61 protein-coding genes (1 of these 61 running past the window's edge) are annotated in these 57,671 nt (G+C 32.8%); 48 read left to right on the top strand and 13 right to left on the bottom strand.

Annotated features, from left to right (window positions below; translation table 11 throughout):
* Window positions 1-293: the 5' portion of an NADPH-dependent FMN reductase gene (locus BED47_RS15265; protein ID WP_069034385.1), read on the bottom strand. It extends 67 nt beyond the left edge of the window; only the first 293 of its 360 coding nucleotides appear in the window; it begins with the start codon at window positions 291-293; its stop codon lies beyond the left edge, outside the window.
* A gap of 551 nt (window positions 294-844) precedes the next feature.
* On the opposite strand from BED47_RS15265, the gene BED47_RS15260 reads away from it, so the two are divergent.
* Complete coding sequence (locus BED47_RS15260) at window positions 845-1,681, top strand: alpha/beta fold hydrolase (RefSeq protein WP_069034384.1); 837 nt, start codon at window positions 845-847, stop codon at window positions 1,679-1,681.
* A gap of 142 nt (window positions 1,682-1,823) precedes the next feature.
* Here the strand turns inward: BED47_RS15260 and BED47_RS15255 are convergent, their stop codons facing one another.
* A complete protein-coding gene (locus BED47_RS15255) occupies window positions 1,824-3,020 on the bottom strand; it encodes a macrolide family glycosyltransferase (protein WP_069034383.1) in 1,197 nt (398 codons plus the stop codon).
* Window positions 3,021-3,134: 114 nt separating this feature from the next.
* On the opposite strand from BED47_RS15255, the gene BED47_RS15250 reads away from it, so the two are divergent.
* Together BED47_RS15250 and BED47_RS15245 are read left to right on the top strand one after the other, a co-directional pair.
* Window positions 3,135-3,668 (top strand): hypothetical protein, encoded by a 534-nt coding sequence (locus BED47_RS15250; RefSeq protein ID WP_069034382.1) that lies wholly within the window; start codon window positions 3,135-3,137, stop codon window positions 3,666-3,668.
* 101 nt (window positions 3,669-3,769) lie between these two features.
* The gene (locus BED47_RS15245; protein WP_069034381.1) at window positions 3,770-4,204 is read left to right on the top strand and encodes a hypothetical protein; all 435 of its coding nucleotides are present in this window, start codon (window positions 3,770-3,772) and stop codon (window positions 4,202-4,204) included.
* Between the two features lie 285 nt (window positions 4,205-4,489).
* Here BED47_RS15245 and BED47_RS15240 read toward each other — a convergent pair whose 3' ends face one another.
* Window positions 4,490-5,248 (bottom strand): L,D-transpeptidase family protein, encoded by a 759-nt coding sequence (locus BED47_RS15240; RefSeq protein ID WP_069034380.1) that lies wholly within the window; start codon window positions 5,246-5,248, stop codon window positions 4,490-4,492.
* 207 nt (window positions 5,249-5,455) lie between these two features.
* Here BED47_RS15240 and BED47_RS15235 point away from each other — a divergent pair, with 207 nt between their 5' ends.
* From BED47_RS15235 to BED47_RS15225, 3 genes are all read left to right on the top strand, one after another.
* Entirely contained in the window at window positions 5,456-5,638 is a 183-nt protein-coding gene (locus BED47_RS15235; protein ID WP_069034379.1) for a hypothetical protein, read from the top strand.
* Between the two features lie 175 nt (window positions 5,639-5,813).
* The gene (gene htpX / locus BED47_RS15230) at window positions 5,814-6,686 is read left to right on the top strand and encodes a protease HtpX (RefSeq protein ID WP_069034378.1); all 873 of its coding nucleotides are present in this window, start codon (window positions 5,814-5,816) and stop codon (window positions 6,684-6,686) included.
* 119 nt (window positions 6,687-6,805) lie between these two features.
* Window positions 6,806-7,216: a hypothetical protein gene (locus tag BED47_RS15225; RefSeq protein WP_069034377.1), complete on the top strand. Its 411-nt coding sequence runs from the start codon at window positions 6,806-6,808 to the stop codon at window positions 7,214-7,216.
* A gap of 84 nt (window positions 7,217-7,300) precedes the next feature.
* Here the strand turns inward: BED47_RS15225 and BED47_RS15220 are convergent, their stop codons facing one another.
* Complete coding sequence (locus BED47_RS15220) at window positions 7,301-8,737, bottom strand: glycoside hydrolase family 1 protein (RefSeq protein WP_069034376.1); 1,437 nt, start codon at window positions 8,735-8,737, stop codon at window positions 7,301-7,303.
* Window positions 8,738-8,979: 242 nt separating this feature from the next.
* On the opposite strand from BED47_RS15220, the gene BED47_RS15215 reads away from it, so the two are divergent.
* The 4 genes from BED47_RS15215 (at window position 8,980) to BED47_RS15200 (ending at window position 15,557) form a co-directional block, all read left to right on the top strand.
* A complete protein-coding gene (locus BED47_RS15215; protein WP_069034375.1) occupies window positions 8,980-9,705 on the top strand; it encodes a MurR/RpiR family transcriptional regulator in 726 nt (241 codons plus the stop codon).
* A 102-nt stretch (window positions 9,706-9,807) separates the two neighbouring features.
* Complete coding sequence (locus tag BED47_RS15210) at window positions 9,808-10,590, top strand: class I SAM-dependent methyltransferase (protein WP_069034374.1); 783 nt, start codon at window positions 9,808-9,810, stop codon at window positions 10,588-10,590.
* A 219-nt stretch (window positions 10,591-10,809) separates the two neighbouring features.
* Window positions 10,810-14,886 (top strand): collagen-like protein, encoded by a 4,077-nt coding sequence (locus BED47_RS15205; RefSeq protein WP_139116364.1) that lies wholly within the window; start codon window positions 10,810-10,812, stop codon window positions 14,884-14,886.
* 191 nt (window positions 14,887-15,077) lie between these two features.
* The gene (locus BED47_RS15200; RefSeq protein WP_069034373.1) at window positions 15,078-15,557 is read left to right on the top strand and encodes a hypothetical protein; all 480 of its coding nucleotides are present in this window, start codon (window positions 15,078-15,080) and stop codon (window positions 15,555-15,557) included.
* Window positions 15,558-15,605: 48 nt separating this feature from the next.
* On the opposite strand, the gene BED47_RS15195 is transcribed toward BED47_RS15200, so the two are convergent.
* Both BED47_RS15195 and BED47_RS15190 read right to left on the bottom strand, forming a co-directional pair.
* The gene (locus BED47_RS15195; RefSeq protein ID WP_069034372.1) at window positions 15,606-15,845 is read right to left on the bottom strand and encodes a DUF6429 family protein; all 240 of its coding nucleotides are present in this window, start codon (window positions 15,843-15,845) and stop codon (window positions 15,606-15,608) included.
* A 135-nt stretch (window positions 15,846-15,980) separates the two neighbouring features.
* Window positions 15,981-16,226: a hypothetical protein gene (locus tag BED47_RS15190; protein ID WP_069034371.1), complete on the bottom strand. Its 246-nt coding sequence runs from the start codon at window positions 16,224-16,226 to the stop codon at window positions 15,981-15,983.
* Window positions 16,227-16,441: 215 nt separating this feature from the next.
* On the opposite strand from BED47_RS15190, the gene BED47_RS15185 reads away from it, so the two are divergent.
* From BED47_RS15185 to BED47_RS15170, 5 genes are all read left to right on the top strand, one after another.
* On the top strand, window positions 16,442-16,867 hold the full coding sequence (locus tag BED47_RS15185) for a DUF7878 domain-containing protein (RefSeq protein WP_069034370.1): 426 nt from the start codon (window positions 16,442-16,444) through the stop codon (window positions 16,865-16,867).
* Window positions 16,868-17,474: 607 nt separating this feature from the next.
* On the top strand, window positions 17,475-17,624 hold the full coding sequence (locus BED47_RS23770) for a hypothetical protein (protein ID WP_175403505.1): 150 nt from the start codon (window positions 17,475-17,477) through the stop codon (window positions 17,622-17,624).
* Window positions 17,625-17,753: 129 nt separating this feature from the next.
* The gene (locus BED47_RS15180; RefSeq protein WP_069034369.1) at window positions 17,754-18,815 is read left to right on the top strand and encodes a DmpA family aminopeptidase; all 1,062 of its coding nucleotides are present in this window, start codon (window positions 17,754-17,756) and stop codon (window positions 18,813-18,815) included.
* Between the two features lie 114 nt (window positions 18,816-18,929).
* Window positions 18,930-19,193: a hypothetical protein gene (locus BED47_RS15175; protein ID WP_069034368.1), complete on the top strand. Its 264-nt coding sequence runs from the start codon at window positions 18,930-18,932 to the stop codon at window positions 19,191-19,193.
* Between the two features lie 156 nt (window positions 19,194-19,349).
* Window positions 19,350-19,835 (top strand): cysteine hydrolase family protein, encoded by a 486-nt coding sequence (locus BED47_RS15170; protein ID WP_069034367.1) that lies wholly within the window; start codon window positions 19,350-19,352, stop codon window positions 19,833-19,835.
* 163 nt (window positions 19,836-19,998) lie between these two features.
* Here BED47_RS15170 and BED47_RS23765 read toward each other — a convergent pair whose 3' ends face one another.
* Window positions 19,999-20,142, bottom strand: coding sequence for a hypothetical protein (locus BED47_RS23765; protein ID WP_175403504.1), 144 nt, complete (start codon window positions 20,140-20,142; stop codon window positions 19,999-20,001).
* Between the two features lie 285 nt (window positions 20,143-20,427).
* On the opposite strand from BED47_RS23765, the gene BED47_RS15165 reads away from it, so the two are divergent.
* Together BED47_RS15165 and BED47_RS15160 are read left to right on the top strand one after the other, a co-directional pair.
* Window positions 20,428-21,384 carry a S8 family peptidase gene (locus BED47_RS15165; protein WP_069034366.1) on the top strand — a complete coding sequence of 319 codons (957 nt, stop codon included), beginning with the start codon at window positions 20,428-20,430 and terminating at the stop codon, window positions 21,382-21,384.
* Between the two features lie 86 nt (window positions 21,385-21,470).
* Window positions 21,471-22,565, top strand: a complete 1,095-nt coding sequence (locus BED47_RS15160) for an NAD(P)H-dependent flavin oxidoreductase (protein WP_069034365.1) — start codon at window positions 21,471-21,473, stop codon at window positions 22,563-22,565.
* 219 nt (window positions 22,566-22,784) lie between these two features.
* Here the strand turns inward: BED47_RS15160 and BED47_RS15155 are convergent, their stop codons facing one another.
* Window positions 22,785-23,402, bottom strand: coding sequence for an RraA family protein (locus tag BED47_RS15155; RefSeq protein ID WP_069034364.1), 618 nt, complete (start codon window positions 23,400-23,402; stop codon window positions 22,785-22,787).
* A gap of 518 nt (window positions 23,403-23,920) precedes the next feature.
* On the opposite strand from BED47_RS15155, the gene BED47_RS15150 reads away from it, so the two are divergent.
* A complete protein-coding gene (locus tag BED47_RS15150) occupies window positions 23,921-24,532 on the top strand; it encodes a hypothetical protein (RefSeq protein WP_069034363.1) in 612 nt (203 codons plus the stop codon).
* Between the two features lie 107 nt (window positions 24,533-24,639).
* Here the strand turns inward: BED47_RS15150 and BED47_RS15145 are convergent, their stop codons facing one another.
* Window positions 24,640-24,828 (bottom strand): hypothetical protein, encoded by a 189-nt coding sequence (locus BED47_RS15145; protein WP_069034362.1) that lies wholly within the window; start codon window positions 24,826-24,828, stop codon window positions 24,640-24,642.
* Window positions 24,812-24,943: a hypothetical protein gene (locus BED47_RS24420; protein ID WP_286143704.1), complete on the bottom strand. Its 132-nt coding sequence runs from the start codon at window positions 24,941-24,943 to the stop codon at window positions 24,812-24,814. Before BED47_RS24420 ends, BED47_RS15145 begins: the two co-directional genes overlap by 17 nt.
* Before the next feature lie 168 nt (window positions 24,944-25,111).
* On the opposite strand from BED47_RS24420, the gene BED47_RS15140 reads away from it, so the two are divergent.
* The 15 genes from BED47_RS15140 to BED47_RS15070 all read left to right on the top strand — a co-directional run bounded on the left by BED47_RS15140 (window position 25,112) and on the right by BED47_RS15070 (window position 41,537).
* Window positions 25,112-26,290 carry a MalY/PatB family protein gene (locus BED47_RS15140; protein WP_069034361.1) on the top strand — a complete coding sequence of 393 codons (1,179 nt, stop codon included), beginning with the start codon at window positions 25,112-25,114 and terminating at the stop codon, window positions 26,288-26,290.
* A gap of 14 nt (window positions 26,291-26,304) precedes the next feature.
* Window positions 26,305-26,754, top strand: coding sequence for a VOC family protein (locus BED47_RS15135; RefSeq protein ID WP_069034360.1), 450 nt, complete (start codon window positions 26,305-26,307; stop codon window positions 26,752-26,754).
* A 43-nt stretch (window positions 26,755-26,797) separates the two neighbouring features.
* On the top strand, window positions 26,798-27,676 hold the full coding sequence (locus BED47_RS15130) for an aminoglycoside phosphotransferase family protein (protein ID WP_069034359.1): 879 nt from the start codon (window positions 26,798-26,800) through the stop codon (window positions 27,674-27,676).
* Window positions 27,677-27,867: 191 nt separating this feature from the next.
* Window positions 27,868-28,845 (top strand): VanW family protein, encoded by a 978-nt coding sequence (locus tag BED47_RS15125; protein WP_069034358.1) that lies wholly within the window; start codon window positions 27,868-27,870, stop codon window positions 28,843-28,845.
* 178 nt (window positions 28,846-29,023) lie between these two features.
* On the top strand, window positions 29,024-30,298 hold the full coding sequence (locus BED47_RS15120) for an ATP-binding protein (RefSeq protein ID WP_069034357.1): 1,275 nt from the start codon (window positions 29,024-29,026) through the stop codon (window positions 30,296-30,298).
* A gap of 471 nt (window positions 30,299-30,769) precedes the next feature.
* On the top strand, window positions 30,770-31,867 hold the full coding sequence (locus BED47_RS15115) for a GerAB/ArcD/ProY family transporter (RefSeq protein WP_069034356.1): 1,098 nt from the start codon (window positions 30,770-30,772) through the stop codon (window positions 31,865-31,867).
* Entirely contained in the window at window positions 31,854-33,353 is a 1,500-nt protein-coding gene (locus BED47_RS15110) for a spore germination protein (protein ID WP_069034355.1), read from the top strand. The genes BED47_RS15115 and BED47_RS15110 overlap by 14 nt, the downstream gene beginning before the upstream one ends.
* The gene (locus tag BED47_RS15105; protein ID WP_069034354.1) at window positions 33,350-34,525 is read left to right on the top strand and encodes a Ger(x)C family spore germination protein; all 1,176 of its coding nucleotides are present in this window, start codon (window positions 33,350-33,352) and stop codon (window positions 34,523-34,525) included. Before BED47_RS15110 ends, BED47_RS15105 begins: the two co-directional genes overlap by 4 nt.
* Before the next feature lie 273 nt (window positions 34,526-34,798).
* Window positions 34,799-35,311 carry a DUF2199 domain-containing protein gene (locus BED47_RS15100; protein ID WP_069034353.1) on the top strand — a complete coding sequence of 171 codons (513 nt, stop codon included), beginning with the start codon at window positions 34,799-34,801 and terminating at the stop codon, window positions 35,309-35,311.
* Between the two features lie 433 nt (window positions 35,312-35,744).
* Window positions 35,745-36,923 carry a GTP-binding protein gene (locus BED47_RS15095; RefSeq protein ID WP_069034352.1) on the top strand — a complete coding sequence of 393 codons (1,179 nt, stop codon included), beginning with the start codon at window positions 35,745-35,747 and terminating at the stop codon, window positions 36,921-36,923.
* A 138-nt stretch (window positions 36,924-37,061) separates the two neighbouring features.
* Window positions 37,062-38,066, top strand: a complete 1,005-nt coding sequence (locus BED47_RS15090; protein ID WP_069034351.1) for a permease — start codon at window positions 37,062-37,064, stop codon at window positions 38,064-38,066.
* Between the two features lie 9 nt (window positions 38,067-38,075).
* Entirely contained in the window at window positions 38,076-38,825 is a 750-nt protein-coding gene (locus BED47_RS15085; RefSeq protein ID WP_069034350.1) for a TIGR03943 family putative permease subunit, read from the top strand.
* Between the two features lie 212 nt (window positions 38,826-39,037).
* Window positions 39,038-39,994 carry a metal ABC transporter substrate-binding protein gene (locus tag BED47_RS15080; RefSeq protein WP_069034349.1) on the top strand — a complete coding sequence of 319 codons (957 nt, stop codon included), beginning with the start codon at window positions 39,038-39,040 and terminating at the stop codon, window positions 39,992-39,994.
* Window positions 39,995-40,062: 68 nt separating this feature from the next.
* Window positions 40,063-40,770 carry a metal ABC transporter ATP-binding protein gene (locus BED47_RS15075; RefSeq protein ID WP_069034348.1) on the top strand — a complete coding sequence of 236 codons (708 nt, stop codon included), beginning with the start codon at window positions 40,063-40,065 and terminating at the stop codon, window positions 40,768-40,770.
* Window positions 40,716-41,537 carry a metal ABC transporter permease gene (locus tag BED47_RS15070; protein WP_069034347.1) on the top strand — a complete coding sequence of 274 codons (822 nt, stop codon included), beginning with the start codon at window positions 40,716-40,718 and terminating at the stop codon, window positions 41,535-41,537. Before BED47_RS15075 ends, BED47_RS15070 begins: the two co-directional genes overlap by 55 nt.
* Window positions 41,538-41,960: 423 nt before the next feature.
* Here the strand turns inward: BED47_RS15070 and BED47_RS15065 are convergent, their stop codons facing one another.
* Window positions 41,961-42,161, bottom strand: a complete 201-nt coding sequence (locus tag BED47_RS15065; protein WP_069034346.1) for a cold-shock protein — start codon at window positions 42,159-42,161, stop codon at window positions 41,961-41,963.
* A 678-nt stretch (window positions 42,162-42,839) separates the two neighbouring features.
* Between BED47_RS15065 and BED47_RS15060 the strand changes: the two genes are divergently transcribed.
* The 7 genes from BED47_RS15060 (at window position 42,840) to BED47_RS15030 (ending at window position 50,159) form a co-directional block, all read left to right on the top strand.
* Window positions 42,840-43,415: a VanZ family protein gene (locus tag BED47_RS15060; RefSeq protein ID WP_069034345.1), complete on the top strand. Its 576-nt coding sequence runs from the start codon at window positions 42,840-42,842 to the stop codon at window positions 43,413-43,415.
* Between the two features lie 266 nt (window positions 43,416-43,681).
* A complete protein-coding gene (locus BED47_RS15055; protein ID WP_069034344.1) occupies window positions 43,682-44,068 on the top strand; it encodes a hypothetical protein in 387 nt (128 codons plus the stop codon).
* 402 nt (window positions 44,069-44,470) lie between these two features.
* On the top strand, window positions 44,471-45,361 hold the full coding sequence (locus BED47_RS15050) for a Vgb family protein (protein ID WP_069034343.1): 891 nt from the start codon (window positions 44,471-44,473) through the stop codon (window positions 45,359-45,361).
* A gap of 769 nt (window positions 45,362-46,130) precedes the next feature.
* Complete coding sequence (locus tag BED47_RS15045) at window positions 46,131-47,855, top strand: GMC family oxidoreductase (RefSeq protein ID WP_084006942.1); 1,725 nt, start codon at window positions 46,131-46,133, stop codon at window positions 47,853-47,855.
* Window positions 47,856-48,694: 839 nt separating this feature from the next.
* Window positions 48,695-49,342 carry a reverse transcriptase domain-containing protein gene (locus tag BED47_RS15040; protein WP_069034341.1) on the top strand — a complete coding sequence of 216 codons (648 nt, stop codon included), beginning with the start codon at window positions 48,695-48,697 and terminating at the stop codon, window positions 49,340-49,342.
* Window positions 49,343-49,599: 257 nt separating this feature from the next.
* Entirely contained in the window at window positions 49,600-49,794 is a 195-nt protein-coding gene (locus BED47_RS15035) for a hypothetical protein (RefSeq protein WP_069034340.1), read from the top strand.
* A gap of 62 nt (window positions 49,795-49,856) precedes the next feature.
* On the top strand, window positions 49,857-50,159 hold the full coding sequence (locus BED47_RS15030) for a hypothetical protein (protein WP_069034339.1): 303 nt from the start codon (window positions 49,857-49,859) through the stop codon (window positions 50,157-50,159).
* Between the two features lie 168 nt (window positions 50,160-50,327).
* On the opposite strand, the gene BED47_RS15025 is transcribed toward BED47_RS15030, so the two are convergent.
* Window positions 50,328-50,741, bottom strand: a complete 414-nt coding sequence (locus BED47_RS15025; RefSeq protein WP_069034338.1) for a hypothetical protein — start codon at window positions 50,739-50,741, stop codon at window positions 50,328-50,330.
* A 352-nt stretch (window positions 50,742-51,093) separates the two neighbouring features.
* Here BED47_RS15025 and BED47_RS15020 point away from each other — a divergent pair, with 352 nt between their 5' ends.
* From BED47_RS15020 to BED47_RS14995, 6 genes are all read left to right on the top strand, one after another.
* The gene (locus BED47_RS15020) at window positions 51,094-51,459 is read left to right on the top strand and encodes a DUF2750 domain-containing protein (RefSeq protein ID WP_069034337.1); all 366 of its coding nucleotides are present in this window, start codon (window positions 51,094-51,096) and stop codon (window positions 51,457-51,459) included.
* A 239-nt stretch (window positions 51,460-51,698) separates the two neighbouring features.
* The gene (locus tag BED47_RS15015; RefSeq protein ID WP_069034336.1) at window positions 51,699-52,037 is read left to right on the top strand and encodes a hypothetical protein; all 339 of its coding nucleotides are present in this window, start codon (window positions 51,699-51,701) and stop codon (window positions 52,035-52,037) included.
* A 162-nt stretch (window positions 52,038-52,199) separates the two neighbouring features.
* Entirely contained in the window at window positions 52,200-52,574 is a 375-nt protein-coding gene (locus BED47_RS15010) for a DUF2750 domain-containing protein (protein ID WP_069034335.1), read from the top strand.
* A gap of 41 nt (window positions 52,575-52,615) precedes the next feature.
* Entirely contained in the window at window positions 52,616-53,002 is a 387-nt protein-coding gene (locus BED47_RS15005) for a hypothetical protein (protein ID WP_069034334.1), read from the top strand.
* Between the two features lie 177 nt (window positions 53,003-53,179).
* The gene (locus tag BED47_RS15000) at window positions 53,180-53,404 is read left to right on the top strand and encodes a hypothetical protein (RefSeq protein WP_069034333.1); all 225 of its coding nucleotides are present in this window, start codon (window positions 53,180-53,182) and stop codon (window positions 53,402-53,404) included.
* Window positions 53,405-53,676: 272 nt separating this feature from the next.
* Entirely contained in the window at window positions 53,677-53,877 is a 201-nt protein-coding gene (locus BED47_RS14995; RefSeq protein ID WP_069034332.1) for a cold-shock protein, read from the top strand.
* Window positions 53,878-54,423: 546 nt separating this feature from the next.
* On the opposite strand, the gene BED47_RS14990 is transcribed toward BED47_RS14995, so the two are convergent.
* The gene (locus tag BED47_RS14990; protein ID WP_069034331.1) at window positions 54,424-54,636 is read right to left on the bottom strand and encodes a hypothetical protein; all 213 of its coding nucleotides are present in this window, start codon (window positions 54,634-54,636) and stop codon (window positions 54,424-54,426) included.
* 166 nt (window positions 54,637-54,802) lie between these two features.
* Here BED47_RS14990 and BED47_RS14985 point away from each other — a divergent pair, with 166 nt between their 5' ends.
* Both BED47_RS14985 and BED47_RS14980 read left to right on the top strand, forming a co-directional pair.
* Window positions 54,803-56,212, top strand: a complete 1,410-nt coding sequence (locus BED47_RS14985; RefSeq protein WP_069034330.1) for a SpoVR family protein — start codon at window positions 54,803-54,805, stop codon at window positions 56,210-56,212.
* 754 nt (window positions 56,213-56,966) lie between these two features.
* Window positions 56,967-57,218 (top strand): hypothetical protein, encoded by a 252-nt coding sequence (locus tag BED47_RS14980; protein WP_069034329.1) that lies wholly within the window; start codon window positions 56,967-56,969, stop codon window positions 57,216-57,218.
* Window positions 57,219-57,671 lie beyond the last annotated feature (453 nt).

Genomic DNA, 57,671 nt, shown 5'->3' with positions numbered 1-57,671 from the left:
TTTGTTTGTTCGTCAGTAAGCACTTTCTGATCGGAATCAATTTTTTCATGAACTTGGGAAATCAGCATTTTTTGAAATGGTATGATACCGTCAACATCCTGGATAGCAGATTTAAATGATGTCACTGCTTCTGGAACACTTGTTTCTAGGTCTTCATTGAATAAAGGTAGTTCATTAAGTTCAATCCAACGAAATTGATGGGAATCAACCATCTCTGTTAACGATTGAGCAATGATTCGATTATAAGAGTTTTTTCGTAAACTACCACAAATAAGACCGATTGTATTAGACATATATTCCCTCCTTTGTTAAAATCAACTAAATATTACCATAATATTCCAAAATCTTAAAAGTGGCTTTATACCTTTTTATCTTTTTTATTTAATTAGTTATTTTGGCTTAAGGGGGTGACAACGATCCAATTTCTTATTGTCCGGAGGTTAGAAACAGGGATTCGGATGCGAGCAGCTATTTTTTATAGACAATAAATAACTTCGGACAAAGGAAAAAACTCCCATTAAGTCGTATATACAATAATTGACAAAATGGCGATGCTATTTTAAGCCATACATTTTAGGAAGGGCTGTGATACCAAACGCCAATTTGAGTTGCATAGAAATCTAGAATTCTCTAATTTGATTTTGCCATTTAAGTTCTTCAATATTTTCAATAATTTCACACCTTGGCTTAAACAAATAAATTGTAATCAAATATATTAATTGATTAATATTTTTAATTTGCAATTTTAATAGTAGGGAAGATAGAATGTTTTGCAGTAGAGAGTTATTGTGAAGAGAAGGAAGAATATCGGTTTAATAAAGAAAATTCATGGGAGGAAATTTAAATGACAAAATTAACTGTAGGTAATGAAAATCATGCCCCAATTGAACTTTATTATGAGGACCATGGGTCAGGAAAACCCGTCGTATTAATTCATGGTTGGCCTTTAAGTGGACGCTCTTGGGAATACCAGGTACCAGCTCTTATTGAAGCAGGTTACAGAGTCATAACATATGACCGTCGAGGCTTTGGAAAATCATCTCAGCCGTGGAATGGATATGAATATGATACTTTTGCTTCTGATTTACATAAACTGTTAAAACATTTAGATCTTAAAAATGCCACACTTGTTGGTTTTTCTATGGGTGGAGGAGAGGTAGCTCGATATATTAGCAGCTATGGAACAGATCGTATTGAAAAGGCTGTTTTTGCTGGAGCAGTTCCTCCTTATTTATACAAATCAGATGATCATCCCGAAGGAGCATTAGATGATGCGACAATTGAAGAATTCAAAAGAGGCGTGATAATTGATCGCATTGCATTTCTTGACAAATTTATGAAGGGATTTTTCTCGGCTGGTAATCAAACGGATTTAGTTAGTGAACCATTCCGTTTATATAATCGGGATATCGCAGCTAGCGCATCACCTAAGGGAACGCTCGATTGTATAACGGCCTTTAGTAAAACAGATTTTAGAAAGGACTTGGAAAAGTTCGATATACCTACTCTTATTATTCACGGTGACTCTGATGCAACTGTACCTTTTGAGTTAAGTGGTAAACGTACATATGAGTCCATTCCTGGTAGTAAGCTTGCTCTAATAAAGGGTGGTCCGCATGGATTAAACGCGACTCATCCAAAAGAATTTAATGAAGCGTTACTAACATTTTTAAAAGAGTAATTAATATAGTTTTTATATAAGGAAGACAAGTAGTTCCTCAAAAATAATAGCTTAACTTTACTCTTTCGTGACGACAAATATAAATAAATTTGAGAGCCGAACATCGGCTCTCATTTTAGTTTTAGAAGTCTAATGAAACTCTTCATTTATTAATAAACTGGAAAATCTCTTTAACAGCTTGGTGATACCCTCCGGCTTCTCGAAAAGATTTCTTTATGCTGTCGATTGCTTTATTGTAGGACGAGTTATTTTTTAACACTTTTTCTGCGGCTTCACGTAGTTGAATTTGTGTTAAATTTTGTGATTGTAATTGCAAACCTGCACCAATCTTGGCTACTTGCTCTGCAATGATTGGCTGATCAGCGTTTTGTGGGATTACGATTAATGGAACTCCAAAATAGAGACCCTCACTTGTGCTATTCATTCCACCATGAGTAATAAATAATTTAGTATATTTTAGTACTTCGGTCTGTGGAACAAATTGTTTTACAATAAAGTTTGAAGGAATAATTCCTAAATCACCTAGATTGGTATGTTTACCAATCGACATTAAGACTGCGTGTTCACTATTTCCAAATGCTTCAAAACATAACTTATAAAAATCAATTGAGCGGTTAAAAACAGTTCCCAGAGAAATATAGATTGGACTTTTACGTTTAAAGGTAGAAAGGTCAAAGGGATCTTGTTGTATTCGAGAACCGATAGATGGACCGACAAATTTATATGTATGATTAAAGACATCCCCATCAGGTTGAAACTCTTTAGTTGTATATACGATTGTTAATGGTGCGGGATTACAAAATACTTCATAATATGAATTGATCTCTACACCATATTTATTCTTAATATTTAATGACAGTTTCTTAAATTCATCATTAATCGGTACAAGTATCTCTTTGGGGATATTTTTTGATTGCTTTTCCAACATTTTATCGAATGTTTCTTTAGTCTCTGTAAAAGAAGTACAGGAACTGATAGCGGGAAGATTAAGAATTTGAGCAATTAAACGTCCACAACCAAACATTGAATCGTGTATGATGTAATCGAAATGCTCCCCTTTAATCTGTTCAAGAATACTAGGTATTACGATATCTGCTGTATGTAATAGACCATTGATTCGTTCAAGTAAATGAGTTCGACCACCTGAGAGAAAGGCTTTAATAAATTTTTGTTCATCAATTGTCCGCATTGTAGCTCCAGTCTTTTCAATTCGATCTCGAAAAGACTCTATCGAAAAGTAGACAACCTCTTCACCTCGTGAAATAAGCTCTTCTACAACTGCAATAGTAGGATTAATATGCCCCTCTGAGCCCCCATTAATAAATAAAACTCGAGCCATTCCAAACACTCCTTGGTTCAATTTATACCTATATAAAAGTAATTTGATTAAACTTAATTAAATAACATTGTATAATGTTAAAGTAAAAAATAAAAATAATAGAGGTGATGATGCTTGAAGGAACAATTAATTAATTTAACAAATACAGAAGACTTCGCTGAAATTTATAATGATTTAGGGGATGTTGATGTATGTGCTGTTGCGAAGGTTCTTTATGTATCAGATGACTATGTAATTTTAGCTAATATTACCCCTAATGGAATGTACGATGGCTTTTCATTAATGAAAACAGAAACTATTTTTCAAATTAATTTAGATTCTCGCTATCTACGAAAAATAAAAAAACTGTATATAACTAAGAAACAAACCCATATGAAGCTTGAATTGGAAAATAAAAATTTAATGGAGGGTATTCTTGATTTTGCTTATCAAAATAAATTTTTAATTTTGGTAGAATTATTGGGAAATGCCTACCTACAAGGTATCATTAAACGCAAAGAAGACCATATCCTCGTTTTATCAATCATAAACCAATATGGTGAATACGATGGAGAATCAATATTCAAGATAGAAGATATCACCTCAATGCATATTGATGATGAAGAAAGAAATTGTTTAAGATTACTAGATTTTGAGAATCGAGAATAATTCTAGAATATCGATTAATTTTTAATCAGGTTGGAATAGATGAAAAAAAATTGCCTACATAATAGAAAGTTTGTAGTTTTATAATTATAGGAAGTGAAAAAATGTTAACATATTATTCTATGCTCATAGCAGGATTGATTTTGATACTAAGTGCAGGATTTATATTTATGCCAATGTTTATTGATCGTGTATACTCATTGGTAAATATCAGTAAAAGCATTGGATGTTTATTACTTGGTGTATTACTTTTAACGTTTACTCTTCCAAGTCTTAAAAATGTTTTATTTAAACAATATGATGTAGTAAGCGGAAGATGTGTTATAGAAATTGATAGTTCAAGCCGGACCTCTGAAGCAGATTTTTATATGCAAGATACAGATGAAATATTTACTTATAGAGATATTCCTAAACTGGACGCTTATGGGAAATCCGTACCATATTATTGTAAGGTGACAGTTACAAAGGATCATAATTTTGAAGTAAGTTACAAAATATATAATAGCAAAACAAGAAAATTAATTTTGGCAAGTGAGTAGTTTATTAAAAAACTACTAATTTAGTAAAAAACACTATGGAAATTTTACATTCGAATAATCGTTAATAAATTTTTACATAAAGAGAATTAATATGATAAAGGGTTTTTAATATTAAAGAGAGTAGAGCAATTATCGAAAAGTTTAGTTTCTTATACATCAAAGATGAACCAACGAAATTAATTGGAGCTAATGGATCTAATTGTAAATAATAAAGCTTAGGTTGTAGAACAAAAAGATTACTAGAAATAAAAAAAATAGAGGAAGATCCTCTATTAATAGTTGAACTTATAAACCGCCAAGTGCTTTAATCGTAGCAGGTCCTACAATTCCATCTACTTTTAAATGCCGGTCTTTTTGAAATTTGCGCACGGCTTGGTCTGTATTGTTTCCAAATATACCATCGATACCTTTAGTACTATAGCCGAGAACTGTAAGCTTTTGTTGAAGCTTTTTAACTGTAGCTCCACGATTTCCCTTTTTTAATACAGTTCCAGTTGGGATAACAGCATTTGAACCACCACTACTACTTGTTACTTTATATCCATTTGCATTTGCTATTGAGTCAAATGATTTACTTGAAGTTGTAATGACTACAGGTGTGCTCAATTTTACTCTATCAAAGAGCCATTCTACTTCATTATCATACATTCTCACACAGCCATGACTGACGTATTTGCCAATCGAACTTGGGTTATTGTTACCGTGGATGGCATATGTAGTTCCCCATGTACCACGTGCATTTAATCCAAGCCAACGGTTTCCGAGTGGATTCCGTGGATCACCGCCAGGAATATGACCCGTATAGTAAGGTCTATTCACAATCTTATTTACGACTTTAAACTTACCTTCTGGCGTTAGAGATGGACTTTTACCAGTGGCTACTTTAAAAACTTTGTAGAGTTTACCATTTTCATAATAAGCTAGTTGATTTGTTGATTTATTAATTATAATGAACTGAGATGTAGCAGCCTGACTAGGTTTAATACCAATACCTACAAACATAAGACAGGTTAAAATTAAAACAGCAAGCCATTTTTTTATCAATACCGTCCCTCCCAAATTAAATTTTCAAAATCTTAATCAATTAATCCTATGACGGTAGGAGTTGTCCATGTGTCATATTTTTCAAATTTGCTCATAATTGCTGGAAAACATGACGATTGTAACGGTATTGAATAGTGCTTTTTACTTATATAGTTGTATTATTAAATTAGTAAGACAATAGTATATTTCAATAGTGGAGGTGAAATGATGAAAATTAATAATTATATGCTCCAACTATCATTCCTAATCATCATTATTTTTGGTGGGACTTTTGTCATTCATTTAATTAAAACGGGTGAATTTTTATTAGATCAAATTATTGGATTTTCAGTAGGGATCTTAATCCTATTCTTTACTTTAATTTGGAGGAAATCTAGCAAACTTTCATAAGTCGTAAAATTTGAGAAATCTAATACAACAAATTTCGAGTTATATAGTAGAATGAAAGAATATAAGTTTAAGAAATTTAATATGTTCTTTAATTGTATAAGAAACTAGACTATATATTTAAGAATAAGAGTTAAATATTATAGTCTTTCAAGTCATTAGCTAGGGAGGAACGATTTTGTTTAAACGTATTTCTTTCTTTATTTTTGTTAATATTTTAGTGTTAATTACAATAACAACGATTACAACATTATTAGGTGTACCGCGTTATATTGGCGATGGGGGATACTGGGCACTGCTTGCATTTAGTGTAATTGCAGGATTTAGTGGAGCGATTATTTCATTGTTATTTTCTCGTATAATGGCCAAATGGGTTATGGGTATAAAATTAATTGATCCTCGTTCTCCACAAACTGATCGTTTAAATTTTGTACTAGAAGAGACTTATCGACTAGCAAAACTTGCTGGTTTAAAGAAGATGCCACAGGTGGGCGTATATGATTCAGTTGAAGTTAATGCTTTTGCTACAGGGCCTAGTAAAAGACGATCTTTAGTAGCTGTTTCTAGTGGTATGATCGAGACAATGGATCGTCCAGCGATTAGTGGTGTTTTAGCACACGAAATTGCCCATATAAAAAATGGGGATATGGTTACAACAACATTATTACAAGGTATTATTAACACTTTTGTCATTTTCTTCTCCCGTTTAGTTGCAAAAATAGTTTCTAATTTTGTAAGAGAAGAGTTATCTTATGTAGTTTATTTTCTTTGTTCAGTAGTATTTGAGATCGTATTTAGTATTTTAAGTAGTCCAATTATTTTCTGGCATTCAAGAAAACGGGAGTTTAAGGCGGACAGGTATGCGGTAGAACTTGGTGGGAAAGATAACATGATTCATGCATTAGAATCATTAAGTCGAAATATTAAATTAGTTGATGATCGTCAAAAATCAATTGCAGCTTTTAAAATTAGCGGTAAAGAGAAATTTGCAAGATTATTCTCAACGCATCCACCATTAGAAAAACGAATCGAACGTTTAAAATCATTATAAAAGTTAAAAGGCTTTTTACATTTAACGGTGTAAAAAGCCTTTTTTTGCATGAAATTGAAAGAAGGATTTCATTTAGTTTTAGGGAATATAGATACTAAAAAGATGAGGTGTACTTTAATTTGGAGAGAGATAAAATTGAAAAATTGAAGACAGTAGGAATAATTTTAGGTACCTTTGTTATAACCCTCGGAATTATCTTTTCTATTGCTATTATTAATTTTAATCATGCTAAAGCACATCCCATTATTACCCAAATTCCTAAATCAAAAAGAATAATTACTCTGGTTAATAAAGAAGAATTAATAAACGTGGATTCGAATCTAAAAACTAGTGTTTGTGAAGTGATCGAACTTCCAAAACCAGATAATAAAAATCAGTATCAAATTGTTTGTGATGATTCTGAGAAATATGGATTTACTGATAAAGAAATAATAGATAAAAATTCTCACTCTGCCTTGAAAGTTGGTGATACTGTTTACTTAACAATTTATAAAGATGGTAAATTAATGGTGAAAATAGAAAATAAATAAAGGTTAGAAGTCATACATCCCTATCTCATTTTTAAAAAGAATAAAGGAACTTCAAATTAGATGAAGTTCCTTTTTCTTCTTTATTTATAGTTTTTCTCCATTTGAAGCAATTACGTCTTTGTACCAGAAAAATGATTTTTTCTTTTTTCGTTCTAATGTTCCACTACCGTCGTCATGTTTATCGACATAAATGAAACCATAACGTTTTGAAAACTCACCAGATGATGCACTAACAAGATCAATACAACCCCAGCTAGTATAACCCATCAATTTTACGCCATCTTGAATTGCTTCTCCCATAGCATTAATATGCTCACGTAAATAATCAATTCGATAATAATCATTAATTGTTCCGTCATCTTCAACTTTGTCATATGCACCTAGACCATTTTCAACAACAAATAACGGTACTTGGTAACGGTCAAACAATTGATTTAAACTAATTCGTAAACCTACAGGATCAATTTCCCAGCCCCAGTCACTTGCTTTTAGGAAAGGATTTTTAACTCCGCCAATCAGATTTCCTTGTGAGCTTTCTAAGTCAGATTTTTCCTTTTTCTCTGTTCTTGACATATAATAACTGAAACCAATATAGTCAACAGTGCCTTCTTTAATTAATTCTAAATCTCCATCTTGCATTTCAATATTAATATTGTTTTCTTTAAAGAAGCGATTAATAAATGACGGGTATTCGCCACGAATCTGAACGTCTGCACAAAAGTAATTAAAAAAGCGTTCTTCTTCAAGGGCAAACATTACGTTTTTAGGATTCGAATCAAATGAATAAACCGGAGCATATAAAATCATACAGCCAATTTGAGAATTTTGAATAATATCATGACAAGCTTTGACAGCAATACTACTTGCAACAAATTGGTGATGAAACGCCTGAAATGTTGGTTGGTATTTATCTTTTTCTTCTTTAATAGAAAAACCAAGCCCCATAATTGGCATAATTAAACCACTATTAATTTCATTAAAAGTCATCCAATACTTTACTTTGTTTTTATAACGATTAAAGATTGCGTTCACATATCTTTCAAAGAAGGTTACTACTTCTCGATTTCTCCAACCGCCATATTGTTTTACTAGATTTACTGGCATTTCATAGTGTGAAATTGTAACAACTGGTTCAATGCCATATTTGTGTAGCTCATCAAAAACACGGTCATAGAAAGCTAATCCATCTTCATTTGCTTCTAATTCATTTCCATTTGGAAAGATTCTTGTCCAAGCAATTGACATTCGGAAAACTTTAAAACCCATTTCCGCAAATAACGCAATATCTTCTTTATAACGGTGATAGAAGTCGATTCCTTCGTGGTTAGGATAATTATACTTTGATCGATCAATTTCAAAATTAAATCCAGGTGACTGTAAAATGTTCAGTCTTTCCTTTCCTCCTGGAAGAACATCGGCTATATTTAAACCTTTATTTCCTTCATAAAATCCGCCTTCCATTTGATTAGCAGCAGTAGCGCCACCCCATAAAAAATCTTTAGGAAACTTAAACTGATTCATTTTTTTACCTCCTAATTTCTTTTTAGTTGTTTACATAAATCCATATTTTTAATTAATGAGAATATAAACGAATCATAACGTTAACGGAGATGTTAGTAAATAAGTGAATGGAATCTAGTTTCTATTCACAAAAGTAAATAATTGTTTCATGAATGTAACGCTGTGTTTTTTATTTTGTATGTTAAGATAATAAAATAGATTAAATATAAGTAGTAGGCTATAAAAAAGGAGAACTATTTAAAATGTTTTCAAATGATCAAATCGCGTCTTTTAATGAATTAGAGTTATCTTTATATAATTACATTTCACAAAATATGGAAAAGGTCGCATATATGCGTATACGTGAAATTGCAGATGAAACCCATGTTTCAACTTCAACAATTTTACGTTTTTGTAGGAAGCTAAATTGCGAAGGCTTTTCTGAATTTAAAGTAAAGTTAAAAATGTATTTGGAAGAGGAGAAAAGAACCTTCGTAAAAAGCGCTCAACATACGCTAGTAGAATTTTTTGAGAGATCTTTAAAAGGGGATTTAGAAGATAAAGTTAAAGAGGCAGCTATTGAAATAAACAAAGCTGAAAATGTGATTTTTATTGGGATAGGTAGTTCAGGTATTCTTGCTGAATATGGTTCGAGGTACTTTTCAAGTTTAGGAAAATTTTCTCTTTATATAAAAGACCCACATTTTCCGATTCATTCTAAATTAACAAAAAATAGTATAGCAATCGCTTTGTCAGTCTCAGGCGAAACAATTTTCACAGTAATTCATCTGAATTTACTTAAACAAGAAGGCTGTAAAATAATTAGTATTACGAACAACAAATTATCAACAATAGCAAAAATTTCTGATCTAAATATTCCCTATTATGTAACAGAAGAGTATTTTGAAGAGGCAAATATTACTACGCAAGTTCCAGTAGTCTATATAATTGAATCAATAGCGCGCGAAATTTATCGAATTAATCAATAAATCAAATGCACTTTGTATATTTTTACTCATTAAAAGAAGGGATTTCTCCGAATGTAAGGAATGTTATTTATTCTGAAAAAGAATAAAGGAGTATTAATATTTATGAATTTAATCGATCCCACATTACATAAAGATTGGGTAACACCACATTCAAAAATATGGTATGAACAAATAGGCAAATTGTATGGGGAATACACATATCCCTGGAATTCGACAGTTAAAGAGCCGAATGGGGAGTTAATTTTTAATAATGAAGTATTTGAAATGATTAATAACAAAACTGTTTTAGATGTTGGGTGTGGTCATGGAGAATTTACTATTAAATGTAGTGAAAAAGCAATAGAAATTGTAGGATTTGATTTAACAAATGATTTTATAAAAAGTGGAAATGCATCGAAAAAATCAAATATGTCTTTTATTGTTGGCAGCACAAAAAATCGATTACCTTTTGAATCTGAACAGTTTGATTGTGCATATAACCGAAAAGGACCCACATCAGCTTATCAAGAACTTAAAAGAGTAGTAAAAAAAGGAGGCAAGATCCTTGGACTTCATCCTGGTGATGAGTTAGGAACTGAATTGCCTAAATTATTTCCTAATCTTTTTGAATCAATTAATAGTGAGAAACCAATTTTAAAAACGATAAAACAAAGAGTTGAAATAAGTAAGTTTGAAAGTGTAGAAATACAAGTTATTAATAGTTTTGAATTCTTACATACGCCGCTTGATGTTTTAAAACTAAGATGTTTCGGCCAAAAGAAATCACTATTAAATGAGATAATAGAAGAAAATTTAGTAGAAGTAAAACGAATATTTGAACAAAATGCAACTAATGAAGGACTACCGATTACTTTTTCGTGTTACATCGTTAGAGCTCAGGTTTAAATTTATTTAAGAGGATAAAAATATCCTCTTTTTTTTTGAGTTTTAAAGTATAAAGAATGTTTTTATTTAATTCATACTATTCCAATGTAAAAAATTCCTATTTATGTTTTAGACATATTAACTAATCAATTTTTAACATGAAGTCATAGATTATATTGGTATGGAAAATGGACAAGAGTTTATTACCAAATCGGTTCTTTAGTTAGAAAAGGTGATAATTTGGGAAAAGACAACAAAGAAAATAAAAAATCTTGTAATTGCAAAGATTGCAAATGTAAGAAGTGTGAGTGTAAAGAATGTAAGAAATGTAAATGTAAGAAATGTAAGGACAGTAAATGTAAGAATTGTAAGAACTGTAAATGTAAAGATTCAAAGGAATGCTACTGTTGTGATAAATGTTGTAGAGGACCTAGAGGTAAAAGAGGTAAAACTGGTCCACAAGGGGCAACTGGAGTAACGGGGGCTGCCGGATCAACTGGTCCTACTGGAGAAAGCGGGGTAACTGGAGCGACGGGAGTAACTGGAACAACAGGCTCAACCGGAGTAATTGGTCCAACTGGATCGACAGGAATAACAGGAGTAACAGGTCCGACGGGTATAATTGGAACAACTGGAGTAACAGGAGCAACCGGAACAATTGGAGTAACAGGAGCAACAGGGTCAACGGGAGCCACCGGAGTGACAGGAACGACGGGAGATACAGGAGCAACCGGAATAAGAGGAACAACGGGAACAACAGGGGTAACTGGAGCAACAGGAACGACAGGAGTAACTGGGACAATAGGAGTAACTGGGGCAACAGGAGCAACAGGAACAACTGGGGCAACAGGAACGACAGGAGCAACCGGGGCAATTGGAGTGACAGGAACAACAGGAGTAACTGGAGCAACTGGAATAACCGGAACAATAGGAACGACAGGTGCAACTGGGATAACAGGAGAAACCGGGGCAACTGGAACAACAGGAACGACAGGGGCAACCGGAATAACCGGAACAACAGGGTCAACGGGAATAACTGGGATAACCGGAGCAACAGGAATAACAGGAGTAACAGGAATCACAGGAACGACGGGAAATACAGGAGCAACAGGAATAACAGGAATAACAGGAACGACGGGAGATACAGGAGCAACCGGGGCAACAGGAACAACTGGAATAACAGGAACGACGGGAACGACAGGATTAACCGGGGCAACAGGAATAACCGGAACAACCGGGTCAACTGGAATAACAGGAACGACGGGAACGACAGGAGCAACCGGGTCAACAGGAATAACCGGAACAACCGGGTCAACGGGAATAACTGGGATAACCGGAGCAACCGGAGTAACAGGAGTAACTGGAATAACAGGAACGACGGGAGATACAGGATCAACCGGAGTAACAGGAGTAACTGGAATAACAGGAACGACGGGAGATACAGGATCAACCGGAGTAACAGGAGTAACTGGAATAACAGGAACGACAGGAGCAACCGGGTCAACAGGAATAACAGGAGCAACCGGGTCAACGGGAATAACTGGGATAACAGGATCAACCGGAGTAACAGGAGTAACTGGAATAACAGGAACGACGGGAGATACAGGAGCAACCGGAGCAACCGGAGTGACAGGAACGACAGGAGCAACGGGAACAACCGGAGTAACAGGGACAACTGGAGCAACCGGAGCAACAGGAATAACAGGAACGACGGGAGATACAGGAGCAACAGGAATAACAGGAACAACAGGATCAACAGGAATAACCGGAATAACAGGATCAACGGGAATAACTGGGATAACAGGAGCAACAGGAATAACAGGAGTAACCGGAATAACAGGAACGACGGGAAATACAGGAGCAACAGGAATAACAGGAACGACGGGAGATACAGGAATAACAGGAACGACGGGAGCAACCGGGGCAACTGGAACAACTGGAACAACTGGAACAACTGGAACAACTGGAACAACTGGAATAACAGGAACGACTGGAACGGTAGGAGCAACCGGGGCAACTGGAACAACTGGAATAACAGGAACGACTGGAACGACAGGAGCAACCGGGTCAACAGGAATAACAGGATCAACAGGGTCAACGGGAATAACTGGGATAACAGGAGCAAACGGAGCAACCGGAATAACAGGAGCAACAGGAATAACAGGAACGACGGGAGATACAGGAGCAACTGGATCAACCGGGGCAACAGGAACAACCGGAGTAACAGGAGCAACCGGAATAACAGGAACGACGGGAGTAACAGGATCAACAGGATCAACCGGAGCAACTGGAGCAACTGGGGCAACAGGAACAACCGGAGTAACAGGAGCAACCGGAATAACAGGAGTAACCGGAATAACAGGAACGACGGGAGTAACAGGATTAACAGGAGCAACCGGTGCAACAGGAATAACAGGATCAACAGGGTCAACGGGAAATACTGGGATAACAGGAGCAACCGGTGCAACAGGAATAACAGGAGTAACCGGAATAACCGGACCGACGGGAGATACAGGATCAACAGGATCAACCGGAGCAACTGGGGCAACAGGAATAACAGGATCAACAGGGTCAACGGGAAATACTGGGATAACAGGAGCAACCGGAGCAACCGGAGCAACCGGAATAACAGGAGTAACCGGAATAACCGGACCGACGGGAGATACAGGATCAACCGGAGCAACCGGAGCAACCGGAATAACCGGGACAACCGGAGCAACCGGAACAACAGGAGTAACCGGAACAACAGGAGCAACCGGAATAACAGGAGTAAGCGGAACAACTGGTGTAACAGGGACAACAGGAGTAACAGGGACAACAGGAGTAACCGGAACAACAGGAGCAACCGGAACGACTGGGGCAACAGGGACAACAGGAGCAACAGGCCCAACTGGAATAACAGGAGCAACCGGATTAACAGGGACAACCGGAATAACCGGACCGACGGGAGCGACAGGAGCAACTGGATCGACAGGATCAACAGGATCGACAGGAGTAACCGGACCGACAGGAGTAACAGGCCCAACCGGAACAACAGGCCCAACCGGAATAACCGGACCGACAGGAGTAACCGGAACAACAGGAGTAACCGGAACAACAGGCCCAACCGGAATAACAGGAATAACAGGGACAACAGGAGTAACAGGGACAACAGGAGTAACAGGGACAACCGGAGCAACCGGACCAACCGGACCAACCGGGGCAACCGGAGCAACCGGAACAACAGGCCCAACCGGGGCAACCGGACCGACAGGAGCGACAGGAACAACAGGCCCAACAGGAGTAACAGGGGCAACAGGAATAACAGGACCGACAGGAGTAACAGGCCCAACCGGAATAACAGGGACAGCAGGAGTAACAGGGACAACCGGACCGACGGGAGCGACAGGATTCACAGGAGCAACAGGAGCAACCGGACCGACGGGAGCGACAGGATCCACAGGAGCAACAGGGGCAACCGGAGTAACAGGAGTAACAGGAGTAACAGGAGCGACAGGAGCAACCGGAATAACAGGGACAACAGGAATAACAGGGACAACCGGAGCAACCGGACCGACGGGAGCGACAGGATCCACAGGAGCAACCGGAGCAACCGGACCGACGGGAGCGACAGGATCCACAGGAGCAACTGGAGCAACCGGACCGACGGGAGCGACAGGATCCACAGGAGCAACAGGGGCAACCGGACCGACAGGAGCAACAGGGACAACAGGAGCGACAGGGGCAACCGGACCGACGGGAGCGACAGGTACAACTGGAGTAACAGGAGCGACAGGAACAACAGGGGCAACAGGAGTAACAGGAGCGACAGGAGCAACCGGAATAACAGGGACAACAGGAGTAACAGGCCCAACCGGAGTAACAGGGACAACCGGAGCAACAGGAGTAACCGGAGTAACGGGTCCAACAGGACAAAGACCAACTCTAACATTTGCAGAAAACGCAGGATCGATTGCTGTATTCCCACCACTTAATACAGAAGTAACAATTGTAAGTATCACTCAGGCTGTACTCGCAAACCAGCAGCTTAAAATTGACTATGCAACAGCAATCGAGTTAGTGGTTACTGCAAACTGGTCAGTTACATTTGAGTTGAGACTTTATAGGGATGCAACTTTAATAGATACTAGAGTATTTAATAGTAGCCAGCCGACAGCTGGTACCCACCGATATCAATTTTCAAGTACTCAAGTAAATGTAGCACCTGCAAATGCAACTTCAACCTATAGTCTTAGAGTAATATTTACAGCAATTTCGAATGTTACCTCAGCATCGGCAATTAATAGAGATATGAATATAATCACATTTACACCTTAAGTTAGAGTTAGATTAATAGATTAATATCCCCTTTTAATAGACAGTTAAAAATATTAACTCTGTTTATTAGAAAGGGGTTTTTTAATTTGAGATAAGGGCAAATGGGTGAATAGAAAGCCTAGTCTTCAACCAAAAACATTTTATTTTTTTCCACATACTTTAATAAAACGAAAAAAAAGGATGTGGGGAATTTGAATCGTTTTAATGGCCGTAAAGTAGATCAGTTACAATTCGATCTTGAATATAGAACCCAATTTACTTTTATAGTAAATGATGAAACTTTAAGTTGTGTTTTAAAAGATATTGCTAATAATTCAGTAAATATCGTCGGAATTTTACTGACAAAAAGTGGTGAAAATAATAATTTCGTTAGACTTGTACCTGGTACAACTGAATCGCAAAATATACATGATCTAAAAGTAGTTAGAGAAGTACTTGAATCATTTAATGTGAAATTTAAAGAAGAAACGATTTTCGCTCTATTAAATATTCCCCCTGGTATTCCAGGAGTATTTAGTAAAATTTATGGCAGTTTATGGTGTAAGGTTGGTGTGAAATCATTCTTTATAGGAGAAAAAGATAGTCTTTTTTTAACCGTATCAAATATAAAGAATGCAACGGATATTTTAAAGAATGATTACTTGATACAATGTGATAATCATTGTGAATAGCTTAGATCTAGATTTCTGCAGTTTTATTAGGTGATTAAAGCTTAATCATCATTTTTGAATAGTATATTTCTGCAATAATTTGTTGGCTAATTCTATTCCATCTTCTGTTAAGTAAACTGATTTAGCACGATTACTAAAAAATATGAGATTATTATTCAATAATTTATTTAATGTATCGAAAGGATATCCTTTCCAACTTCTGAGTGTAGTTTCATCTAATACTGTGTTTTCTTCAAATGCTGTTAAAAATAATAATAATAAAGTTAGATCATCGATTAATTCTTGCATTTCAAATAGCTCCTTTCTAATTTACATTTAAGAATTAAAAAAATAAGAGAAAGCCCTTTTAGTATAAGGGTTTTCTTATTTCTAATTAATAAACTATAAATTAGAACACACTGGTGAAAAATGTGATTTAGTAATTTAATCATTTAAAATAGACATTCGATCTCTATGACCACAAACGGGACAAGTAACTAAACGTTCATTTACTTTACCTGTTTTAAATGCAATCGCAAAATTTAATTTAGATAATTTAAAGCGACTGCTACAATGAGGACAAACAAAATGAGTAGTTCTAGTACGAATATCTGAATAATTATAGACAAACACGAAAGCTAAAATTAATATAAGAATCGATTGGAAAAGACCTGCAATAAATTGATTCATATGTTATCCTACTTTCTTTTTTATTGATGCTTGCTATTTATAGAATGATACCTTTGTAGTTTTTGATTTCAAATAGTTACTAAAATTTGCAATCTAAAATAAAAAGCTTAAAAAAGTAAAATAAAAATGAGGGAAATACCAAAAATAGGAAACAATAGAAACTAAGTACTAAAATACATAAATGAAGATTGAACTAAATACGAAAGGAGAATTTTATGAATATAAAATTCTTGTTTATATTAAATGATTATATACCTACAGAACCGGCTTATGTTGCAAATACTGGAAAATATATAGATGGCTCATTAAATATCTATTTAAATGAAACTTTATTTTTTCATGATCCGAATTTAAATCTTACTGAGTTTGCGAGTCAATTAAGTGAATGGGTTCAAAAGGTACAAAATGGAGCAAAAGATAACATGAATTATGAATCGATTAATCGAAATGAAGATCTTATGAATTTCCTATATAAAGGAGATGACAAGTGGGGGATTTATTCGGTGTGGCAAATGTTTGAACCCACAGAATATATTAATACAGAGGTATTAGTTGAGTCTGTAAACAGATTTCTTACTGCGTTAAATGATGGACTTATTGAAATTAATTATGATTATACGCTTGATAAATTTAATCAGTAATTTTGATTATAAACCAGTGTTGTTTTACTAAAAAGAGTTGCTAGAGTAACTCTTTTTTTAGTGCATTTGATAGGGGGAATTTACTGAACTAATCTATTTTTTAAACTAGGTACAACTTCTTTAATGGTTTTTACAGATAAAATTGTTGAATTTTAACGAAAAAGAAGTTTAATGTTTGTGAAATTGTTGAAATGCCAAATTGAAGACTGTTTAACTTTACTGATGATGAACAAAATTATTTCACTGTAATGGAAAAATAGTAAAAGATTTATGTAATAAAATAAAGCACAAGGTAAAATTTTTACCTTGTGTTTTTTTTATAAATTTTAGTTAAAAAATCACTTTTACCATGAAGATAAAAGTGATGAGTACCTGTTTGCCAATTCCACCATGAAAACAAGGTTAATACAGGGTATGTTAGGAAATGGGAATAGTTCGTTTTTCCCATATGGTAAAGATTTCCTTATTTGTTAATCTTAGGTTGTTTAGATTGAGGAAGATCTTGGGGAGTAATTGAGATTTTTATTTTTATCAAGTAAGTATCTAATTTTCTAAGTTATCTGTTAAAATAATTCCTAAGATTAATCATAATAGGAGAAATCAACTTATGATGAAAGTATTTTCCAAAAAAATCGTACTACTATTCGCATCATTGATGGTTTTACTAATGATAAGTGGAGCTTTAGTTTCTTTAACTTATATTCCTCTAAAGGTAAAAGAAAATCAAGAGGAAATGAAATTAACAGAAAGTCACTGATCTATCTTAAAAGAGGTCAAATTATTTTTAACTAAAAGCTCTGAATAAGGGCTTTTTGTACTTTCGAAATTAAATCACTTAATTAAATGAGACTACACTTATTGAATACAAAGCTGGAGGGAATTTTTAATGAATCAAAAAAGAATCAGAGATTATGGTGTTAATATTGGGTACCTAGAAACAGGGAAACTAAATTCTATTACAGATGTTGAAGGGGTTACGGTAGGTCATTTAACAATCAGTGATCAAGACATCCAAACTGGTGTTTCGGCAATATTTCCTCATCAAGGAAATCTATTTAAGGACAAGTTAATCGCGTCATCGCATGTTATTAATGGGTTTGGTAAATCGATGGGAACGATTCAAATTAATGAGTTAGGTACAATCGAAACGCCAATTATTTTAACTAATACGTTAAGCATTGGGACAGCTGCAGACGCTCTAATTGAATACATGCTTGAACATAATCCAGAAATAGGTCGTACGACAGGTACTGTTAACCCAGTAATTTGCGAATGTAATGACATGCTTTTAAATGATGTACGAGCTAGATTTATCACAAAAGATCATGTTTTTCAAGCATTAAGTAACGCTACTTCAGATGTGAAAGAAGGAACTGTCGGAGCAGGAACTGGAATGCTTTGCTATTCATTAAAAGGTGGCATTGGAACAGCTTCTCGAGTTATGAAGATGGAACATGGTACATATACAATGGGCGTTTTAGTCTTATCTAACTTTGGGATTTTAAGCGATTTAAAAGTAAATGGAAAGCCTGTTGGATCAGAATTGCGAGATCATATCTTAAAAGAACGAGACGAACAAGATAAAGGTTCAATCATTATGATTGTTGCAACGGACCTTCCCGTTTCAGAAAGGCAGCTAAATCGGATCATTAAAAGAACAGTTACAGGTTTATCAAGAACAGGCTCAATTATTACAACGGGAAGTGGTGAAGTCGTCATTGGCTTTTCAACTGCAACAAAAATACCTCATGAAAAAACAGCGCATTGCATAACGGTTCAGACGATACATGAAGAAGATATTGATCTAGCATTTAGAGCAGTAGGAGAAGCCACAGAAGAAGCAGTTTTAAACTCTTTAGTAACAGCAACACATATTGTTGGAAGAGATGGAAATGAAAGACCAGCTTTTAAAGATTTAATAGAAAAGTACAATGTTAACTTAATATAGATTATGGAATTCAAAAATCTAACTAGAAAGTAGAATAAAGTTCTAATAACGCAATAAATTTCATAAAATACTCTTAATCTGAAAGATGGACAAGCATTAAGTTAGGAGGTTGCTATGAAAAAAATTGTGTTTTTTGTTACTACATTTGTAATTTGTTTAGGTGTTAGTTTTATGGCTTTTAATGATAATAGTTTAAAAAGGACTAATTCGACACTAAATGAACAGGTTCGGGTTAAAACTCAAAATGAAGTAATAGCCGACAAAAATATAAATATATTGAAGCTACCTTTGCCAAATAGAGATCAAAGAAAATATAGTGTGAAAAAATTACCAATCAATCGTAGCCAAATAGAAATTCAAAAATTAAATAATAAATAACTTCGAGAATTCATCATAAAAAAATTGACGGACCTAATCGTATTTATAGGGTCTGCCATTTTTTTTGTTAGGAATTATATAAAAAAAGGTAGGACTATAACAAAACAAATAGAATAATTAGTTAAAAGGAATATAAAGTGTCATGGAGGTTAAAAAATGAAAATTGCTTTTCTTATCATTGATATGCAAAAAATATTTTTAGATGGTAAAAAAGAATCATTAAATGTCGAAGGTGCTTGTGAATATATAAATTATGTTGCTGAGAGTATTCGATCTAAAAATCATCTAGTTATACATGTGCAAGATATCGAAGGAGCAGATGAAATAGATTCAGAATTAATTTCTTTCATCCCGGAAATTATAGTGGAAGAACAAGATATTTGTGTTACAAAAGAACATTCAAATGCATTTTGGAATACGGAATTAGAGCAGATTTTGAAAGGAAATGATGTTGAGTTAGTTATAATAGCTGGATTTGCAGCAGAACATTGTGTTCTATTTACTTATAATGGGGCTAGCGAAAGGGGATTTAAACCAGTCTTATTGCAAAATGGAATACTAAGCACAAAAAGTGATGTAATAACTCAAACGTATCGTGATCGAAACATTATTTCATACAAAGTTGTCCCATACATTATTTAGTTTAAAAATAGATTGATAACATAAAAAGTGCTCTTTTAAGTCATCGTACTTTGAGCACTATTTTGAATTGAAGAGAAGACAAAGAAACCACAAGGTAAAATTAATGATCCTTGTGGTTCAAATCTAATCTATTGGGAATTTAGACAATATTCCTCTTATTCTTCTAATGGATGCGGATTAATTCATAAATATCAGAGTCAAATCGAACTCTTGTATGCTTGGATTCAATTCGTTCTATTTCTTCTATTTCTTCTCGTAACTCTCCAAACCACCAAAATTTGATTTCAGTTAAAAAATTAGTAAGCATTTTATTCCCCCTAGTTTGAATAATGCCTTAACACTTTTAGATTATAAATCTATTTTTTTAAGGCAAGATTAATTTCACGTAAAAGTTAGCAAAGTTTTTAAGGAGTGAAAGAGGGAATAAAATTGCTTAATTAAAAAAGTGAATCTATTAAATCCAACTAGATTAGAATTAATTTTAAATAAAGTTGAATTTATTTAAAGGAAAATTATGGATGGATGTAGAATACTAATCTATACCTCAAAGATTTATCCTTTATGAATAAATCCCAAAAAGGAGTTGGTAGGCATGTCTAAATTTAGATTAATTCCTTACAAGCTGGAAGAAGTTAAAGGTAGTACAAATGAAGTACCACCTGGAGTTCGTTTAATTGAAGCTAAATCTATTTGGGACAAAGGGTGTCAAGGGGAAGACGTGGTTGTAGCTGTTATTGATACTGGCTGTCAGACTGACCACCCTGAATTACAAGAGCGAATTATTGGTGGATATAATTTTACAGAAGACTACGGTGGGGATCCTAACGTATTCTTAGATAATAATGGACACGGTACACATGTATGTGGAACGATTGCAGCTTCTGAAAATGGAGAAGGTGTTGTAGGGGTTGCTCCAAAAGCAAAACTTCTCGTTTTAAAAGTACTCTCTGGAGCAGGGGAAGGTAGCATTGAATCAATTGTACAAGCGATTGATTATGCGACAAATTGGAAAGGCTCTAATGGAGAAACTGTTCGAGTGATTTCAATGTCATTAGGTGGTCCAGAGGATGATTCTTCGTTACATGAAGCGATTCAAAGAGCGGTTGAACAAAATATAGCCGTTGTATGCGCAGCTGGTAACGAAGGTGATGGAGATGGCTCAACCAATGAATATAGCTATCCAGGTGCTTACGATGAAGTTATAGAAGTAGGTTCCGTAAGTCTGCAAAAACGATTATCCAATTTTAGTAATACAAATAACGAAATTGATTTAGTTGCGCCGGGAGAAAAGATTCTTTCGACTTATCCGACAAATCAATATGCTGTTCTTTCAGGTACATCAATGGCAACACCACATGTATCAGGGGCAATTGCATTATTAATTCAACAGTTTGAGTCAGAGAACAATGAGAAAATCACTGAACCAGATTTGTTCGAACTGCTAATAAGTCATACAGTACCAATCGGATACAGTTCGTTTGAGGAAGGCCATGGACTTTTAAATCTAGGCGTAAATATACCCTCAAAGTCTCCGAATGTAATAAAATAATAGATAAAGTCCCGATAGTGTTGGTAGACTATCCGGGACTTTTTTGATGAATCGAAAAAAAGTAAAACTATATAGAGGTGATATGAATGTTTAAAAATCAAATAACTGAACTTTTAAAAATAGAATGTCCAATTATTCAAGCTCCGATGGCCGGTGGAATCACAACCTCAGATTTTGTAGCTGAAGTTTCAAATTGTGGAGCTTTAGGGACAATTGGAGCAGGCTATATGACTCCATCACAAATACGTGAACAAATTAGAGAAATAAAAACATTAACTAATAAAAGCTTCGGAATTAATTTATTTGTCCCAAATGATTTTAGAGTAAACGAAAATGAAATTTCAAAATCCAATGATTTATTACAACCTTTTAATGAAGATTTAAATATAAAACAAAATGATCGCATACAGGTTCAAAATTTTAATTCTTTAAATGATACATTTCACGAACAAATTAAAGTGATCATTGAAGAAGGTGTTCCGATTTGTTCATTCACATTCGGTATACCTTCAAAGGAAATGATAAAAGAGTTAAAGCTTCATAATATTATTTTGATTGGAACAGCCACTACTGTAAATGAAGCAATTGAAATTGAGAAGTCAGGAATGGATTTAATTGTCGTACAAGGTAGTGAAGCAGGTGGACATCGAGGTAATTTCTTAAACGAGAATGAGGAAAGTTTAATTGGATTAATGTCACTAATACCTCAAGTAGTTGATCAGGTTAGTATTCCAGTAATTGCAGCTGGAGGAATTATGGATGGAAGAGGCTTAATGGCGTCTCTTTGTTTAGGGGCGAAGGCTGTTCAAATGGGTACCGCTTTTCTAACCTGTATTGAAAGTGGAGCTCATGAAGTACATAAGAATGCTATTCTAAATTCTACAGAGGACCAGTTAGTTTTGACCCGTTCATTTTCTGGAAAATGGGCAAGAGGAATCGAAAATAAATTTATTACGGAAATGAAAAAACACGAGGCTGATTTACCAGAGTTTCCTGTACAAAATACGATTACACAAACGATTAGAAAAGCGTCATCCGTACAATATAATAAAGAGTTTATGTCACTATGGTCGGGACAAAGTCCTAGATTATCTAAAAATGAATCGGTAGAAAACTTAATAAATGGAATAATGGGTGAAGCTAAAAAATTCTTCGAGATTTTTAGTGGTAAATTGAGCTAAATGCTAAGTAAATTGATCTGTACTACTATTTTTGATTAGGAGACTTTATGAATTATTGTGAAGGTATGAGAGAAAAGATTGGAAATGCTCCTTAGATATTGATCCTTTTATAAAAAATCAGTTAAAAAAATTAAAATATTAGCCAAGTAAAAAAAGGTTCTAATAGGTTTTTTCGTTACCTATAGAGAACCTTTTTTTATAGAAGTAAATAATCTTTTGTTACTTTAAAAGCATACGATCAATATACGATTTAATAGCTTCAATATTACCAGATACTTGTTCTTCTCTTTGTTCATCTTTTTTTATTTTATCTAATGATTTTTCTAATATCGTTTTTGCTTCAGATTGAGGAATAACAACTACTCCATCTGCATCACCAACAATGATATCACCTGGGTTAACTGATGTACCTCCACAGGAAATTGGAATATTAATATTACCTACTCCAATTTTTCCACTCGCAGCTACAGTAGTACCTTTACAAAATACTGGGAAATTTAATTTTTTAATACCGCTTATATCCCGGATTACCCCATCAACAACTATAGCACTAACACCCATTGTTTGTGCCATTCCAACAACAAAGTCTCCTGCAATTGCCCGGTATCGATCACCTTTTGCATCGATTACGATGACATCGCCTGGATTTGCTTCACGAATTGCCCTTAATACAGCTAAGTTATCACCAACAGGGATTTTAACTGTCACTGCTCTTCCTACAAATCTATATTCTTCTTTTAAAGGCTTTATTGACGGATCCATATTATTTAGCCCATCCATTACATCTGAAATACAAGTTGTTGGTATATTTTTAAATTGATTAATAATAGAAATCACTCCCTAATAAATCATTTATTAATGAAATTATATAAATTATTTGGTCTCGTGAGAATTTCGAAAAAATTATGAAGCTTGATAAAAAATAATTATTGTATTTAGAAAGGTTGCAATAGATTAATATCGAATAAAATAAGTTGGATAATAAAAAATAGTGTAATGTTTTAATATCTTGAATTTATACATCATGTAATTAGGATCTGATTGAAGTGAAAATATAGATACTATGGTACACATTTTATAAAGAAAATAGTTTAATCTTTAAATATCTTGAATTTAAGCATATGTAAAATAAGGATCTGATTGAAGTGGAAATTTAGATACTATCGTACACATTTTATAAAGAAAATACATTCCATTAAGTTTCACTACATTATTAATATTTTACATTGGACTATTTTTAGACCAGTCCTATTTCGGGAAAGTGAAAATATTTAAGAATGTAACATGATTGACTTCATTATTTAATATATAGATTTATCCTTGTATAGTAACATTTAATTAAGGAGTTGAGGTGCTTGAGAAATAAAACTAAATACGTCTATTTAACACACAAAGTTCAAATAGAATCGACGGAAAAACTAGAAAAGCTATCCCAACTTACAGGGAAAACTAGTGCAGAATTAATCGAAAAAATGATAGAAGAAATGTATGATCTACATATAAATTCAAAGGAAAATGAAGGGAATCTTAGTGAAGTTCTTAGCGATGAAATTTTATTTGAAGAAATTACTGATCAAGAAATAAGAGATGCAGAGCTAAGATGGAGAAACTCAAAACAAGGTATTAAAGATTTTAGTCAAAGAATGGAAGATTGGAAGAAAGAAGAAAAAAGAAAAAATGCTGAGAAAGCAAAAGAATATAAAAAGAAAATAGTTGATTGGGCTAGAGTTTGGGAAGAGTATTTAAGAAATTACTCTACTTCAATTAAGAAAAATAAAAAACATAATTTCAAGTATTTCAATCCGAATGATAATGCTGAAGTTTGGAAGAAACAGATGAGGGAATATACAAAGCTTTGGCACCCTGATTATGCACCAGACCATGGAAATCCTCAAAAGTTTGGTGAAATGAAAGCTGAATATGATATTTTAAAGGGTAAAATACCAACAGAAGAATATAGTTTATAAATTCAACGGTAATACATATAAAGATTCAAATGGGTGATTTCGATTTGTAAAAATAGTGAAAAGTAGTGGAACTAATATCGTTCCACTACTCATTTAACCTACTAGATTTAATCTTCTTTTGCACTATCCTCAGCAATTACTCTTAGTTCTTGATAAAAAATGTCATGATTACATTCTGGATTTTCAGCTTGTTTATACTTGTCTACAATTTCAAGTAATTCACCTGTATCACCTTTTGCATTGATAATTTCTAATAGTTGATTCATATCATCAGTGTATTCATCTTCTTTTTTCATTATAGAAACCTCCATTTACATTTAGATGTTCATTATTATTTACTAGCTTTATGAAAAAAATAGATTGATTTTGAAATATATAGTCATCTAATGAAAGATTGAATTTAAAATTCATTCAATCCCCACCATATTAGTAAATTGATATTAAAATTTGAATTTTCAACCGGAATAGTATAATTTGGATATAAATTATGATAACGAAAATACTATGATTAACTAAATACTGGATTAGAAGTAGTCAAATTGTAATCATAAAAGATTGAAAAATGGTGGGGGAATAAATATGAACTTTAACTTTAATGAAGAACATAATAGAAAAAATACAAATAGTACAAAGTGGGACTCAGTTGATCGAGTATTTGGATGTACGGATGTACTACCTTTATGGGTTGCCGATATGGATTTTGCTTGTGCACCTGGAATTATTGAAGCTATAACGAAACGAGCTCAACATCCTATTTATGGTTATGGACATATACCTGAGGAATTTTTTGAATCAGCAATGAATTGGGCAAGTAAACGGTATAATACATCGATTCAAAGAGAATGGTTAACAAATATACCTGGAGTGGTTCCAGCATTAAATTTAGCCATTGATGCTTTCACAAAACCTGGTGATGAAATCATCATTCAGCCACCAGTTTATTTTCCATTTTTCAGTACAATTAAAAATAATGGAAGAACCATCGTTGAAAATTCTTTAATTGAAGAAGATGGCTATTATTATATGGATTTAGAAGATCTAGAAAATAAAATTACGTCTAAAACTAAAATGATTATTCTATGTAGCCCTGCAAATCCTGTTGGAAGAGTATGGACGAAAGAGGAATTATTAGGTTTATTTGAAATTTGTAAAAAGAATAAAATTGTTGTAATAGCTGATGAAATTCATGCTGATTTAGTCTATGAGAAAGGTAGTCACATACCTTTTTATTCATTAAGTGAAGATGCAGCAAATATGAGTATTACATTTATGTCGCCAAGCAAAACATTCAATATTGCAGGCTTATTTTCGTCACTTGCTGTCATTCCAAATCAAGATTTATTTACAGAGTTTTCTCATGCCATTGCTCGTTCAAGTTTAGAAAACTTAAATATTTTTGGAATTGAAGCAGTAATAGCAGCTTATAATGAAGGGGAAAAATGGCTTGATGAATTATTGATTTATTTAAAAGGAAATGCGGAGTTTATACATAATTATTTAAAAACTAATATTCCAGAAGTAAAAATGAGAGTTACAGAAGCGACGTACTTAGGATGGCTTGATTTTAGAGGTTTAGGCTTAAGAGGTGACCAATTAAACGAATTTATGATTAATGATGCTAAATTAGGTTTAAATGAAGGTCGCGGTTTTGGGATAAATGGAGATGGTTTTATGAGATTGAATTACGCTTGTACACGTAAAACATTAGAAGAAGCCATGAAACGATTAGAGAAAGCTGTAAAAGCTAGAAAGAAATAGAAGGAGATGGGATGATGACGTTAAAAATAACACCATGTATTGTTATGAGCGGGAATGCTAAAGAAGCGGTACATTTTTATGAAAAAGAACTTGAAGCAGAGGTTCTAAATATACAAACATACGGTGATATGCCAATACCTTGTTCAGAAGCATTAAAAAATAGTGTTGCAAATGCAATTTTAAAAATCGGAGAAAGTGACCTTATGTTATTTGATGCTCCGATTCAATCGAATCCGATTATGAACAAAGACTTTCAACAAAATACACCTAATTATGAACAGAAAAAAGTAGAAGTTACGATAAATCTTTCGATCGATAATGTAGAAAAAACAAAGCGCATTTTTAATTCATTACAACAAGATGGACATGTTATTGCCCCGTTAGAAGCAGTACCATTTAGTCCCGCATTCGGAACAGTTACTGACAAGTTCGGCGTTACATTCATATTAATAACTCAAAAGTAAAATATACATAATTTTTGTTTGATAGCAAAAATGGGGAGATTAGATGGTTAACATAAATGTTGAATTAGTAAAACAATTAATTAATGAACAATTTCCAATTTGGTCTCAGTTAGAAATAAAACCAGTAGAATTAAGTGGCAACGATAACAGAACGTTTCATTTAGGGGATAAAATGAGCGTAAGATTACCAAGTGCAGAATGCTACGTTCCTCAGGTTGAAAAAGAGCATAAGTGGTTACCCATTTTAACAAATAAACTAAGTTTACCAGTATCTAAACCGTTAGCTAAAGGAAGTCCAAGTAAATCCTATCCTTGGCCCTGGACAATCAATGAATGGATCGATGGAGAATCTTTGAACAAAGAAAATATAAGTGATTTAAGTCAATTTGCTAAAGAGTTAGGGCAATTTTTAAAGGAGTTCCAGTCAATTGATGCTCATGGAGGGCCGATTGCAGGAAAGCATAATTTCTTTAGAGGTGGTAACTTAGCTGTTTACGACCAAGAAACTAAAGATTCAATAGACCAAACGAAAGCGATTTTTAACAAAGATTTACTAACAGAAATTTGGGAAACAGCTCTAAGTTCCAAATGGGAGTATGAACCAGTATGGGTGCATGGTGATATTGCTCCTGGAAACTTACTTGTTAAAAATGGAAAGCTATGTGCAGTCATTGATTTTGGAATCCTAGGAGTTGGTGATCCATCATGTGATGCAGTAATGGCATGGACATTTTTCGATACTGATAGTAGAAACGTCTTTAAAAACGTTTTAAACTTTGATGAAAATACATGGAATAGAGCGAGAGGCTGGGCTCTATGGAAGGCTTTAATTACATTTAATGCGAATAAAGAGAATACTTCATCAATAAGGGAAGAATCATTTAATACGATAAATGTGATCATGAACGATTTTAAATCTTAAATTAAATTTTACGAGTTGCTTTAATAGCGACTCGTTTTTTTGTTTCTTGGTACTTCAATGAGGGTGCAAAAAAAGCTAAAACTTAGATGAAATTTTGTAATTTTCAAATAAGCTAACAATCATGAATTTATAAGGAAAAAACATGAAATTCTTGAATCTTGTTCATACTATTGTTGGGAGGTATTCCAACTATGTTACAAAAATTACTAGCTAGTTTATTATTAATGACGCAATCAGTTGAACTTCCTGACAGCTTAACTGTTATTCAGCAGGGCCATCCGATTGCCGTAGTTAATCGTGAAGATTTTACAATGTCACTTCCAGGTACACCTATAATAAACGATAAAAAGTTTAATCAATTTATTGAAAAACTTGATCAACAAATTTACCGTAACCCTATAAATGCGACAATCAATGAACAAGGTAGAATTGTACCAGGACAGGTAGGATACAGACTTTATAAAAAAGAGTTTAAGGATAAATTTACTACATATTTTTATAGTAAAGGCCCTTCTAAAATTGAAGTACCAGAGTTAGATATTTATCCTAAAGTTGATAGTGAATTATTAGCCCATATTAGGATTCAACAAATTGGACAATATGTAACCTACTTTAATTTTAATAATAAAAGTCGAGTACATAATATTTCACTTGCAGCAAAAGCAATTGATAATTACGTAGTTTTCCCAAATGAAGTTTTTTCTTTTAATAAGGTAGTAGGAGAGAGAAGTGGGGCAAAGGGATATAAACGTGCACCGATCATTGTAAGGGGAGAATTGTCTGAAGGAGTAGGAGGAGGAATATGTCAAGTTTCCTCTACTCTATTTAATGCAGTAGATCGCGCTGGTCTAAAAATTATTGAAAGATATACCCATAGTAGACGAGTACCATATGTACCAGCAGGACGTGATGCAACTGTAAGTTGGTATGGACCAGACTTCCGTTTTCAAAATAAATATAATCAGCCAATTCTAATTCGAGCAAAACAATATGGAGGAAGTATGATTGTTACGCTTCATTCTTCCGATGTCATCAATTATGAAGTAAGAAATGTCCCTATCGCTCCAACTCGTTTACCTGAAGAAATAAATACAGAAGAAGACAAGCATTCTTCAAATCCTTCTAGGAAAGGAAAAATAGTACCACCGCATAAGTCGGTAGGGGATTAAAGATAATACAAGTAACCCCCACAAGGTAATTAAAGATCCTTGTGGGGGTTATTTTGTTTTTCATGAATAAGGATCATTTTGAATAAAAATTAATGAAAGTCTAATCCTTTCAACACTAGACTTATAGAAACTAAGGATTTAGAATTATAAGAAAGATTTGAAAACAAAGGAGAATTGCATGACAAAAATAAATGTATTATTTGATTCGAAGGATATGGAACGAAATACATTACCTTATTACTACGATTATGGAAAGATCATTTCAACTATTCAAAGTCAGCTAATTGATACATTTGGTGTAGATTTCCAAATGTATTCAGATGAGGATACAACCAATGAAATTTGGGAAATTCTAGAAGAGGATCTTAAAGAAGAATCGAGTGAAGTTCAATTAATCAGCCATATTTATAATGAGCTTGAAACAAAAACTATTTCTTCGAATCACACTGATAAAAAATTGGAACTCATCATTAAGCCAAGGGTTGAAAATGGATTATACTATTATCCGAATTACGGAGTAGCTTTATCGAAAGCGATGATATTTGAAGCGGATAATCAATATAATAGAGACCTGATTTTTGCTAAAAATGATTCATGTCTTTCATCCTTTTTTCAATACGTACTAAAAAGAAAACGAGATTATATTAAAAATTATGTAACGGTTTATACAGATACAGATGACGGTGTCGAAACATCAATTGAAAATATTACTAAAATGGTTAATAGAGAAGATGTATTTTTAGAAGAATCATTAAAAAGAGAAATTTATCGATCAATAGACCATTTCTTTAATGAAGGTCGAGATTTCTTTAAAACATATGATATCCCATATAAACGAGGATTTTTATTATATGGAAATCCAGGAAATGGAAAAACAACATTAGTGAAATCAATTGCAAGTAGTATTAATGCACCTGTTGCATATTGGCAAATTACTGAATACACATCAAGTTACACAATTAAAGAGGTTTTTAGTTCAGTGTTAAAATTAACGCCAATGGTACTAGTTATCGAGGATATTGATAGTATGCCTCCTTCGGTTCGTTCAGTATTCCTAAACACGATCGATGGTGCAACTTCTAAAGAAGGTTTATTTTTAATTGGAACGACTAATTATCCCGAAAAAATCGATCCAGCTTTAATGAATCGCTCTGGTAGATTTGATCGAGCATATGAAATTAAACAACCAACAAAAGAAATGCGTTCTGAGTATTTACAAAAGAAAAAATTAAATCGAATTTTAAACAATGAAGAATTACAGCTCCTAATTGATTCAACGAATGACTTCTCTTATGCTCAATTAAATGAGTTATATATTTCAATCATTATTGAGTGGGACTGTGACCAAAAAGTAGATATCATTCGACTATGCGACGAAATGAGATCCATTTTACGTAAACAAAAAAAGCAAAATTGGGAAAAGAATCAAACTGTGGGATTTTCTTTTGAATAATTGATTTTACTTTTACATGTACTAGTTATAAGTATCAGATCCATCATGATAACTTTGAAAAGATAGAAGCAAGGGCTTCTATCTTTTTTTTGTTTGGCTCCAAACTACCATGAAAATTAGTTTCTTCATAAATAGATAAATGAAAATACTAAAGAAAACTCTGCTCAAATCTTAAAAATGAGTAAAGTTAACAAAAAGTCTAGTACTTATAGTTGACTGGAAAAAAGTCAGTATTTGTATAGACACTTACCATCCATTTTCATTCGCTTTGCTGTAGCGTTTGCGCTGCATGACTGGCTAAATGGTAGGATAGTTTCTGTAGGTATATTATTGATAAATTGAAGAACTACAAACTATATACGTAGGTTCTGATATAGATAATTAAGTAGGAGGGTGACTTCAAAAATAATAAAAATATTCCTAAAGGATATACTATCTTGGAAACGAATTTGCTTTTTTGGAGGAATGTACATGAAAAACCAAACTATCAACTTGCTTCAAATGTCATTTATCCTAATTGGTAGTACTGGACTTATTAACCATGTGATTATCATTCCTATGGTTTTGGACGTTTCGGGCCGTGATTCTTGGATCACCATCTTGCTCTCAAGCGTTTCTTTACTATTCTTGATACCAATTCTCTACTTTATCCAAAAACGTATGAACGGAGTACAGTTGTTTCTTTGGCTTAAGGGAAATTTCGGGAGATTTATTACATACCCATTAATGGCAATGATCGTTCTATACCTATTTTCCTCGGGTGTCGTCCTTTTAAAGGAAACGTTAACCTTTTTATCGTTTTATCTCCCAATGACACCTAGAGTATTATTAGGGGCTACTTTTTCTATAGTCTGTTTTTATAATGCAAAGCACGGAATTCAATCCATCGGGTTAACCGCGGGTATCCTTCTCCCAATTGTCATTGTTTTAGGTTTTTTTGTCATGACTGCGAATTTTCCGCATAAAGACTATACTCTTTTAAAACCATATATAGAATACGGTACTTCTCCTGTTATAAAAGGCATGATCTATCCAATATCAGGATTTGTAGAAGTTGCTTTTATCCTATTTTTTCATCATCACTTAAATGAAAAATTAAAGTTTAGTACTTTGATTTGGATTGGAATCACTTTTGTAATTCTTACTCTTGGACCAACGATCGGGGCCATTACAGAGTTTGGACCATTCGTGGCTGCTAAGCAACGATACCCAGCCTTTGAAGAATGGAGACTGGTATCAATTGGTCGCTATATCGAACATCTCGACTTTTTATCAGTTTATCAATGGTTTGTTGGCGCTTTTATCCGCTTGTCTCTTCTTACTTTTTTAGTCTCAGATATTCTTAATGTTACAAATAAGAAGGTAAATAGTGGAGTAAAACTTTTTTTCCTAGCGTGGGTCACTTTGATATCCATTTTGTCCATTAATGATACTTCTTTTTATTTGTTTTTATCCCGTCAATTTTTACCGGGTACTCTTGTATTTATTCTCTTGATTTTTGTACTTTTAGCCATCCTCTCTATGTTTGTGAAAAAAGAGAAAGGAGGTAACACCAATGAAGCGCAATAATCAACCTGATCAAGATCAGTTGAAGGTCAAGTGGGATGAAGATATTTTAAGAGGTTGGTTTGAAGGATCGCAAGATGTCATCTTCCAAAAACACCAAATCGACAGTGGCAAACGTTATTTTTCTATTTTATCTTTATATTGTCAAAGTCTCATTGACATAAAAGAATTGAGAAAAACAATCATGCCTCATCTTCATGAAGTGTTGGAAAATGGATTTACAGGTGATGCAAAGGATTTGGAGTCAAAACTTGATGTCCCTATCACTTTCGTTAAATCAGACTTTTCACAGGAAGACCTCGCCAAAAAAATATTTGAAGGAGAAGTTCTCTTTTTCCTTACTGCATCTAGGCTGGTTTTTTCCATCAAACTAGCGATGCTACCAGCAAGATCTGTAGAAGCACCTAGTACGGAAGTGACACTAAGAGGGGGAAGGGACGGATTTGTAGAAGAAATTCAAACCAATATTGGTTTAATACGAAAAAGATTGAAAACATGTTCCCTTAGTTATGAAGAATTTGTTATTGGAACTAGAAGTAAAACCAGGGTTGTTGTTCTTTATTTGAAAGATGTTATTTCACAAGATGTTTTAGAAGAAGTACGATCTAAATTAAATAATATTAAAGTCGATGGCATTGTTTCATCTGATCAAATTGAAGAACTTATTACAGAACGGCCATTCAGTCTCTTTCCTTTATTAGAATATACGGGACGACCTGATTATGCTGTAAATTGCCTACTTTATGGACGCTTTGTTTTATTAGTGGAAGGCTCACCGACTGCATCAATCGGACCTGTTACTCTAGTATTTTTTGTGAATAATGCTGAGGACCAGCATTCGTCAGCCCCTTCCGCAAGCTTGGGAAGAGTACTGAGGATTTTCAGCTTAATTGTAGCTGTTTTTCTACCGGGATTTTGGATTGCTTTAGTCGCTTATCATCCGGATCAAATACCATACACATTGTTGGCAACACTGGCTTTGTCAAGAGAGGGAGTTCCATTTCCCACTACATTAGAGGGATTCTTGATGATTTTTTTATTTGAGTTACTCAGAGAGGCAGGTCTTCGAATTCCTACTACTGTTGGTCAAACATTATCCGTAGTAGGTGGGTTAATTATTGGGCAAGCTGCCATCAGCGCAGGTTTGGCTTCTCCTGGTATTGTCGTAATGATGGCTATTTCAGTGGTTTCGACATTTACTTTAATTAACCAGTCGCTTTCGGGAACATTAAGTATTCTCCGATATTTTGTTTATCTACTATCAAGCTTACTCGGAATAACTGGGCTAATATTTTCAGTTTTTATTATTTGTGTTCATCTTGTGAATTTACGCTCTTTTGGGGTTCCATTTATGGCCCCTTACTCGCCATTGGTACCAACTAGTTTGATTCCGGCAACAATTCGAATTCGTTTTAAAAATATGATAAAGAGACCAAAAGAGATTCATACGAACGATAGCACGAAAAAAAAGGGTGAAGAAAAAAGATGAGGAAAAATTTTTTTCAAAAAAAACTACTTATACTATTTCCATCTATTTTTCTGTTAACCGGCTGTTGGGACACAAGAGAAGTAGAGCATGTTTGGTACATGAATTCCTTAGGAGTTGACTTTAAAAATAATCAATACGTGCTCTATCCTCAATTTATCAATTTTTCCACTTTTGCAAAACAAGAAACGACTATGCGAACACCACAGCCAATTTTTATTGGAAAAGGAAAAGGGGAGATTTTAGACCATTCAGCGTTCGATTTTTATAAAACGACTCAACAAAGGGTATCTTGGGAGCACATAAATACAGTCGTATTCTCTGAGAATGTATTAAAAAATGGAGATATTCGACAAATTGATGAATTCTTTGCTCGTTTCTTTCAGTTTAGGAATACGATGTGGGTATTTGGAACGAAGGAACCAATTGAGGATGTTTTGGCAACTGGAACAATCTTAAATCTTTCACCCCTTTATACACTAAGGGATATCCCAAATGAAATGACAAAAAACTATTCTCTTTTTAGTCCTTTGATCTTTTACAAATTTCGGGCTTATTTTTATGAGCCTGCGATGACCACACAAATCCCATTCTTATCGATTTCAAAAAAAAAATGGAAATCAAACAAAAATGATTTCCCTTTATTAAAATATAGTGGGTCGGCTTTTGTAGCTTCAAAGAGCTACAAAGGGTATTTGTCTGAGAAAGACTTATCAGGTTTAAAATGGATGGGCAAGACTTTCACCCGAGCACCGATACTATTAAAACAAGATGGGGAGCCCGTTACCGAAATGGTAATGAAAAAACCAAATATCCAAACAGTAGCGTATATAAAGAACCACAAACCGCATTTTCGAATGAAGATTGGCATAGAAGGAGATATTTTTCAGATTGTAAAATATTTGCCTATGAAAACCGTAAAACAAATAGCTGAAAAAACCTTGAAAAAGGAAATTGAAGAAACCTACAAAAACGGGATTAATAAAGGAATTGATGTTTATCAGCTTTCACAAATACTTTATCGAAATGATGTAAAAGACTGGAAAAAATTTGAAAAGAACGGAGTAATCCCACTTTCGCCGTCATCCTTAGATGTTGAGGTGAAGGTGCAAATTATGACAAGCGGTCAATGGAAGTCCACCAATTTACAGAAGCCATTCTCAAAAGAACCGTAATTAAGCTAATTAATTTGATGACATTTTTCCATTTAATGAAAACCCAATAAGAAAACTAGCATGAAAGAACGATTGTAACTTTCATTCACTGTTGTGAATCATAGATTCATGGTTAGCTAACGCATGCTTTAGTTAAACAACAAGATCGACATAAAAGTCGATTTTTTTTATTGAGCTAAATGGCATGTTAGTTGCAAAAGTGATTCTCTACTTCATCAATGATAAAAGTTAGTTTACTATTAAATTAGTCAAAAAGTATTTGGGGGCAATCGAATGAACAATGGTTTTATATGTAAGAGTTGTGGTAAATATCATGACGAGTTACCGATGAGTTACGGAAGTGCAGTTCCTGACTATTTTTTTGATATTCCAGTTGATGAACAAGAAAGTCGTGTCGAGATGAACGATGATTTATGTATTATTGATGATAAGTATTTTTTTATTCGTGGTAATATTGAAATTCCTGTTATCGATACAAATCAAAAATTTATTTGGGATGTATGGGTATCATTAAGCGAAGAGAACTTCGATAAAACAAATGATTTTTGGGAAGATCCTGAAAGAGAAAAAAAATTAGATCCTATGTTTGGTTGGTTATCGACCGATATTCCCTGTTATCCAGACACAATAAATTTAAAAACTATGGTACACACAAGGACAGTTGGGTTGTGTCCTGTTATTGAATTAGAGCCAACTAAACACCCATTAGCAGTAGAACAAAAAGAAGGAATATCAATAGTACGGATTAAGCAAATCGCAGAAGAATTATGTGATTCAGAAGAATAGGATGAATAATTCCTTATTCAACTAACGAATTCTTGAGTTGAATATCAGCTACTAATTCAGTTAGCTTTTTTTATTCAACAAAATAGCAGTTTAGTTGCATTAGAATGTTTTAATTTTTGATGAATTATACATGTTGGGAGTGCTATTTTGATTAAAAATATTATTGATACAGGTGCATATATACAGTTTTTATTTGGAGGTTTTTTTCGCAATATTAGGCATTCTGTTTAATAAAACTAAACATGAAGCAATTAAAAATATCACCACACCAACTTAGACACAGTTAATATTCTTTTCCAATCGAGAAGATCATGATTCACAGAAGTAGTCTTTTTTTGCTTGCAAAACGAAATAAATACGGTTTATAATGATTGTTGGTTAATGCAATTCGTAATAATTACGATTTATTTTACATAATTTAGGAGGAATTTTAATGAAGGTGCCAATTACTGTTTTAAGCGGATTTTTAGGATCAGGAAAGACTACATTATTAAATCATATTTTGACCAATCGAGAAGGGTTAAAAGTTGCTGTGATTGTAAATGACATGAGTGAAATAAATGTAGATGCCAAACTTGTAAAAAATGGTGGATTTTCACGTACAGAAGAAAAGTTAGTGGAAATGCAAAATGGATGCATTTGTTGTACCTTAAGGGATGACTTGATGAAAGAAGTTGAAAGATTAGTAGATATTGGAGGAATTGATTACATAGTAATTGAGTCTTCGGGTATCAGTGAACCAATACCAGTTGCACAAACGTTCACTTATGTGGATGACGAGCTAGGGATTGATTTAACTAAAAAAACTCGTTTAGATACAATGGTGACAGTTGTAGATGCAAATCGTTTTTGGGAGGACTATTCTTCAGGGGAAACATTATTGGATCGTAAACAAGGAACTGATGAAACAGATATTCGTGAAATTGCAGATTTACTTCTTGAACAAGTTGAATTTGCAGATGTTATTATTTTAAATAAAATTGACCTATTAGAAGAACATGATGTAAAAGAATTAACTGCCTTTCTTAAGAAAATTAATGCACAGGCAAAAATTATTCCTGCTACATTTTCGAATGTCGATTTGAAATCTGTATTAAATACACATCTATTTGACTTTGATAAAGCTAGCCAAGCAGCAGGCTGGATTAAAGAATTAAATGAAGAACACAAACCAGAATCAGAGGAATTTGGAATAAGTTCATTTGTTTACCGTCGAAAAAAACCTTTTCATCCAGAACGTTTATTTTCTTGGCTAGAGAATTGGTCAGTTGACGTTGTTCGTGCGAAGGGCTTCTTTTGGGTAGCAACAAGAAATGATATGGTAGGAATGCTTTCACAAGCTGGTTCTACGATAACAATTCAAGGAGCTGGTGAATGGATTGCAACATTACCAAAAGCAGAACAAGACGAAATGCGTAGAGAAGATCCATTATTAGACAATAAATGGGATGATAATTTTGGTGATCGAATGACTGAACTAGTTCTAATTGGAATTGATATGAATCAATTAGAGATTGAGAAGTCACTTGATATATGTCTGTTAACAGAATTAGAAATGAAAACAAATTGGAATGAATTTAATGATCCAATTCCTGCATTTGTCCAAGCTTAAACATCATATGAACCTACAATTTGATTTATAAAAATAAGTTTTCTTTAGATAAAACTTATTGATTTTTAATGGTTGGACGAGCATATGTCGGTTTCGTATAGAATATAGTTCACTATAAAAAATTATTTGAGGTGATGTATGGTACGGAAAGTTGGACAAGAAGTATTAATTTTATTTGTTCTATTTAGTTATTTATTTTGTTATGTATTTATTGATTTTACCAATTTATCGTCTTTATTTCATAAAGTACCTAAAGAACTATTAAATATGAACACAATATTTATAAGTTTGTTTTTAGAAGCTCTTCCATTTGTATTAATTGGAATCATTGTTTCTTCAATTATTCATGTATTTGTAAAACCAGAGACGATTAGTAAAATTCTTCCTAAAAATGCATTTTTGGCATTTATTCCAGTTGCTTTCATTGGAATGATCATGCCAGTATGTGAATGTGGTATTGTACCAATTGTCAGATCTTTGATAAAAAAAGGAATGCCAGCGTACATTGGGATTGTTTTTCTTAGTAGTGTACCAATCATAAATCCAATTGTATTTACTTCAACCTACTATGCATTTCAATCGAATTCTCAAATGGCATTTTTAAGGCTAGGCTTAGCATTTATAGTCGTTCTACTCATCGGTTTTTTCACTTTATTATTTTATCGAAATAAAAATGTACTATTAGAAACTTTAGAAAAGAAAGAGAACCATAATCATGTTCACCATATTCATTCAAAAACAAGTCGAATAAGTGAAGTAATTTCTCACATTAGTAGTGAATTTTTCTCAACTTGCAAATTTTTAATCATTGGAGGATTAGTCACAAGTGTATTTCAAACATTTCTTGATCGTAGTTTGTTAATACATCTTGCAGATCATTCGAATCTCTCAAGCTTTGTAATGATGGGATTAGGATATTTCTTATCTTTATGTTCAGGGTCGGATGCATTTATTGCTGCATCTTTTTCAAGCACATTTCATGTGAAATCTATTTTAGCTTTCTTAATATTTGGAGCTATGATTGATTTGAAAAATACATTTATGATGTTTGCATATTTCAAGAAGAGATTTGTATTTTTTTATATTTTCTTAACTGCAAGTGTCGTATTTATAGTGACGTCGATTTGGAATTTATACTGGTGAGGTGAATAAATGTCTTCTTTTCAAAATCGATTACGCTCAGTATTTTTCTTCGGAATTGTTTTAATGCTTTTGAAGCTTTTAGTTTCAGGAGATATTCAATATTTCATTGCACCAAAGATGGTGAAATTCACGATCATTACACTAATTGCTTGTATAATTATTGGATTAATTCACTTCTTTGAATTGCTAAAAGAACATCATACGTCATGTAATTGTTGTTCGAATCAAAAAAATAGGACTTTAAGTTTAGTAATTTTAATAAGTATTCCAGTTATAACAAGTAGTTTATTTTCAACAAACGTACTTGGAGCAAGTATTGCTTCAAAAAGAAGTATTTCTAATAGCGAAAATATAGTAAAAAAACAAGCTAAAAAAATAATTTTAAAAAATGATGATTCAAAATTTATAAAAGTTGATGATTCGATGTATGGACATATTATTTCAGATGTACAGGATAGTGTAGAAAAATATGTAGGTAAAAAAATATCTTTTAATGGTTTTGTATATCGTGATAAGGAAACAAGAAATAATCAGATTTATGTATCGCGTTTCGTTATTACCTGTTGCGTAGCTGATGCTCAAGTGTTTGGGTTGATGGTTGAGGGAAAAGAGGTTTCAGGATTTAAAAATGATCAGTGGGTAAACGTAACTGGTACAATTCACAAAGTGAAGGTCGGAAAATATTATCAACCTGTTATTCAGTTGGATAAAATAGCAGAAATAAAACCACTAAAAGATCCATATGTTTATTTTGATTAGGAAAGTTTAACTTATTTTTAATCAGAAAAACATTGAAAACGTAATTGTTTCGTTTTAATATTAAGCGTACTATACTTGCTTAGTTTTAGGTGAGTATCTATTTTTACTTAGTAAATCGTAATTATTACGTTTAATAACATGAAATAAGTTAAAAAATTAGCTAGAAGGGCGGTGCACAAATAGTAAAATATAGATTTTTACTGTTTAGTGATATGAAAAATATAAACTTAAAACCATTATTAACAATTAGTATATCTCTCTTTTTATTAGCGGGCTGTTCATCTAAATCCATTTCTACCTCTAATAAATCTGAAAATAAATCTAAAAAAATAAAAATAGTAACTACTTTTTATCCTGTTTATGAATTTACCAAAAATGTTGCAAAAGATAATGCTGATATTAAACTATTAATTCCATCATCAATTGAACCACACGAATGGGAACCAACACCAAAAGATGTTGGAGAAATTCAGAATGCTGATTTATTTATCTATAATAGTCCATATATGGAAACTTGGGTTCCAAACATTGAAAAAAGTTTAAGCAACAAAAGGTCTTCATTTATTGAAGCAAGTAGTGGAATATCTCTGATAGAAGGACAAGAAAATGAAGATGAGCAAAGTACAAACAATAATACAGAACAAATGGATCCACATGTATGGTTAAGTCCGGTATTAGCTCAGAAGGAAGTTCAAAATATAACAAAAGCTCTTATTAACATTGATCCAGCACATACAGAGGAATATAAGAAAAATAGCGATGACTATGTTAAGAAGTTACAAGTACTTGATCATCAATATCGAACAACATTAATGAATATGAAAAATAAAGAAATTATTACGCAACATGCAGCTTTTGGATACTTAACAAAGCAATATGGCTTAGTTCAAGTTCCAATTGCTGGTTTATCTCCATCGAATGAACCAAGTCCATCAAGAATGGCTGAACTTAAACAATTTGCAAAAAATCATGATATTAATACAATATTCTTCGAGGAAGTTGCTTCTCCAAAAGTAGCGAAAACTCTAGCAAATGAAATTGGAGCAAAAACGGCAGTCTTAAATACACTTGAAGGTTTAAGCGAAGAAGAACAGAAACAAGGAATTGATTATATAAGCGTTATGGAAAATAATCTAAAAATACTAAAAAAGGTATTAGAAAATAAATAGTAATTCAAGTAAAAGCGTGTTCTTTCTATGTGTCACGCTTTTATTTAATTAAGAAAGGAAACAAAAAGATGAGTTTAGTTCAATTTAATAATGTTAAATTTGGTTACCATCATACATCCGTAATAGATAATGTAAGTTTTGAAATAAACCAAGGTGAATTTGTTGGGATTACAGGTCAAAATGGTGCTTCTAAATCGACACTTTTAAAATTAATGCTCGGTTTATTAAAACCTTGGAGTGGTGAAATTCAAATTAATAATAAAGATGCAAATAATGAAAAGATAAACATTGGGTATGTGCCACAACAAATCGCGTCATTTAATATTGGGTTTCCAAGTACTGTAATTGAACTGGTGAAATCAGGTAGATTTAATCAAAAAAAATGGTTCGAAAAAATAGATAAAACAGATATTGAAATAATCGAAAATGCATTAGAAATGGTCGGTATGTGGCATTTTCGTTATCATAAGATAGGATCATTATCAGGAGGACAAAAGCAAAAAATCTGTATTGCACGTGCATTAGCTTCTGAACCAAATTTATTAGTACTAGATGAACCTTCGACTGGTATGGACAAAGAAAGTAGAGTAAGCTTTTATCAATTTTTAAATCATTTAGTTAAAAGACACAATCGAACAGTCGTAATGGTGACTCATGAAAAAGAGGAAGTTGAACAATATCTTGATAAAATAATACATCTAGAGAAAGGAGAACATGGCGTATGGAGATGCTTAACCTTGAATTCATGCAACGGGCATTTTGGGTTGGTGGATTAATCGCGGTAATTGCACCAATATTAGGTGTATTTTTAGTATTAAGAAGACAAGCTTTAATGGCAGATACACTATCTCATATTTCACTTGCTGGTGTAGCAATTGGTTTTTTTATTCATGCTGATTTAACTTTATCTAGTATATTAGTAGTGATCATAGGAGCAATTGCAATAGAATATATGAGAAGAGCTTATCTTTCTTACTCAGAGGTATCGATTGCAATACTTATGGCAGCAGGGTTGTCTCTTGCTCTCTTTTTAATGAGTATAAGTGCAGGAGGGATAACAACGAATGTAGAACAATACTTATTTGGATCAATTGTCACGGTTACTCAGCAACAAGTCTATTTGATGATTGGCGTGACAATAGGAGTATTATTCTATTTCTTTTTGCTAAAAAGACCATTATTTTTAATGACTTTTGATGAAGATACGGCTTATACAAGTGGTGTGAATACAAAATTATTATCTTTATCATTTAGTGTATTAACAGGTGTTGTCATTTCAGCAATTATACCTACAATTGGAGTATTACTAGTTTCCGCATTACTAGTTCTTCCTGCTGCATTCGCGATTAGAATTGCGAAAGGATTTAAATGGGTTCTATTATTGGCGGTATTAACCGCAATTTGTAGTATGTTTGTAGGTTTAGCTTCTTCTTACACCTTGGGAACTCCACCTGGTGCTACAATCACTTTGGTATTAGTAATCATACTAATTGTAGGTTTTATTATTCAAAATATGGTTGTTCAAATTAGAAGAGCAAGATAGTTATTTATAAATATTAATTGAAACAGAGAATCTTTAAAGGATGCTCTGTTTATTGTTTTATAGAAAATAAAAAAGAAAATATACTCTCTTATTCAACTATGGCATGCGTTAGTTGAATATCATGATCACAAAAGTGACTCGTTTTTTTATTAAACAAACTGACAGGTTAGTGGAATAACCAAATGGTAAAATAGGATAGAAATAGCAGATATCATCTTTCTGCTTTTCTATCCTTCTTTTTTCACATTATAAATTTGTACATTCATTTTATATGAGCTTTAATAGCTTAAACCATTTTCTTTACTTGATAAACCTGTTGTGAACACCCTTATTCGATATGAATAAGGTTTTTTTATATGCATTTCTTTAATTAGGGCATAAAAAAGACAGACCTTTTAAAAGAGCTGTCTTTCTTTATATTTATTATGCTTTTTGAACGTTAGTCGCTTGAGGTCCACGTTGACCTGGCTCTATATTAAATGTAACTGCTTGGCCTTCATCTAATGATTTGAAACCATCAGTTTGAATAGCTGAGAAATGGACGAATACATCATCTCCATTTTCACGCTCGATGAATCCAAAACCTTTATCTGCATTAAACCACTTTACTTTACCATGTTCCATGTTTGTTGCCTCCTTGTGTGGGTTACCCACTTTGTAATTATATCATAATAACAATATATTTATAGATAATTAAATGTTCAAACAACTTAAACTCGTATAAGATGAAGAACTTTGAGCTGCAAATTTCAGTTTTTTTAATGTTTCTAACAGAAATTGGAAGAGAAAAGGATCTAGTAACTTAGATCCTATTTTTGATACCGCTAATTGTTTTTATGTTAACTAGCGATGCAAACTTTATTCATAAAAATGCTGAGGATCTTATTCAACTACCATGAAAATTAGTTTCTTCAAAAATAGAAAAATGACATTACTAAAGAAAACTCTACTCAATCGTAAAAAAAAGAGAAGAATTAACTAAAAAACCTAGTGATTACAGTTGACTGGATCAAAGTCAGTATCAGTATTGACACTTTCCATACATTTTCATTTGCTGTGGTGCAGCGCTAGCGCTGCATGGGTGACTAAATGGTAGTTTAGTTTAAGTGAATAACTATCGTTTAAAAATAGCGTTTTTTTCGATTAGTTGTCAGGATAATTTAAATAAAGAGGATAAAAAGAATGGGTATTTTTGGAATAGTGGTGTTGACAAATAGGTGTACTATATATATAGTACACTTATAGTGTATGTACTGCATAGTACATACACAAGTAAAATAACTTAAAAAGGCAGGGAAAAAAATGAAAAATTCAATAATGTTCACAATTAATTCTTGGTATATCCTTATACCACTATTTCTATTAACTGTTCTATATATAATTGTAGCTCCAAATATTAAACGTAAAAAATATGGGATTTCACAATACTTTTTATTATTTACTTTTGTTTTCTACATTTTTTGTGTTATTCATTTAGTATTTTTCCCAATTGATGTTAATATTGGTATTTATGCCAATCAAACTAAATGGTACAACACAATCAATTTTATACCAGTTTTGACAATAGACTTTTTTACATTTGTATTAAATATAATTATGTTCGTTCCATTAGGTGTGTATTTATTTTTTATAGGACGTAAAAATTTTACTGTAAAACAAACAGCAAAAACGGGATTCATTTTAAGTTTAGTGATTGAAATAATTCAAATGATAATTCGTATAATGTTGGGAAGTGGTAGAAGTTCAGATATAAATGATTTACTTGCAAATACAATTGGTGCTATTGTTGGATATTTAATTATAAAGAATATATATAAAATCAAAAAAGTAAAAAATGTTTTTACAAGATTTCAATTAAATCATGAACAAAAAATGTAAGGAAATTCAACCAACTAAAAGAAATTCTTTATTAGTGAATCATCTAAACGAAAATGTGTTGGATAAAGAACATAGATTATTATTATTATGTAAAAGCATGAAGGTTAATAAAGGTAGTACTTCAACTAAAGAGAGCGTAAGTTAAAGATCAAGAGCTGCTAATAAGCAGCTTTTTTCATTGAAGCCAATATGGAAAGGATTATATGTTGGGAAAATTGAATTAAATAGTAGTATAGTGTTTAGAGGTAAATGAGGAGGAGCATCTTTTGAGAAGATTATTCTTGTGCATTTGTTTATTAGTTATTGTAGCAAGTTTAATGTCCTGTCAAAAAAAAGAAGACGGAATATCTTTCAAGGAAATCTATACAGATAAAGATATAACTAAAATCGTATACGGTAAAAATGGAAACTTTAAAGAATTAACTGACCTTAAGAGTATAAATAATTGGGTTAATAATGTAAGGAAGATTAAGTTTATTCGTGACGAAAATCAAGAAGACCGTGCCGTTCTTTTACTCTTTGACGACGGATGCTCAGTAAAGGCTTATCATAAAAATAAAGAAATTGGAGACTTTAAACTATTAAAATTAAAAGGCGAATTCTACAAGAGTAATACTGAGTTTGATGAACAAGTAAAAACTTTATGTAAATAGAATTTTAAATTTTCTTATTCAACTAACGAGAGCGTTAGTTCAACAAGAATATGAACGATAAATTAGTTGGTCGTATTTATATTTTTTCCGGTTAATTAAGTGTGATTTTTCATAATTAACCGGAATGAAATCTATAATAAAAAATGAACATATTCTTTTTACAGAATATGTTCATTTTTTATTATAAACAACTAAGTTTGCGAAAGATTACACTTAAACTAAATGGTAGGAATGTTGAATAGGAAAAGGTATAACTTATAGATTGTTGAATATAAATATTTGGATTTATTTTCAACAATGAAGAGTTTTTTTTGAGCGGGAAAATGGAATTATTAATATATGGAATTTTTAAAATGTTATTGTATGTGTTAGTTAAAGGTAATATTTAATGGAGGGGTTAAAATGCAATTTGTACTTCAAGAAATAAATATTCCAAATTCTGATTCAGGTCCATATGGGATAGCAGTTTCAAACGATGGAAAAATATGGTTTACCCAGCATAAAGCAAACAAGATTAGCTGTGTTGATCAAGAAGGACAAATTCAAGAATATACTGTTCCCACTCCTGATGCTAAAGTGATGTGTTTAACAGTATCTTCAAAAGGAGATGTTTGGTTTACGGAACATGGAGCCAACAAAATAGGAATGCTCTCTACAAGTGGTGTATTTACAGAATATCCTTTGCCAAATCCAAATTCAGCCCCATTTGGAATTACAGAAGGTCCGAATGGGGATATCTGGTTTACCGAGATGAATGGAAATCGGATAGGTAAATTGACGGGAGATGGGAGGATTCATGAATACGAACTGCCTAACAAAGGTTCATACCCTTCTTTTATTACATTGGGCTCTGATAATTCTCTTTGGTTCACGGAAAACCAGAACAATGCTATTGGTAAAATAACCGAATCTGGAGAATTAATGGAATTCCCAATTCCTACACCATCGGCAGGACCTGTAGGCATTACAAGAGGGAAAGATGATGCACTTTGGTTTGTGGAAATAATGGGAAATAAGATAGGAAGAATCTCTTATTCTGGCGAGATAATAGAATATGACATCCCTACACCTAATGCACGTCCACATGCTATTGCGGTTGGAGAAGAATGTGATTTATGGTTTACTGAATGGGGTGCAAATAAAATAGGAAGGTTAAGAAGTGACCATTCCATTGTGGAATATACAATAAAAACTCCTAATGCTGAACCCCACGGAATTGTATGCGACAGGGATGGAGCCGTTTGGTTCGTGTTAGAATGTAACAAAATAGGAAAATTAACTTTAATAAAATAAAAGGAAAGTAGTTAGCTTATTTAATATGTACTATAGCTATATCAAATATTTGTTTAACGATATTCTTATGTATTTAACATTCTCTTGTTGAACTAACGCGAGCTTTAGTTGTACAACATGATCGGCTGTTAAGTCGATTTTTTTTATTGTAGTAAATGTTAGTTTTGTTGATAAAGGATTTGATTTACTTCATAGAATAGTTCAAGGATGTTAAAGACTGGTGGTGAATAAAAGTGAGTGAAGTCCCAGGAAGTAATGAATTCGTTAGATGAATTAATAAGGCTGATTGAAGCTGATACAAATTAATTTTCCTTTCTTATTCAAATAAAGCACCCGTTACTTGTGTCAAAAAGAGTGAAAGTCACATTTTTAAATGTAGTTGAAGATAAAGAAGCATCTACCGCTGATACTACCTTACAACACTAATATGCAAATAAATAGGAGCTGATCATTCAGCCCCTAAGTGTTGTTCAACTATCGCATGCGATAGTTAAACAACACTTAACACTGGCGATTATGATCAATCAACTTCTATTTCAGATCGAGGGAAGATAGTGAAGTGTCAAGAATATTGGATTTTCAACCTAAAGGAATTTAATATATTAAAAATCCCAGTTTCTTAATTTTTTAATAAGAAGTTGGGATTTTTCTATTACTTTATTTATTAGCACGAGTATAGAAGATATTACATACATCTATATCCAATAAGAAGGTAATTGCTTCAGTAAATGCCATTTATTTTCATAAGTTTAGATAATAAATCATAAAAATGAATAGTCCACATTCATGCAAACCCAGTAACGGAAGGAATGATACAGTGTTGAACGATAATACTTACGACTTTATTGTGATAGGTGCAGGTACAGCAGGTGGTGTAATTGCAAAAAAATTATCAGATGACAAAATAACTTCTGTATTGGTCTTGGAACCAGGCACAAATATGGTTCCAGAGCTAAGCAGTCCTTCAGGTGCAGTATCCGGTGTTTTGTCTGCTGATAATAGGCATTCCTTTAATATATTTACAAATGTACAGCCCGCAATTGGGAACCAACAACTTAGAGTATCAGGCGGTAGAGCAATAGGTGGAAGCTCTGAACATAATGCCATGTATGCTGTACGGGGAAGCAAGGAACTTTATGATGAATGGGCACGCCTAGTTGGACCTCAATGGAGTTATAACAGTTTAAAGTCACTATTCAAAAAAAATGAAACCTATACTGGAAAGACTCAACAACCAGAAGAACGAGGTAAAAAGGGCCCTATTTTTATCAGACAACAAATTATTCCTAAGGATGGGATTACCGTTACATTAGCAAAAGCAACATCAGAAATATTAGATATTCCCATAGTCGAGGATTACAATACTGGTATTAGGGATTGTACTTTCTTTAAATCACAGTTTTTAAATAAGGAAGTAAATGGAAAATTTGTTCGCTCATCTACTGCAACTGGATATTTAAATAGTAAAATAGTGACACAAGGAAATGAGTTCCATCCAGATGAAATTGGAGTTGGCGGCAGAGAGTTAGTTATTTTGGTAAAAACAACAGTAAATAAAATTCTATTTAAGCAAGATGGAAAAATTCAAGTTGCAGTTGGAGTTGACTTTGTCAGAAATGGCAAATCAAATAAAGCATTCGCAAAAAAGGGAATAATTCTTTGTGCAGGCAATTTATCTTCTGTTATATTACAACGTTCGGGAATTGGGGACCCGGATGATCTGAAAAGAGCAGGTATAGAAACTTTAATTTACAGTCCAAATGTAGGACATAACTTTCAAACCCAATTTACAACCGGATTGGGAGTTGAAGTTAAAACCGATCGGATTTTAGAACTCATGGCTGCAGACCCAGACAATCCAATTACACTAGGTGCATTTAATGCAGATCGTGGTAAAGGAGGGCGTCGCCTTCAAATAATAGGATCACCAGCACCAACGTTTCTTCCTGCCTCAGAGGTATTGGAAAATAATTGGGATTTCGATCCTAAAAAGAAAAGCAATATCATAAGTTTTGGACTTTTTGACGATAACCCAAAAAGCAGAGGTACTATTATGGTCTCACACAGCGATCCTGAGGCATATCCTTCCATAGACCTTAATCCTCTTGGAGATGCAGATGACCTGAATTTCATGGTTGATCAGTTTATTGAGACCCACAACATTATGAAGAAAGCACGTGAAATCGATCCTGAAGGAATATTCAAAGTCGTATTCCCGCCTGAAATTATCTTTGAGATAAAAAATATCGAAGAAAAGCGTAAAAAATTAGAAAGTTACGTAAGAGCCTCATATCGTAATGTTTTCCACTTTGGAGGTCAATGCAAAATGGCAAGGAGTGTTCGAGAAGGTGTCGTAGATGGCGAATTGAATGTTTTTGGAACAAAGAACCTAAAGGTGGCTGATCTATCGGTCGCACCTATTTTACCTGATGGGAATACTTCACTCCCTTCTCAAATTATCGGTTTAAATGCTGTACGATTCATTCAAGATTAAACTCCAATTTATCAATTATTTGGTGCTGGTTTTTAGCACCCTTTTTTATTCAACTTAGACTACGGTATCCTTTTTCATTAGCGTATAAGATAAACATTTTTTTACATAGATGAACTATAACCGTTATGAGACCATCAAAGGTTATACTGATTCTCAATATGAAGAAGCATCATTCATCGTGCATAAATAGAATTGTGAAGCTAAATAGTAGTTTATTTACAAAATTTCCCAAATTAAAAGGCGTATAACTAAAACAATTGATAATAATTTTTATATTATAATATTACATTTCTTGTTTTAATTTTTTACCAATATCACCTATTTTTAGAGAAACTTATTCTGTGAGTTTCTCTCTTTTTTTAGCCAACTAACGCATGCGTGTGCGGCCGAGCCTAGGTCGTGTCATATAACGGGTGGGATTCCCGTCGAGTAAGAACTAGCCATTCGCTCGTAGCGAGTCTTGGAGGGCTAAAGGTAACTTTAGTCTTTAAGCGTAGACAGTGAGGTAGCGGGCCGAAAGCCAAATGGTTGAAGGGATTGAGCTTCATAATGTTAGTAAATCGAGAGGGCTGGTGCTTTATGCATAGCAGAAAGCTACACTCTACCTTTCGGTAAGGCGAGAAAGGTAAAGCCTCTCTGGAGTCATAGACCTTGGCACGTTATACATTGATATGATACGGCAACTCGGGAGACCCTACCGGTCTTTTCTTTTTTTTAGAAGAGTATGGTGTACAAGCGATAAAAAGTAAGGAAACCAAATGCCGATGGAGGAAAGGCTACTACCAGTTTATCACCCTTAATAGGGACACATTTACTACACACAGAGGTAGGTATAACAAATGGAAACAAAACTACTAAGGATAGCAGAATTAGCAAAATCTGATCCTAAAATGCAATTTACATCTCTAGCACATTTACTAGATAAGCAATCACTAATTCAATGTGATATTGAATTACCAAATAAGAAAGCAACTGGGATAAATGGCACAACTAAAGAGCAATACGGTGGTAATCTCGAAGAAAATATAGAGGATTTAGTAAGCAGCCTTAAAAACAAAAGCTTTCGCCCTGTTCCAGTTAGGAGAATGTATATTCCGAAGCTCAATTCGAAAAAGAAAAGACCATTAGGAATACCAGAACATGAAGATAAGATTGTCCAAAAAGGTGTTACGAAAATATTAAACTCTATCTATGAAATTGACTTCTTGGACTGTTCGTTCGGATTTCGCCCAAATCGTAGTTGCCACGATGCTTTGAAAATACTGAACTTCTATATTGAAAAGAGGTCAGTAAACTATGTTGTAGATGTAGACATAAAAAATGGACAAGCATACCTAGTAAGGTATGCGGATGACTTCGTGTGCTGTTTAAGGAAATCCTTCAAATGGGAGAAATACAGACTTTTCCTGAGCAAATTTCCACTACCCTCACCAAGGGTTAAGGTGAATATCTATGATTTAAGAAAAGAAATTAGCTACATTCTGTAAATGATTACTGGAGGAGCCGTGTGCATTAATAGTGCAAGCACGGTTCTGAGAGGGGGTGGAGTGCAATTTACCGCAAGGTAAAAAGACTCCATTCTACTCGACTAGTTGCATAACATGAAAAATTTATCGGTCTTTATTTTGATAACAGGCCAGTTTTAGTTTAATAAGAAATTTGCCTGCGAAAAAATATTAATTACAAATTTTACCAATTTAATTTATACTAAAGTTATAAATTAAGTTTTAAAGGAGATTATTATATGTCTGAAGAGCTAAATAAAGAAATTCTAAAAGAACTAAAAGCGATGAATGATAAACTTGAAAGTTTAAACAATGAACGAAAAAAAGGTTTATCGACTGTTGGTAAGTTTGTTGCACTTTTTCTTGGCTTTGGGTTAGTTGGTCCATTAGTTTCTTATATCGTAATCCCTTTTATAATCAAAATGTTTTATTGACACTTAGACGGTAATTCTACTTGAGGATGGGTTGAAAATTTAATATGTAAGGGGAGGGGACAATGACTTCGTTGAAAAAAGGATTGTGGTCAACGATTTTGAGTATTGTCGGAATTATATTGTTTATAGTGAGTTATTCAATTTCCGAGATCCCAACATATTGGGAAAAAGTCGTCATAGGAATATTTTTCTTCTCAGGAATTGCTTCTATGATAACAAGTATAATATTTGGTATCTTGGGTGTAAGGTCTAATGAAAAAGGCTTCTTAAAATATTTTGGAATGATAATTGTATTTCTCTTCGTTATAGGAGTGACCATTATCCCTGTGTTATTAATGGCTATATTTGGTTTTAGGGAACCATAAAGCAACAATTTTTACGAAAACAGACTTAAAAAATACTCTAGTTAACAACTATTCTTATACAACTAAATATTTTAATTTAACAGAGCCTACTAAAATAGAAAAAAGATGGTGAATAACCATCTTTTAAGTTTGTAGACAAAGTCCTATTTATGGAGTATAACTATCATTTTATTGTAACTTATTTAATTCTCTAAAAGTAGGAATTGCTTGTTTTAGCGCATGTAAAACAGCAGCACCAGTAAATGTTATAAAAGAAATAAATTCAGCTAATCCATATTCAACTTTCGATACTGGTACAATTAATGGCATTATGCCTAGGCATAGAAAAGCAGCACCAAATGCAAGCCATTTAAATTTTACAAGATCTGGATTTTGCTTATCATTTGATTCTTGTAAGGAAATAAAGAAATCTACAAAAAAATAAAAAAAGGAACTAATTGCAGCTGCAATCACAATATTATCCTGTGGATTAAAACACCAGATCATAAAGTAAGCAATAATAAAAATAGCAAATAAAAAATGCGGAGTTAAGAATACCGCCCATAATGCCTCGTTTTTTAAAACTTTTTGTGAATTCTCCAACAAAATCCCTCCTTATTTTTTTTATAATATCAAAACAAATAAATAAAAAGTGGCTTTTGCTGAATACTTAATATTTTAAATAAAATAATAATCTGTGTGTCTTCTAGTATATAGAAATTTACATAAAAGTAATAGAATGCGAATGTTTTATAAAACAGTTACACTATTTTTACATAACTACCTTTTTAAAAGCGAATTGTCATGACTGTTCAATTAGAATAGAACGGTTAATTATTAACAGTTGAAAATCACGAGTTGCTAGCAGTTTGTTTTTTATTCAAAAAAATAGCAGTATAGTTCAATTAGAATAATTAATTATATTATTGAATTAGGCATTAAAAAGGAGAAGAAAATGTCATTTGATTTAAAAATAAATTCAAAAAGAAGATATGAAAAGTTTATTGAAAGAGTTTCAAAGAGTAAATTAGTTTGGGGGTTGGCGAATGAAGATGGCTGGTGTGTATGTGATTCGAATGAATATGAAGATACAACTGTTATGCCATTTTGGTCAGATGAAGCTTATGCACGTCAATGTGCAATAGAGGGATGGTCGAATTATCAACCAACATCTTTACCTTTAGAAGCATTTATGAATAGCTGGCTTTACGGAATGAATGAAGATGGTTTATTAGTAGGTGTTAATTGGAATGCACAGTTAATTGGTTTGGAAATAGAACCAGCAGATTTATTTAGTCAATTACAACAAAAGAAAGCTTAGAAATAATAGGCTTGTTCAACTACCATGGGAGTACGATTTAAACTGCCATTCACTGTTGTGAATCTTTGATTCATGGATGGCTAACGCATGCGATTCTTCAATAGAGGATCGCTTTTTCTTATTCAACAAAATGGCAGGATAGTTGTATAAGGTATTTAACAATATATCAAAAATGTAATTTATAATTACATCAGTTTAGTCTATTATTGAAGTAGAAATTTAACATTGGAGATAAGACGTTGGGACAAAAACTAAGAGATTTCATTGATTTTTTATTATTCAAGGTTGGAGCTAAAAACAATATTGGAACGACAACATTTGCGCAATTAAAAATTGAACCTGAATATACAAATATCGATTTAGAGAACAAACAAGTCACTGGTGTAGTTAGATATAAAGAGAAAATATATTTAACAGTTATTGTTGATGTTCAAAATAATATAACAAAAGTTCAAGGGAATTTACGTGGGATTTCTAAAATAGTAAAACCATTTAAGAAGAGAAACTATATTGAAATGATTGAATCTGAAGCTGAATTTTTAATTGAAAACAAAATTATAAATCCTAATGAACTTTAAATCTTTATGATTTTACCTTATTCAACTAACGCAATGCTTTAGTTGAACAATATGATCGGCTCTTTAGCCGATTTTTTTTGTGGAACTAAATGGCAGTTTAGTTGGATAAGGAAATTAGTGATAAAATGAAATTAAACAATTATTTACTAGGGGTACTCAGAAATGAATAATAAAGAATTCGAAGCAGTTATTAAACTACCAGCAAATATTAGATATGAATATTTCATAAAAAAAGTTGCCGATTATGAAGAGGTTTGGGCGTTGTACGATGATGGTTTTGTTACTGCTTCTGATGAAAAAGGTAATAAAATTCTTCCTTTCTTTCCTAAAAAAGAATTTGCTCAAAACTATGCAAAACTTGAGTGGGCTAATTGTAAACCAATCACCATTGAGTTAGATGATTTTATAAATAAGTGGCTACCTGGAATGGAAAAAGATGAAATCAAACCTGCAATTTTTCCAGTAGATAATAAATTTGCAGTAATTGAATATGAATTACTACTCAGAGATTTAGAAAATGAACTTGAAAATTATTGAACTAACTAATGCTTATGTTACAGAGTAGAGGTGATTTATTTATGAGATTAAGTTCAAGACCACAAACAAGCATAAGACAGGTCTCAAAATGTTTTAGATTATTGTATCCTCTTGAGGACCAAGTAAATAATCAAATACAGCAATTTGTTAAAGTTTCTAATAAAATAGAAATAGTACAAATATTTTTTGATACAGAAATTATTGATGATAATTATGTGAAACTGTTTAAACTTAGGGACAAGATTTTGCAAGTTGAAACGTCACTAAATTGGGAAGAGTTCTCCAATTTGAATAGTGTAGATCAAGAACTTTCCTTTATAAGAAAATTGCAGAAAGTAACAATTGAAGTAGCAAAAAAATATAAGTTGGATCTTGAACAAATAGAATTAGCTTTTTCAATTATATTAGAAAAGATAAAAGAAAATTAAATTTCTTATTGAACTAACGCATGCGTTAGTTGAACAACTGGGAGTTACTTTGGTAGTTCCCTTTTTATTGTACAAATTGGGAGTTTAATTGATGAAGATTTGAAACACAAATTTGGAGTAATATGGTAGGAATTTAATTAGAAAATCATTTAAATTATTAATTAAGGAGGTAGTTGTTTGTTAAAAAAATTAAAGAATGTTTTTGCGCTACTTACATTTGTTTTAGCAGTATATGCTTTAATAACAGATAGTTTTGTTGTAATGCCTTATACGTTATTCTTCTTAGGAGTAACGTTATTGATAATGGGTATGCAAGAAAAACGTAAGCCTCTTAATTATGCATTTTTCCTTGTATCTGGGCTTAATATATTCGTTTCTATTAAGTCATTCTTATACAACTAACGCATGCTTTAGTTGAACAAGAACAACCAAAGACACTTTATTGTGTTTATAAATTTTGCACAAAATTAAATTGAGTGTTTACTTTAATGAGAAGCTGAAAATTCGACTTATATATAGTAACCTTGCAAACAAATTCAAAAAATGCTATTCTAAAGGTGAATTATTTTTGTTCGGTGTAAAGGATAATATTAGTAAAACTTTTCGTCTTGATGATCACTGAGAGCAAGGATAGTAATACATTGTGTGTACTAACACACTAGGAGTGAACAAACATGGAAAAAGGTAAAGTAAAATGGTTTAATGGCGAAAAAGGCTTCGGTTTCATCGAACGTGAAGGTGGAGAAGACGTATTCGTTCATTTCTCAGCTATCCAAGGCGAAGGGTTCAAAACATTAGATGAAGGTCAAGAAGTGACTTTTGACCTTGAGCAAGGTCAACGTGGAGCACAAGCAGCTAACGTTCGCAAGGCTTAATTATAATAACTAACATGGACAGGCTCTTAATTTGAGTCTGTTTTTTATTTTTCTAAAAAAACAAAAACCCCACTCACTAATGAGTAGGGAACAGAATACAGAAAACAGAAAACAGTAAATCAAATGGTAAACAAAGTGTAACACATAATTTGTAGGATTCCTAATTTCAATCAACCTACCATGTAAGAACGTAATTTTCTTACATTGCCTGTGGTGAAGCTCTGTTTTTTGGTTGGTTAACGTGTGCGCTTCTTTAAGAAGAAACAATCTTTTTAATACTAATTTAACTAGAAATGATCTTCAGTAAACGGGCGCTTTAGTTGAACAACGTAGACTACTTCAGTGGTCTTTTTTTATTAAAGTAAATGGCAGATTAGTGGAATAAGGAAAAATCTCCAAGCAAATTGTATAATTATATAAAAGGGGTGATTTCAATTTGGAAAGCGTTCCGAAAGTGCAAGAAATATTACTCGAAGAAAGTCTATTTTTTTAATCGATCGGATCTATTTAAAATTCAATTTGTTCAACGATTAAAAAGCATCCAATTTAATTGGATGCAAACTTAAGTATTCCACTTAAAAAGATTGAATCTTCTAAATGCGTGCACTCTTTTAGCTTGATTTTTCCATCTAGTTCTAGTTCTTTAGCCAGTTTTTCAATCATATTTTTATCATTTCCCAAGGGATTTTTAATGTTGATTAGAAAGTAATTTCCTCTTGTTGCAAGTCGAAGGTTCTTTAATAGACTCTCTTTACTCATTTTCACATCTCCCTTCTAAATTATATTAATTCGACACAAAAGAGGTTTTGTCCTGTAATCTCATTTAAACTACAAATTTTATGTAGAATTTATTTATTTGAACTCCATAGTATATAACGTCAAAAATTATCATACATTGTCAATACACATAGTAGGGGGAATAATAATGGACTCAAATAATTTACGTGAATTAGAGTATGCAATAGATGAAATTACTGAAATTGCAAAAGGATTTGGGCTTGAATATTTTCCAATGAGGTATGAAATATGCCCATCCGATATTATTTACACGTTTGGTGCGTACGGAATGCCAACAAGATATTCACATTGGAGCTTTGGAAAAAAATTCTATAAGATGAAGTTGCAGTATGATCTAGGATTAAGTAAGATTTATGAATTAGTGATTAATTCTAACCCATGTTATGCATTTTTACTTGATACCAATAGCCTGATTCAAAACAAATTGATCGTTGCCCATGTACTCGCTCATAGTGATTTCTTTAAAAATAATGTGCGTTTTAGCAATACAAATCGAGATATGGTAGAAAGCATGGCAGCAACTGCTGAAAGAATTAAACAATATGAACAAAAATATGGAAAAAAGTTAGTAGATGAATTTTTGAATGCAGTTATAGCTATCCAAGAACATATTGACCCTTCTATTGTAAGAAATAGATTAACGTGGCAATTAGAAGATGATGTGATTATCCCCCTTCCTCGAGTAGGACCATATGATGATTTATGGAATTTGGATAATAAAAAAGAAAATATTGCTCCTGTAAATCCTCGAAAAAAGAAATTCCCACCACAACCTGAAAAGGATCTTTTACTATTTATTCAACATTTTAGTCGTGAATTAGAAGAGTGGCAACGAGACATTTTAACAATGTTACGAGAGGAAATGGTATATTTTTGGCCACAGCTCGAAACAAAAATTATGAATGAGGGATGGGCTAGTCTTTGGCATCAACGTATTATGCGAGAGTTAGATTTAACTTCAGGTGAATCAATTGAATATGCAAAATTGAATGCAAGTGTAGTACAGCCCTCGAAAACAAGTATAAACCCTTACTATTTCGGACTAAAAATGTTTGAGGATATTGAAGATAGATATAACAATCCATCTGAAGAAATGAAAAAAAATGGGGTGAAAGTTGGTTCTGGAACTGAAAAAATTTTTGAAGTACGTGAGCTTGAATCAGATACTAGTTTTATTAGAAACTATTTATCAAAAGAATTTGTGATGAACAAAGACTTGTACTTGTTTAAAAAACATGGAAAAGAATATAAGATTAATGATAAAAGTTGGGTGAATGTACGTGATCAATTAGTAAATATGCGTACGAATGGAGGATATCCTTATATTACCGTAGATGATGGGGACTATCAAAAAAAAGGTGAATTGTATTTAAAGCATTCATTTGAAGAGATTGAATTAGATGTTAAATATCTAGAGAAAGTTTTACCATATTTATACCAATTATGGGGAAGAACGACTCATATTGAAACAAGGATGGATGGAAAAACTGTATTATTTAGTTATGACGGAATTAATGTAAATCGTAAAAATTTGTAAACACCTGTTTAGGCGTTTATTTTATTTTAGCTATTTCTTAAACGTTGTTTACAGCATAGTACATTAACTAACTCATGTTAGCAATGTGATAGGGCGTTCCAATTATGAATAAGCTTTAATAATATGAAACACGCTTTAGTTGAATTACATGATCGGCTGAATAGTCGATTTTTTTTATGGAACTTTATGGCAGAATAGTTGAATAAGAAATTGCAATTTTCATGAGTCTTTTGATTGATTAATACTTTTTGGTTTAATGATAAAATTAAAATCATTGTACAAATATAAACGGTACCAATATGATTTGGAGAAATTTCAAAAATAGAATACGGAGAAACAATATGAAAAAACTTTAAACATATTTGTTATTTTAGGTCCTATGTTCTTTACTTTTTCATTAAACTTTGGGTTTTATTGGGTGAAATTTTCAACTTTTATTTATGCTTTAATCCTTATAATGCACGCAATAGTTAATGTTCCTAATAAATTAGATAGTTTTATTCTATCTACAATAGGCGTAGTTTTACTGATTGGACTATATTTTAATAATATAATATCTATTTATGGATTGTATTAGGATTATTATCAATTATTATTGGTGTAACAAGAATAGTTATTATTTTAGTAAGCATGAGAAAAAAAGGTATCTTCTAATTTGAATTGGTAGATTATTGGAATAAAAAGGTAACCGGTATTTTCTGTCGAATAATAATTGTTGATAAAAATGATTAATTGAAATGAAGAGGTGCTATTTTTGATTGCTCAATTTGCGAACTTATTAAGTAAAAACACATTTATTGAAAGAGAGAATTTGTTTAAAAATGCAGATGTTGTTTTATATCATCCGGGTCATTTTCCAGAGCTAAACAAACAAATTCTAAATTTGTATAAAAAAGAGTCCTTTAAAAAAATTATGAAACCGAGCGTTTATAACAATCATCTAAAAGAAGAAGAATACAAATTTCATAAAGAAAAATTAGTTGAGTTCGGGATTCCTGACAACTAACGCAGTGCGTTAGTTGTATAAGAGTTTCTAAAGGTTGTCTAATTAGACAACCTTTTTTAGTTCAAAAATCATCAATTAAATTTAAAGAGCCTTGCGTATTGATGGTAAATTCCACTTGATTTTTTGTATTCCATTTATTCAATTGAATGTTGTCGGTCCATGAAATATGTGAATTTTTCATCCATCGCTTGCAATTTATTTTCCATTGACTGCATTCTTTGGTCTAATGATTTGATTGCGTCCGGGTAGTTACGAGTAGAGGGCGATAAGATAAAAAAGCATCCTTACTGGATGCTCTTGATTTCTGTCACAATTTCGTTGTGTTCGGTGATTAATCTTTTCAACTGTTCTTCGAGATGAGGGTCGTTTTTCTTCGCTAAGATGATCTTGACGATATCGATCGCTTCGCGCGTCTTCATTAATTCTTTTTGCAATTTTTCGACTGCATTCAAT

Origin of the sequence: Gottfriedia luciferensis (assembly GCF_001712755.1) — a bacterium.
GTDB classification, from domain to species: domain Bacteria; phylum Bacillota; class Bacilli; order Bacillales; family Bacillaceae_G; genus Gottfriedia; species Gottfriedia luciferensis_B.
This window is presented reverse-complemented; position numbering and strand designations above follow the sequence as displayed.

Coding starts and splice junctions, on each gene's coding strand:
- BED47_RS15260 (WP_069034384.1), top strand. CDS start 845: ATGACAAAATTAACTGTAGGTAATGAAAATCATGCCCCAATTGAACTT.
- BED47_RS15255 (WP_069034383.1), bottom strand. CDS start 3,020: ATGGCTCGAGTTTTATTTATTAATGGGGGCTCAGAGGGGCATATTAAT.
- BED47_RS15245 (WP_069034381.1), top strand. CDS start 3,770: ATGTTAACATATTATTCTATGCTCATAGCAGGATTGATTTTGATACTA.
- BED47_RS15235 (WP_069034379.1), top strand. CDS start 5,456: ATGAAAATTAATAATTATATGCTCCAACTATCATTCCTAATCATCATT.
- BED47_RS15220 (WP_069034376.1), bottom strand. CDS start 8,737: ATGAATCAGTTTAAGTTTCCTAAAGATTTTTTATGGGGTGGCGCTACT.
- BED47_RS15215 (WP_069034375.1), top strand. CDS start 8,980: ATGTTTTCAAATGATCAAATCGCGTCTTTTAATGAATTAGAGTTATCT.
- BED47_RS15210 (WP_069034374.1), top strand. CDS start 9,808: ATGAATTTAATCGATCCCACATTACATAAAGATTGGGTAACACCACAT.
- BED47_RS15195 (WP_069034372.1), bottom strand. CDS start 15,845: ATGCAAGAATTAATCGATGATCTAACTTTATTATTATTATTTTTAACA.
- BED47_RS15190 (WP_069034371.1), bottom strand. CDS start 16,226: ATGAATCAATTTATTGCAGGTCTTTTCCAATCGATTCTTATATTAATT.
- BED47_RS15185 (WP_069034370.1), top strand. CDS start 16,442: ATGAATATAAAATTCTTGTTTATATTAAATGATTATATACCTACAGAA.
- BED47_RS23770 (WP_175403505.1), top strand. CDS start 17,475: ATGATGAAAGTATTTTCCAAAAAAATCGTACTACTATTCGCATCATTG.
- BED47_RS15180 (WP_069034369.1), top strand. CDS start 17,754: ATGAATCAAAAAAGAATCAGAGATTATGGTGTTAATATTGGGTACCTA.
- BED47_RS15175 (WP_069034368.1), top strand. CDS start 18,930: ATGAAAAAAATTGTGTTTTTTGTTACTACATTTGTAATTTGTTTAGGT.
- BED47_RS15170 (WP_069034367.1), top strand. CDS start 19,350: ATGAAAATTGCTTTTCTTATCATTGATATGCAAAAAATATTTTTAGAT.
- BED47_RS23765 (WP_175403504.1), bottom strand. CDS start 20,142: ATGCTTACTAATTTTTTAACTGAAATCAAATTTTGGTGGTTTGGAGAG.
- BED47_RS15165 (WP_069034366.1), top strand. CDS start 20,428: ATGTCTAAATTTAGATTAATTCCTTACAAGCTGGAAGAAGTTAAAGGT.
- BED47_RS15160 (WP_069034365.1), top strand. CDS start 21,471: ATGTTTAAAAATCAAATAACTGAACTTTTAAAAATAGAATGTCCAATT.
- BED47_RS15145 (WP_069034362.1), bottom strand. CDS start 24,828: ATGAAAAAAGAAGATGAATACACTGATGATATGAATCAACTATTAGAA.
- BED47_RS24420 (WP_286143704.1), bottom strand. CDS start 24,943: ATGAATTTTAAATTCAATCTTTCATTAGATGACTATATATTTCAAAAT.
- BED47_RS15140 (WP_069034361.1), top strand. CDS start 25,112: ATGAACTTTAACTTTAATGAAGAACATAATAGAAAAAATACAAATAGT.
- BED47_RS15135 (WP_069034360.1), top strand. CDS start 26,305: ATGACGTTAAAAATAACACCATGTATTGTTATGAGCGGGAATGCTAAA.
- BED47_RS15130 (WP_069034359.1), top strand. CDS start 26,798: ATGGTTAACATAAATGTTGAATTAGTAAAACAATTAATTAATGAACAA.
- BED47_RS15125 (WP_069034358.1), top strand. CDS start 27,868: ATGTTACAAAAATTACTAGCTAGTTTATTATTAATGACGCAATCAGTT.
- BED47_RS15120 (WP_069034357.1), top strand. CDS start 29,024: ATGACAAAAATAAATGTATTATTTGATTCGAAGGATATGGAACGAAAT.
- BED47_RS15115 (WP_069034356.1), top strand. CDS start 30,770: ATGAAAAACCAAACTATCAACTTGCTTCAAATGTCATTTATCCTAATT.
- BED47_RS15110 (WP_069034355.1), top strand. CDS start 31,854: ATGAAGCGCAATAATCAACCTGATCAAGATCAGTTGAAGGTCAAGTGG.
- BED47_RS15105 (WP_069034354.1), top strand. CDS start 33,350: ATGAGGAAAAATTTTTTTCAAAAAAAACTACTTATACTATTTCCATCT.
- BED47_RS15100 (WP_069034353.1), top strand. CDS start 34,799: ATGAACAATGGTTTTATATGTAAGAGTTGTGGTAAATATCATGACGAG.
- BED47_RS15095 (WP_069034352.1), top strand. CDS start 35,745: ATGAAGGTGCCAATTACTGTTTTAAGCGGATTTTTAGGATCAGGAAAG.
- BED47_RS15090 (WP_069034351.1), top strand. CDS start 37,062: ATGGTACGGAAAGTTGGACAAGAAGTATTAATTTTATTTGTTCTATTT.
- BED47_RS15085 (WP_069034350.1), top strand. CDS start 38,076: ATGTCTTCTTTTCAAAATCGATTACGCTCAGTATTTTTCTTCGGAATT.
- BED47_RS15080 (WP_069034349.1), top strand. CDS start 39,038: ATGAAAAATATAAACTTAAAACCATTATTAACAATTAGTATATCTCTC.
- BED47_RS15075 (WP_069034348.1), top strand. CDS start 40,063: ATGAGTTTAGTTCAATTTAATAATGTTAAATTTGGTTACCATCATACA.
- BED47_RS15070 (WP_069034347.1), top strand. CDS start 40,716: ATGGAGATGCTTAACCTTGAATTCATGCAACGGGCATTTTGGGTTGGT.
- BED47_RS15065 (WP_069034346.1), bottom strand. CDS start 42,161: ATGGAACATGGTAAAGTAAAGTGGTTTAATGCAGATAAAGGTTTTGGA.
- BED47_RS15060 (WP_069034345.1), top strand. CDS start 42,840: ATGAAAAATTCAATAATGTTCACAATTAATTCTTGGTATATCCTTATA.
- BED47_RS15050 (WP_069034343.1), top strand. CDS start 44,471: ATGCAATTTGTACTTCAAGAAATAAATATTCCAAATTCTGATTCAGGT.
- BED47_RS15045 (WP_084006942.1), top strand. CDS start 46,131: ATGAATAGTCCACATTCATGCAAACCCAGTAACGGAAGGAATGATACA.
- BED47_RS15040 (WP_069034341.1), top strand. CDS start 48,695: ATGGAAACAAAACTACTAAGGATAGCAGAATTAGCAAAATCTGATCCT.
- BED47_RS15035 (WP_069034340.1), top strand. CDS start 49,600: ATGTCTGAAGAGCTAAATAAAGAAATTCTAAAAGAACTAAAAGCGATG.
- BED47_RS15030 (WP_069034339.1), top strand. CDS start 49,857: ATGACTTCGTTGAAAAAAGGATTGTGGTCAACGATTTTGAGTATTGTC.
- BED47_RS15020 (WP_069034337.1), top strand. CDS start 51,094: ATGTCATTTGATTTAAAAATAAATTCAAAAAGAAGATATGAAAAGTTT.
- BED47_RS15010 (WP_069034335.1), top strand. CDS start 52,200: ATGAATAATAAAGAATTCGAAGCAGTTATTAAACTACCAGCAAATATT.
- BED47_RS15005 (WP_069034334.1), top strand. CDS start 52,616: ATGAGATTAAGTTCAAGACCACAAACAAGCATAAGACAGGTCTCAAAA.
- BED47_RS14995 (WP_069034332.1), top strand. CDS start 53,677: ATGGAAAAAGGTAAAGTAAAATGGTTTAATGGCGAAAAAGGCTTCGGT.
- BED47_RS14990 (WP_069034331.1), bottom strand. CDS start 54,636: ATGAGTAAAGAGAGTCTATTAAAGAACCTTCGACTTGCAACAAGAGGA.
- BED47_RS14985 (WP_069034330.1), top strand. CDS start 54,803: ATGGACTCAAATAATTTACGTGAATTAGAGTATGCAATAGATGAAATT.